55 protein-coding genes (1 of these 55 running past the window's edge) are annotated in these 57,671 nt (G+C 57.5%); 25 read left to right on the forward strand and 30 right to left on the reverse strand.

Annotation, left to right across the window (positions count from 1 at the left end; all coding sequences use genetic code 11):
• The coding region (locus G8770_RS13100) for a transposase (RefSeq protein WP_148079186.1) at nucleotides 1-117 on the forward strand (117 nt) is incomplete at its 5' end.
• A 53-nt stretch (nucleotides 118-170) separates the two neighbouring features.
• On the opposite strand, the gene trpC is transcribed toward G8770_RS13100, so the two are convergent.
• From trpC to G8770_RS13140, 8 genes are all read right to left on the reverse strand, one after another.
• Complete coding sequence (gene trpC / locus G8770_RS13105; RefSeq protein ID WP_167187362.1) at nucleotides 171-968, reverse strand: indole-3-glycerol phosphate synthase TrpC; 798 nt, start codon at nucleotides 966-968, stop codon at nucleotides 171-173.
• A 279-nt stretch (nucleotides 969-1,247) separates the two neighbouring features.
• The gene (trpD, locus tag G8770_RS13110; protein ID WP_167187365.1) at nucleotides 1,248-2,288 is read right to left on the reverse strand and encodes an anthranilate phosphoribosyltransferase; all 1,041 of its coding nucleotides are present in this window, start codon (nucleotides 2,286-2,288) and stop codon (nucleotides 1,248-1,250) included.
• A 4-nt stretch (nucleotides 2,289-2,292) separates the two neighbouring features.
• Nucleotides 2,293-2,886 (reverse strand): aminodeoxychorismate/anthranilate synthase component II, encoded by a 594-nt coding sequence (locus tag G8770_RS13115; RefSeq protein WP_167187368.1) that lies wholly within the window; start codon nucleotides 2,884-2,886, stop codon nucleotides 2,293-2,295.
• 20 nt (nucleotides 2,887-2,906) lie between these two features.
• Nucleotides 2,907-4,385, reverse strand: a complete 1,479-nt coding sequence (gene trpE, locus G8770_RS13120) for an anthranilate synthase component I (protein WP_167187371.1) — start codon at nucleotides 4,383-4,385, stop codon at nucleotides 2,907-2,909.
• 330 nt (nucleotides 4,386-4,715) lie between these two features.
• Nucleotides 4,716-5,489: a phosphoglycolate phosphatase gene (locus G8770_RS13125; protein ID WP_243760488.1), complete on the reverse strand. Its 774-nt coding sequence runs from the start codon at nucleotides 5,487-5,489 to the stop codon at nucleotides 4,716-4,718.
• Nucleotides 5,490-5,495: 6 nt separating this feature from the next.
• A complete protein-coding gene (gene rpe / locus G8770_RS13130; RefSeq protein ID WP_167187374.1) occupies nucleotides 5,496-6,170 on the reverse strand; it encodes a ribulose-phosphate 3-epimerase in 675 nt (224 codons plus the stop codon).
• Nucleotides 6,171-6,409: 239 nt separating this feature from the next.
• On the reverse strand, nucleotides 6,410-7,087 hold the full coding sequence (murU, locus tag G8770_RS13135) for an N-acetylmuramate alpha-1-phosphate uridylyltransferase MurU (RefSeq protein ID WP_167187377.1): 678 nt from the start codon (nucleotides 7,085-7,087) through the stop codon (nucleotides 6,410-6,412).
• Nucleotides 7,088-7,180: 93 nt separating this feature from the next.
• Complete coding sequence (locus tag G8770_RS13140; protein ID WP_208022247.1) at nucleotides 7,181-8,269, reverse strand: phosphotransferase; 1,089 nt, start codon at nucleotides 8,267-8,269, stop codon at nucleotides 7,181-7,183.
• 190 nt (nucleotides 8,270-8,459) lie between these two features.
• Here G8770_RS13140 and G8770_RS13145 point away from each other — a divergent pair, with 190 nt between their 5' ends.
• The 7 genes from G8770_RS13145 to G8770_RS13175 all read left to right on the forward strand — a co-directional run bounded on the left by G8770_RS13145 (nucleotide 8,460) and on the right by G8770_RS13175 (nucleotide 17,431).
• Nucleotides 8,460-11,168, forward strand: a complete 2,709-nt coding sequence (locus G8770_RS13145; protein WP_167187383.1) for an LPS-assembly protein LptD — start codon at nucleotides 8,460-8,462, stop codon at nucleotides 11,166-11,168.
• Nucleotides 11,169-12,491, forward strand: coding sequence for a peptidylprolyl isomerase (locus G8770_RS13150; protein WP_167187386.1), 1,323 nt, complete (start codon nucleotides 11,169-11,171; stop codon nucleotides 12,489-12,491).
• A gap of 223 nt (nucleotides 12,492-12,714) precedes the next feature.
• Nucleotides 12,715-13,713 carry a 4-hydroxythreonine-4-phosphate dehydrogenase PdxA gene (gene pdxA / locus G8770_RS13155; protein ID WP_167187388.1) on the forward strand — a complete coding sequence of 333 codons (999 nt, stop codon included), beginning with the start codon at nucleotides 12,715-12,717 and terminating at the stop codon, nucleotides 13,711-13,713.
• Nucleotides 13,714-13,822: 109 nt separating this feature from the next.
• The gene (gene rsmA, locus G8770_RS13160; protein WP_167187391.1) at nucleotides 13,823-14,656 is read left to right on the forward strand and encodes a 16S rRNA (adenine(1518)-N(6)/adenine(1519)-N(6))-dimethyltransferase RsmA; all 834 of its coding nucleotides are present in this window, start codon (nucleotides 13,823-13,825) and stop codon (nucleotides 14,654-14,656) included.
• Between the two features lie 119 nt (nucleotides 14,657-14,775).
• Nucleotides 14,776-15,156 (forward strand): Co2+/Mg2+ efflux protein ApaG, encoded by a 381-nt coding sequence (gene apaG / locus G8770_RS13165; RefSeq protein ID WP_167187394.1) that lies wholly within the window; start codon nucleotides 14,776-14,778, stop codon nucleotides 15,154-15,156.
• A 24-nt stretch (nucleotides 15,157-15,180) separates the two neighbouring features.
• Nucleotides 15,181-15,987 carry a symmetrical bis(5'-nucleosyl)-tetraphosphatase gene (locus G8770_RS13170; protein ID WP_167187397.1) on the forward strand — a complete coding sequence of 269 codons (807 nt, stop codon included), beginning with the start codon at nucleotides 15,181-15,183 and terminating at the stop codon, nucleotides 15,985-15,987.
• A 451-nt stretch (nucleotides 15,988-16,438) separates the two neighbouring features.
• Nucleotides 16,439-17,431 carry a trypsin-like serine peptidase gene (locus G8770_RS13175; RefSeq protein WP_167187399.1) on the forward strand — a complete coding sequence of 331 codons (993 nt, stop codon included), beginning with the start codon at nucleotides 16,439-16,441 and terminating at the stop codon, nucleotides 17,429-17,431.
• A 67-nt stretch (nucleotides 17,432-17,498) separates the two neighbouring features.
• Here the strand turns inward: G8770_RS13175 and G8770_RS13180 are convergent, their stop codons facing one another.
• Nucleotides 17,499-19,520, reverse strand: a complete 2,022-nt coding sequence (locus G8770_RS13180; protein ID WP_167187402.1) for a sodium-translocating pyrophosphatase — start codon at nucleotides 19,518-19,520, stop codon at nucleotides 17,499-17,501.
• A 498-nt stretch (nucleotides 19,521-20,018) separates the two neighbouring features.
• Between G8770_RS13180 and ppa the strand changes: the two genes are divergently transcribed.
• Complete coding sequence (ppa, locus tag G8770_RS13185) at nucleotides 20,019-20,567, forward strand: inorganic diphosphatase (protein WP_167187407.1); 549 nt, start codon at nucleotides 20,019-20,021, stop codon at nucleotides 20,565-20,567.
• Nucleotides 20,568-20,664: 97 nt separating this feature from the next.
• On the opposite strand, the gene G8770_RS13190 is transcribed toward ppa, so the two are convergent.
• On the reverse strand, nucleotides 20,665-21,531 hold the full coding sequence (locus G8770_RS13190; RefSeq protein WP_167187411.1) for a hypothetical protein: 867 nt from the start codon (nucleotides 21,529-21,531) through the stop codon (nucleotides 20,665-20,667).
• 175 nt (nucleotides 21,532-21,706) lie between these two features.
• Between G8770_RS13190 and G8770_RS13195 the strand changes: the two genes are divergently transcribed.
• Both G8770_RS13195 and G8770_RS13200 read left to right on the forward strand, forming a co-directional pair.
• The gene (locus G8770_RS13195) at nucleotides 21,707-21,940 is read left to right on the forward strand and encodes a hypothetical protein (RefSeq protein ID WP_167187414.1); all 234 of its coding nucleotides are present in this window, start codon (nucleotides 21,707-21,709) and stop codon (nucleotides 21,938-21,940) included.
• Nucleotides 21,941-22,069: 129 nt separating this feature from the next.
• Nucleotides 22,070-22,369: a hypothetical protein gene (locus tag G8770_RS13200; protein ID WP_167187417.1), complete on the forward strand. Its 300-nt coding sequence runs from the start codon at nucleotides 22,070-22,072 to the stop codon at nucleotides 22,367-22,369.
• Between the two features lie 143 nt (nucleotides 22,370-22,512).
• Here G8770_RS13200 and cysE read toward each other — a convergent pair whose 3' ends face one another.
• A complete protein-coding gene (gene cysE, locus G8770_RS13205; RefSeq protein WP_167187419.1) occupies nucleotides 22,513-23,373 on the reverse strand; it encodes a serine O-acetyltransferase in 861 nt (286 codons plus the stop codon).
• 68 nt (nucleotides 23,374-23,441) lie between these two features.
• A complete protein-coding gene (locus G8770_RS13210) occupies nucleotides 23,442-24,143 on the reverse strand; it encodes a M15 family metallopeptidase (RefSeq protein WP_167187459.1) in 702 nt (233 codons plus the stop codon).
• 116 nt (nucleotides 24,144-24,259) lie between these two features.
• Here G8770_RS13210 and G8770_RS13215 point away from each other — a divergent pair, with 116 nt between their 5' ends.
• From G8770_RS13215 to G8770_RS13225, 3 genes are all read left to right on the forward strand, one after another.
• Entirely contained in the window at nucleotides 24,260-24,538 is a 279-nt protein-coding gene (locus G8770_RS13215; RefSeq protein ID WP_167187462.1) for a TfoX/Sxy family DNA transformation protein, read from the forward strand.
• A gap of 545 nt (nucleotides 24,539-25,083) precedes the next feature.
• On the forward strand, nucleotides 25,084-25,977 hold the full coding sequence (htpX, locus tag G8770_RS13220; protein ID WP_167187465.1) for a protease HtpX: 894 nt from the start codon (nucleotides 25,084-25,086) through the stop codon (nucleotides 25,975-25,977).
• 202 nt (nucleotides 25,978-26,179) lie between these two features.
• Complete coding sequence (locus G8770_RS13225) at nucleotides 26,180-26,527, forward strand: Rieske (2Fe-2S) protein (RefSeq protein ID WP_208022248.1); 348 nt, start codon at nucleotides 26,180-26,182, stop codon at nucleotides 26,525-26,527.
• 17 nt (nucleotides 26,528-26,544) lie between these two features.
• On the opposite strand, the gene sfsA is transcribed toward G8770_RS13225, so the two are convergent.
• Complete coding sequence (gene sfsA, locus G8770_RS13230) at nucleotides 26,545-27,255, reverse strand: DNA/RNA nuclease SfsA (RefSeq protein WP_167187468.1); 711 nt, start codon at nucleotides 27,253-27,255, stop codon at nucleotides 26,545-26,547.
• A gap of 397 nt (nucleotides 27,256-27,652) precedes the next feature.
• On the opposite strand from sfsA, the gene dksA reads away from it, so the two are divergent.
• From dksA to panB, 9 genes are all read left to right on the forward strand, one after another.
• Complete coding sequence (gene dksA / locus G8770_RS13235) at nucleotides 27,653-28,096, forward strand: RNA polymerase-binding protein DksA (RefSeq protein WP_167187471.1); 444 nt, start codon at nucleotides 27,653-27,655, stop codon at nucleotides 28,094-28,096.
• A gap of 168 nt (nucleotides 28,097-28,264) precedes the next feature.
• Nucleotides 28,265-29,215 carry a tRNA glutamyl-Q(34) synthetase GluQRS gene (gluQRS, locus tag G8770_RS13240; protein WP_167187474.1) on the forward strand — a complete coding sequence of 317 codons (951 nt, stop codon included), beginning with the start codon at nucleotides 28,265-28,267 and terminating at the stop codon, nucleotides 29,213-29,215.
• Between the two features lie 225 nt (nucleotides 29,216-29,440).
• Nucleotides 29,441-29,617 (forward strand): hypothetical protein, encoded by a 177-nt coding sequence (locus G8770_RS13245; protein ID WP_167187477.1) that lies wholly within the window; start codon nucleotides 29,441-29,443, stop codon nucleotides 29,615-29,617.
• Nucleotides 29,607-32,585, forward strand: coding sequence for an ATP-binding protein (locus G8770_RS13250; protein WP_167187480.1), 2,979 nt, complete (start codon nucleotides 29,607-29,609; stop codon nucleotides 32,583-32,585). The genes G8770_RS13245 and G8770_RS13250 overlap by 11 nt, the downstream gene beginning before the upstream one ends.
• 56 nt (nucleotides 32,586-32,641) lie before the next feature.
• A complete protein-coding gene (locus tag G8770_RS13255) occupies nucleotides 32,642-34,069 on the forward strand; it encodes a sigma-54-dependent transcriptional regulator (protein ID WP_167187483.1) in 1,428 nt (475 codons plus the stop codon).
• A 1,151-nt stretch (nucleotides 34,070-35,220) separates the two neighbouring features.
• Nucleotides 35,221-36,597: a polynucleotide adenylyltransferase PcnB gene (gene pcnB, locus G8770_RS13260; protein ID WP_167187486.1), complete on the forward strand. Its 1,377-nt coding sequence runs from the start codon at nucleotides 35,221-35,223 to the stop codon at nucleotides 36,595-36,597.
• A 17-nt stretch (nucleotides 36,598-36,614) separates the two neighbouring features.
• A complete protein-coding gene (gene folK / locus G8770_RS13265; RefSeq protein ID WP_167187796.1) occupies nucleotides 36,615-37,136 on the forward strand; it encodes a 2-amino-4-hydroxy-6-hydroxymethyldihydropteridine diphosphokinase in 522 nt (173 codons plus the stop codon).
• Between the two features lie 13 nt (nucleotides 37,137-37,149).
• Entirely contained in the window at nucleotides 37,150-37,830 is a 681-nt protein-coding gene (locus G8770_RS13270; RefSeq protein ID WP_167187489.1) for a deoxynucleoside kinase, read from the forward strand.
• Nucleotides 37,831-37,912: 82 nt separating this feature from the next.
• Nucleotides 37,913-38,740, forward strand: coding sequence for a 3-methyl-2-oxobutanoate hydroxymethyltransferase (panB, locus tag G8770_RS13275; protein ID WP_167187492.1), 828 nt, complete (start codon nucleotides 37,913-37,915; stop codon nucleotides 38,738-38,740).
• A gap of 205 nt (nucleotides 38,741-38,945) precedes the next feature.
• Here the strand turns inward: panB and G8770_RS13280 are convergent, their stop codons facing one another.
• Nucleotides 38,946-39,764, reverse strand: a complete 819-nt coding sequence (locus G8770_RS13280) for an outer membrane protein (protein ID WP_167187495.1) — start codon at nucleotides 39,762-39,764, stop codon at nucleotides 38,946-38,948.
• Between the two features lie 263 nt (nucleotides 39,765-40,027).
• The gene (locus G8770_RS13285) at nucleotides 40,028-40,183 is read right to left on the reverse strand and encodes a hypothetical protein (protein ID WP_167187498.1); all 156 of its coding nucleotides are present in this window, start codon (nucleotides 40,181-40,183) and stop codon (nucleotides 40,028-40,030) included.
• A 203-nt stretch (nucleotides 40,184-40,386) separates the two neighbouring features.
• On the opposite strand from G8770_RS13285, the gene G8770_RS13290 reads away from it, so the two are divergent.
• A complete protein-coding gene (locus tag G8770_RS13290; protein WP_167187500.1) occupies nucleotides 40,387-40,797 on the forward strand; it encodes a DUF3597 domain-containing protein in 411 nt (136 codons plus the stop codon).
• Nucleotides 40,798-40,809: 12 nt separating this feature from the next.
• Here the strand turns inward: G8770_RS13290 and G8770_RS13295 are convergent, their stop codons facing one another.
• From G8770_RS13295 to G8770_RS13315, 5 genes are all read right to left on the reverse strand, one after another.
• Nucleotides 40,810-41,403 (reverse strand): DJ-1/PfpI family protein, encoded by a 594-nt coding sequence (locus G8770_RS13295; protein ID WP_167187502.1) that lies wholly within the window; start codon nucleotides 41,401-41,403, stop codon nucleotides 40,810-40,812.
• Nucleotides 41,404-41,550: 147 nt separating this feature from the next.
• The gene (locus tag G8770_RS13300; protein ID WP_167187505.1) at nucleotides 41,551-42,516 is read right to left on the reverse strand and encodes a CE1 family esterase; all 966 of its coding nucleotides are present in this window, start codon (nucleotides 42,514-42,516) and stop codon (nucleotides 41,551-41,553) included.
• A gap of 81 nt (nucleotides 42,517-42,597) precedes the next feature.
• Nucleotides 42,598-43,503 (reverse strand): DMT family transporter, encoded by a 906-nt coding sequence (locus G8770_RS13305; protein ID WP_243760490.1) that lies wholly within the window; start codon nucleotides 43,501-43,503, stop codon nucleotides 42,598-42,600.
• Nucleotides 43,504-43,703: 200 nt separating this feature from the next.
• Complete coding sequence (locus G8770_RS13310; protein ID WP_167187508.1) at nucleotides 43,704-44,447, reverse strand: hypothetical protein; 744 nt, start codon at nucleotides 44,445-44,447, stop codon at nucleotides 43,704-43,706.
• 217 nt (nucleotides 44,448-44,664) lie between these two features.
• Nucleotides 44,665-45,090: a potassium channel family protein gene (locus G8770_RS13315; RefSeq protein ID WP_167187511.1), complete on the reverse strand. Its 426-nt coding sequence runs from the start codon at nucleotides 45,088-45,090 to the stop codon at nucleotides 44,665-44,667.
• A 156-nt stretch (nucleotides 45,091-45,246) separates the two neighbouring features.
• Between G8770_RS13315 and G8770_RS13320 the strand changes: the two genes are divergently transcribed.
• Nucleotides 45,247-45,906 carry a GGDEF domain-containing protein gene (locus G8770_RS13320; protein ID WP_167187514.1) on the forward strand — a complete coding sequence of 220 codons (660 nt, stop codon included), beginning with the start codon at nucleotides 45,247-45,249 and terminating at the stop codon, nucleotides 45,904-45,906.
• A gap of 124 nt (nucleotides 45,907-46,030) precedes the next feature.
• Here the strand turns inward: G8770_RS13320 and parE are convergent, their stop codons facing one another.
• The 10 genes from parE to G8770_RS13370 all read right to left on the reverse strand — a co-directional run.
• On the reverse strand, nucleotides 46,031-47,950 hold the full coding sequence (parE, locus tag G8770_RS13325; protein WP_167187517.1) for a DNA topoisomerase IV subunit B: 1,920 nt from the start codon (nucleotides 47,948-47,950) through the stop codon (nucleotides 46,031-46,033).
• A gap of 381 nt (nucleotides 47,951-48,331) precedes the next feature.
• Nucleotides 48,332-48,925, reverse strand: coding sequence for a YqiA/YcfP family alpha/beta fold hydrolase (locus G8770_RS13330; RefSeq protein WP_167187521.1), 594 nt, complete (start codon nucleotides 48,923-48,925; stop codon nucleotides 48,332-48,334).
• Nucleotides 48,926-49,075: 150 nt separating this feature from the next.
• Nucleotides 49,076-49,852: a 3',5'-cyclic-AMP phosphodiesterase gene (cpdA, locus tag G8770_RS13335; protein WP_208022249.1), complete on the reverse strand. Its 777-nt coding sequence runs from the start codon at nucleotides 49,850-49,852 to the stop codon at nucleotides 49,076-49,078.
• Nucleotides 49,853-50,103: 251 nt separating this feature from the next.
• A complete protein-coding gene (locus G8770_RS13340; protein ID WP_167187524.1) occupies nucleotides 50,104-50,595 on the reverse strand; it encodes a DUF1249 domain-containing protein in 492 nt (163 codons plus the stop codon).
• Nucleotides 50,596-50,947: 352 nt separating this feature from the next.
• Complete coding sequence (locus G8770_RS13345; RefSeq protein WP_167187527.1) at nucleotides 50,948-51,571, reverse strand: NUDIX domain-containing protein; 624 nt, start codon at nucleotides 51,569-51,571, stop codon at nucleotides 50,948-50,950.
• A 112-nt stretch (nucleotides 51,572-51,683) separates the two neighbouring features.
• On the reverse strand, nucleotides 51,684-54,029 hold the full coding sequence (locus tag G8770_RS13350; RefSeq protein ID WP_167187530.1) for a multiheme c-type cytochrome: 2,346 nt from the start codon (nucleotides 54,027-54,029) through the stop codon (nucleotides 51,684-51,686).
• A gap of 151 nt (nucleotides 54,030-54,180) precedes the next feature.
• On the reverse strand, nucleotides 54,181-55,803 hold the full coding sequence (locus G8770_RS13355) for a BatD family protein (RefSeq protein WP_167187532.1): 1,623 nt from the start codon (nucleotides 55,801-55,803) through the stop codon (nucleotides 54,181-54,183).
• Nucleotides 55,803-56,573 (reverse strand): tetratricopeptide repeat protein, encoded by a 771-nt coding sequence (locus G8770_RS13360; protein WP_167187535.1) that lies wholly within the window; start codon nucleotides 56,571-56,573, stop codon nucleotides 55,803-55,805. Before G8770_RS13360 ends, G8770_RS13355 begins: the two co-directional genes overlap by 1 nt.
• Nucleotides 56,567-57,517: a VWA domain-containing protein gene (locus tag G8770_RS24210; RefSeq protein ID WP_167187538.1), complete on the reverse strand. Its 951-nt coding sequence runs from the start codon at nucleotides 57,515-57,517 to the stop codon at nucleotides 56,567-56,569. The genes G8770_RS13360 and G8770_RS24210 overlap by 7 nt, the downstream gene beginning before the upstream one ends.
• An 11-nt stretch (nucleotides 57,518-57,528) precedes the next feature.
• Nucleotides 57,529-57,671, reverse strand: the final stretch of a protein-coding gene (locus G8770_RS13370; protein WP_167187540.1) for a VWA domain-containing protein. It continues 919 nt past the right edge of the window; 143 of the gene's 1,062 nt are visible here — the last part of the coding sequence; the start codon falls outside the window, past its right edge — the gene reads right to left on this strand; the stop codon is at nucleotides 57,529-57,531.

Genomic DNA, 57,671 nt, shown 5'->3' on the forward strand with positions numbered 1-57,671 from the left:
GTGTTAGAAGGCATGAACAACAAGATTAAAGTGATTAAAAGGATGGCGTATGGATACCGGGATAACGATTACTTCTTCCTGAAGATCAAAGCAGCGTTTCCCGGTAAAGTGCGATGAACCTTTTTTAATGGCTGCTCAAAACGTCGTTTTCACCCAACGTCCAGCCAAGGCTAGTTAAACATTTCCAGCAGCTTCACGCCGGGGTCGTCCGAGCGCATAAAGGTTTCACCCACCAAAAACGCATTGACGTTGTGACCGCGCATGGCCAACACATCATCAATGGTCAGAATGCCCGACTCGGTGACCACCAGACGCTCCGAGTCAATGCGATTCAACAGCGAGAAGGTGTGCTCCAGAGACACCTCAAAGGTGTGCAGGTTGCGGTTGTTGATACCGATGAGCTTATTCGGCAGCTTTAGCGCCAGCTCCAGCTCTTGCGCATTGTGCACCTCGACCAGCACATCCATACCCAGCTCATGCGCGAGGGTGTTGAGTCGCTCCATCTGCTCGAAGTCCAGTACCGCGACAATCAATAAAATGCAATCAGCCCCAATGGCGCGGGCTTCGTAGACCTGATATTCATCAACAATAAAATCTTTGCGAATGACCGGCAGCGACGACGCGCTGCGCGCTTCCTGCAAATAACAGTCGGCGCCCTGAAAAAAGTCCACGTCGGTCAGCACGGAGAGACACGCGGCCCCACCTTTTTCGTAACTGATGGCAATTTCTGCCGGGTAGAAATCTTCGCGAATGACCCCTTTGCTCGGTGACGCCTTTTTAATTTCGGCAATCACGGCCGCCTGCCCGGCATTAATTTTATTTTCCATCGCCCGGACAAACCCCCGCGCAGGTGGCTGCTCGGCGATCAACCGTTTTAAATCCTCAATGGAGCGCTGCTGTTGGCGCTCAACGATTTCTTCGCGCTTACGGGCAATGATTTTTTCTAATACCGTGGGGATCTTACTCATACATTCTACCGAGCACGATAGTGCCGGCCTCATTCTTTAAACTTAAAGCCCACCAGCCTGATGACAGTTGCCGGTGATGCGCTGTTTGTCCGCCACGCTTACCGTTATTCCACTAGATGGCCTGCTGAACAACGGATAACTGCGACCTGAAGCCTGTCATTGCGAACGCAGCGTGGCAATCTCTTCGGTCACGCACCACACGAGGAGAGATTGCCGCGCCTTTGGCTCGCAATGACGACTGTATTTCAAAAAGCTCTTTCTTTTTCAAGCGGGCAACGATTACTCGTTGTCTTTTTGGTAGCGAGTGAACGCCGCCAGCTCGGCAATTTTTTCTTTCGCCAACCCACTGCCAATTGCATCCTGCGCCATGCTGACCCCCTCCTGCAAACTGTCGGCAATACCACTGACGTAAATGGCGGCACCGGCATTGAGGGCAATTATGTCGGCGGCTTTTTCAGCCACGGCTGTGCTGCGCTTGCCCAGCGCATCCTGAATCAACGCCAGCGACTGCTCGGCGCTGTCGACGGTTAAGCCGACCAGCGACTGCGACGACAAACCGAAGTCTTCCGGCTGAATGCGGTACACCTCAACCTGGCCGTTTTTTAATTCTGCCACGGTGGTGATGCTGGCAATACTGATTTCATCCAGGCCGTCATCGGCGTGCACCACCAGCACATGCTCACTGCCCAACCGCCCCAACACCTCCGCCAGGGGCTTGCACAGGGCGCCGTTAAACACACCAATCACCTGACGCTTAACACCGGCCGGGTTGGTGAGCGGCCCCAGGATGTTGAACAGGGTGCGCTGGCCAATCTCCTTACGCGGGCCAATGGCGTGCTTCATCGCACTGTGATGTGAGGGCGCAAACATAAAACCCACCCCCAGAGCCTCCACGCAACGAGCCACCTGTTGCGGAGAAATATCCAGCTGCACCCCGGCCGCTTCCAGCACATCGGCACTGCCGGTGGAGCTGGATACCGAACGGTTGCCGTGCTTGGCCACCTTCGCTCCGGCCGCCGCCGCCACAAACGTTGCCGCCGTCGAAACGTTAAACAGGTTGGCCCCATCGCCGCCGGTACCCACCAGATCAATCAGATGATCGCAGCCCAGATCGACCTTGGTGGCCAGCTCGCGCATCACAATGGCCGCACCGGTAATTTCATCAATGCTTTCGCTTTTCATGCGCAGGGCCACCAGCAGCGCACCAATCTGTGCGTCAGTGGCTTCACCCGTCATGACTTGACGCATCACCTGTGTCATTTCATCCTGAGTCAGATCCTGACGCTCAATCAACTTGCCAAGGGCTTCTTTAATATCCATACGCTTACGCCTCCCGCCGGTTGGACTCTAAAAAATTGCGCAGCAGATCGTGGCCGTGCTCGGTCAAAATCGATTCCGGGTGAAACTGCACCCCTTCCACGTCCAGAGTCTTGTGGCGCACGCCCATAATCTCGTCAATCTGGCCGTCTTCGGTCTGCGTCCAGGCGGTGATTTCCAGGCAGTCCGGCAGGCTCTCTTTCTCAATCACCAGCGAGTGATAGCGCGTCGCCCGATAAGGATTGGTCAAGCCGCGAAACACGCCCTTATCGGCGTGGTAGATCGGTGAGGTTTTGCCGTGCATCACTTCTCGGGCGCGCACCACCTTGCCGCCAAACGCCTGACCAATACTCTGGTGGCCCAGGCAAATGCCCAGCAACGGGATACGGCCGGCAAACGTGGTGATGGCCTCAACCGAAATACCCGCTTCGTTGGGCGTACAGGGGCCGGGCGAAACCACAATCTTCTCCGGCGCCATGGCTTCGATATCGGCGATGGTCAATTCGTCGTTGCGCACCACCTTGACGTCCGCCTGCAGTTCGCCAAGGTACTGAACCACGTTGTAGGTAAAGGAGTCGTAATTATCAATCATTAAAATCATGTCAGTGTCCTTTACCCGGGCTATTGTGCAGACTGTTCGGCCAGAGCAATGGCTCTGAACATGGCGCGACGTTTGTTGATGGTTTCTTCCCACTCCAGCGCGGGTACCGAATCGGCGACGATGCCGCCACCGGCCTGCACGTGCAGCTCACCGTCTTTGATCACCGCCGTGCGGATGGCGATGGCGGTATCCATATTGCCATTCCACGCCCAGTAACCCACCGCCCCGCCGTAAACACCGCGTTTCACCGGCTCCAGCTCGTCAATGATTTCCATGGCGCGAATTTTCGGCGCCCCCGACAAAGTGCCCGCCGGCAGAATAGCCCGCAGCGCGTCCATCGCATTCAACTCAGGCTTCAGGTGTCCCTGCACATTGGAAACAATGTGCATGACGTTGGAATAGCGCTCGATGACCATTTCTTCGGTCACCTGCACCTTGCCCACTTCGGCAACGCGACCCACATCATTGCGCCCCAGGTCAATCAGCATCAGGTGTTCGGCAATTTCTTTGGCGTCAGACAGCAAATCTTTTTCCAGCGCCAGATCTTCTTCTTCGGTGGCTCCGCGGGGACGGGTACCGGCGATAGGGCGCACCGTGACTTCGCCCTCTTCCAGCCGCACCAGCACTTCCGGCGAGCTGCCCACCACGTGGAAATCACCGAAATTGAAGGCGTACATATACGGGGTCGGGTTCTGGCTGCGCAGCGCCCGGTACAAATCAATCGGCTCGGCCTTAAAGTCGATGCTCATGCGCTGGGAGGGCACCACCTGCATGCAGTCGCCGGCGAGGATGTATTCTTTCACCGTGTCCACCGCCGCTTCATAATCTTCGCGGGTGAAGCTGGCGCGATAGTCCATGTCAATATCGATGGGCGCCGTAAGGTCCAGCAACTTGCGGGGCGGCAGCGGCTGGCGCAGCTGCTCCAGCAGTGCGTCCAGTCGAGCATCCGCCACAGCGTAGGCGTTATCCTGGGCAGGATCCGCCAACACCACCGCGTGCAGCTTGCCGGCCAGGTTGTCGAACACCACCACCTCATCGGACACCATCAACAGGATGTCGGGGGTGCCCAGCGTGTCCGGATTGACGCTGTTGGCCAGGCGTGGCTCTACGTAGCGCACGCAGTCGTAGCCAAAGTAGCCCACCAGGCCGCCGTTAAAGCGCGGCAGGTTGGGGATATCCGGTATCTGGTAGCGGCCTTTAAATTCTTCCACAAACGCCAGTGGATCTTCGCACTCATGGCGCTCGCTCTCGACACCATCGATCAAAATGGTCGCGGTGTAGCCATCCACCCGCAACACGGTGCGGGCCGGCAAGCCAATGATGGAGTAGCGCCCCCACTTCTCTCCGCCCTGGACCGACTCCAGTAAATAAGAGTAGGCGCCATCGGCTAATTTCAAATAGGTGGATAACGGCGTTTCGAGATCGGCCAGCACTTCGCGGACCAAGGGAATAAAGTTGTAGCCTTGCTTGGCCAACTCACTGAATTGCTCGGGAGACATGGTCAGTCCTTACGGGTAATCGGTAACAAATCGGGTCTGTTTTTCAACGGTTGGCTGTACACAGGTTGGCAATGAACTGAAAACATCAAATTATGCCAATCGACAGCAAGCTCGAGCGGGAGCCCACACATGAACTACGGACGCCATCGTCCCCAGTGGAGGATTGTTGTAACTGAGGGTGGTTTGTTCACGAAAACACCTAAGTCTGCGCTGTCTGCGAGAGAAACCGTGTCCTCGCGCAGGTTATCTTATAGAAAGTCGAATCAAAATCAGGCGCTAGTTTAGCCCCTGGCCCGCGTCCTGTACAGACTGGAGCTGAGACGGCACCGACTAAACCCGTTCACGCACGACCCGGTGGAAGAAATCTTCCAGATTGTCGGCCTGCCAGTCCGGTGCCTCAACCGCAATCGGTTGTCCGTGATTGTAGCCGTAGGTGACCCCCAGCGTGGATACGCCGGCCGCTTTACCGGCCTGTATGTCGCTGCGGGAGTCGCCCACCATCAGAGAGCGGCGGGCATCCACGCTGCGCGAGACCAGCAAGTGCCTTAACGGCGCCGGGTCCGGCTTTTTCTGCGGCAAAGAGTCGCCCCCCAGCCAGTCCACAAAATAACCGTCAATCCCCAGATCCCGGAGCAGGTGCGGCACAAACTCACCCGGCTTGTTGGTGACCAGCGCCATGGCGACGCCCATCTCCGACAACAGCTGCAGCGCCGCTTTCACACCGGGGTAGAGCCTGGAATAATGGCCGCTCAGCCGCCCATAGTGGTGCAGAAAACGCCTTAATGAGGCGCTGTGCAAGGGCTCAGCAACCTCGCTTTCCTTGATCCCGTCGGTGTCAGCCAGAGCCCGGCGCACCAGCATGGCCGCGCCGTTGCCCACCCACAGGCGGACCTTGTCCACACCGGCAGCAGGGCAATGCTGCTCCAACAACATGGCATCCACGGCAGCGGTCAGATCCGGTACACTGTCTACCAGGGTGCCATCCAGATCGAACATCACCAATTCCGGCAGCCGACCACCGAACTGCGCCAGAAAGTGGCGGGCCATCACCACAGCCCCCGCCTCGACGGCCGTGACTTCGGTGCCCGTATCAGAACCCAGCATGGTCAATTATTGCACTTGGGCCAGTTCAGCTCGCATGGCGGCAACGGCCGCCGCGTAGTCGTCCTTGCCAAAAATGGCCGAACCCGCCACAAAGGTGTCCGCCCCGGCGGCGGCAATCTCACGGATATTGTCCGCCGTCACGCCGCCGTCGATCTCCAGGCGGATTGGCAAGTTCAAGGCATCAATCGCGGCGCGGGCTTCACGCAGCTTATCCAGCGTGTAGGGAATAAACTTTTGACCGCCAAAACCGGGGTTGACGGACATCAACAGCAACATGTCCAACTGCGGCAACACGTGCTTGACCGTCTCCAGGGGAGTGGCGGGATTCAAGACCAGTCCGGCCTCGCAGCCAGCTTGCTTAATCAGCTGAATCGAACGATCCACATGACGGGAAGCTTCCGGATGGAAGGTAATGATACTCGCGCCGGCGTCGGCGAACTGAGCGATCATGTCGTCCACCGGCTCCACCATCAGGTGCACATCAATGGGCGCGGTCACCCCGTGCTTGCGCAGGGCCTTGCACACCATCGGCCCGATGGTCAGGTTGGGCACGTAGTGATTATCCATCACATCAAAATGCACAATGTCGGCTCCGGCGGCCAGCACTGCATCCACTTCTTCACCCAGTCGAGCAAAATCTGCCGCTAATATAGAAGGAGCGATCTTAAATTCCTGTTGCATGGGACACCTGTCGTTTCATCGAAATAGGGGGGTGCGCATTGTACTGAAAGTTGACGGCATCGCCCACTGGCATTTTTGAGAGGCCACTCACCCCGGGCGGCCCTCTCTTGCTGCGCAATTCACCTTGGGCGAGTCAGCCCAGGCTGCCCTCTCTTGCTGCGCAATTCACCTTGGGCGAGTGGCGAGTCGAGAGCAGCAAGCTGAAAGTGCCTAGGGAGAAGATAACCTGCTGCTGAGCTTCAGCTCAGCAGGTCGTCCAGTTCCCGCAGGCGCTCGGGGGTGCCGATGTCCCACCACTGCCCCTCGTAGAGCTCGCCATTGAGGCGATTCTGGGCGATGGCTTCCGCCAGCGCTTCGCGCAAGGGGAACGTTTGGCGGCGCTCTGAGTAGGCGCCGATGAGTTCTGGCCGCAGCAGGCTGATGCCGCTGAAGGTATACCCCTGGTCCACCTCGGTGTTGTGAATCACGCAGCCGTCCAGCAGCACAAAATCCCCCTGCCTGTTGTGCCGGGGGTTGGGCACCAGCACCAGACAGCCCAGGCTGTCGGGGGGCAGGGGGTAGTCGAGCAGACGCTCAAACGGGTAATCGGTCCAGACGTCGCCATTGACCAGAATAAAGGGATCATCCCCCAGCCACGGCAGGGCCTGCAAGATGGCACCACCGGTTTCCAGCGGCTCATCCTCGCGGGAGTAGTGAATAGACACCCCCAGCGCGGAACCATCCCCCAGGGCTTGTTCAATCTTGTCCCCCAGGTACGCCACATTGATGAGGAACTCACGCACACCCAGCTCACGCAACCGCTCGATGTGATACACCATGAGCGGCTTACCCCCCACCGGCAGCAAAGGTTTGGGCGTTTCATCGGTCAAGGGGCGCATGCGCTTACCCAACCCGGCCGCCAGGATCATTGCTTTCATTCTAGTCGCCAGTCTCTCTTTGCCCTGTCAAAACGTTTACCCACTCGGCCGACCGGTTACCCGCCGCTCACCGATTGCGGACCCACGGCCTGGTCATTCGCCAGCGGTTTGATAATCGTTGTACCAGTCCTGCTGCTCACACAAAGGTAGCAGCTTCTCCCGGAACCAATAGGTAAAATCGGCAAATTCCGGATAGCCTTCAGCCACTTCCAGGGTATAACGGATCACCAACGGCAGATCCTTCAGGTAACCCGCCTTGCCATCGCGCAACCACAACCGGGCAAAGATGCCCAGCACCTTCAGGTGGCGCTGCAGGCCCATCCAGTCAAACCAGCGCAGGAATCCCTTCTGGGTCACCGGCGCCATCAAGCCCGAATCGACAGCCATGTCACCATACGCCAGCGCCCACTCACGCACCTGCTTGGTCGGCCAGCGCAAATAGCAGTCGCGCAACAGCGACACCAGGTCATAGGTAATCGGACCCCGGACTGCGTCCTGGAAATCAATCACCCCCGGCGGCTGATCGGGGCACACAATCAGGTTGCGGCTGTGATAGTCCCGGTGCACCCACACCTGTGGCTGCTGCAGGGCCGCGCCCTCAAGCTGCAGGTAGAGAGAATCCAGCAGCGAGCGTTCGTCGTCACTCAGTGAATACCCCAACAATTGCGGGATAAACCACTGGTGAAACAATGACATCTCTTCGCGCAGGCGGGCCTGAGTGTAGTGCGGCAAAGTATGCATGCCGTCCCCCTCGGCAGCCGGAATGGTCACCACCGGACACTGCTGCAAACGCATCAGGCTCATCATCGCTTCGCCATACAGTTTGCCCGCCTGACCGGGGTCGGTGATCATTTCCTGATAGAACAGTCGATCCCCGAAATCTTCCACCAGCAAAAAGCCACGCCCAAAGTCAGCCGCAACGATTTCCGGCGTATTGACACCCTGCTCACGCAAGTAGCGTGAAATGGCCACGAAGGCATGGCTGTCCTCCTCTTCTGGAGGGGCAAATACCGCCAGCAAAGTGGGCTGGGTGTTGAGACGAAAGTAATGGCGAAAGCCCGCATCGCCGTCCAGGGCTTGCATCGACAGTGGCAGTGACACCGACGAGCTAACCTTTGCCAGCTGCTGCCCAGCCCACTCCAGCAGTTCCTGTTTGTGCTTTTCGCTTGCTTTGCTGACCACAGCAACCCCCATCCTCAATAATTTGTCTGAATTTTGATTCTAACCGATGCAGAGCCCTGTTTGGTAAGCCTTTTATCCTACCCCGTCACAGGGTCGACTTTGGACAGGACGGTAGCCTAACCAGCACTTCCCAAGTAGAATCGGCCCCTTATTTTTTACAAAAGCAAAAAATACACAGGATTGTTCCTAAATGGCCTTACGGAAATCAGTGCTACGCCAGCATATTCGACGCACGCTCTGCCCATCACAATCGCCCTGGATACTGGCCCTGGGGATGCTGGCTGCCCAACCCATTACGCCGCTGTTTGCCGCAGAAAGTCATACGGAATGGAGCTGCCGTCCGGCCGCCAATAACGCCGGCTGGAACTGCCTCGAAAAGATCGTCCCAGGCCCAGCCTACAAGCGTCCAGCCCACTCCACCGGCAAACGCACCAACGCCGTCGCTGCCGCTGCGGTGGCAAAGCCCCGCAATCTGCCCGCCGCGCAAGTCGACTGGATCGACGAGAGCCTGCTCACCCCGGAACAGCTCGAAACCCTGGCCCCCGGCTGCTGCGGGGTATACCTGGCACCGATGCGCGACGACGCCGAAGCCACTATGGACCCGGAGCAAGCGCCCATGCGCGCCGACGCCAACAGCTCCGAATGGGTCCAGGAATCCAAGGCCATCCTGAAAGGCGACGTCAGGCTGATCCAGGGATATCGTCAACTGGAAGCCGATCAGGCGACGCTGGATCAAAACGCCAACACCGCCCTGCTCGAAGGTAACATCCGCCTGCGAGAGCCCGGCCTGCTGCTCACCGGCTCGCGCGCCGAGATGAACATTGAAACCGGCGCATCCCGCATCGACAACGCCAGCTACCTGGTGCATGAAGGGGGCATTCGCGGTGACTCCGAGGCCATCTCCCTGGCTCCGGACAAAGTCTTTACGCTGGAGGGCGGAACCTTTACCCGCTGCGAACCCGACAGCAACACCTGGTATCTGCGCGGCAGCGAAATCAAAATTGACCCCAATACCCAACAGGGCACCGGCAAACATGTGCGCCTGAACGTGAAAGGGATCCCCGTATTCTACACGCCCTATATCCGTTTTCCGGCCGGCCCGGATCGGCAATCCGGTTTTCTGTTTCCGTCCATCAGTGCCTCCGACAGCGACGGCATTGATGTCGCGGTCCCCTACTACTTTAATCTGGCCCCAAATTACGACCTGACGTTGACACCGCGCTACATTGGCGATCGCGGCGAGATGCTGGAGGCGGAATTGCGCCACCTGTCGAAGAGCTTCAGCACCCGGGTGTCCGGTGCCTACCTGGCCGATGACGACGGTGGCAGCGAAGACCGCCAGGACCTGGTGGACGACGGCACCCTCACCGAAGCGGAAGCCTTCCCGTACCGCGGCGAAGACCGCTGGGTATTTGCGGTGGACCAGATTGGCGGCATGCAGTCACGCTGGTATTCGAAAATTGATTACACCACCGTCAGCGACGTGGATTATTTTCGCGATCTGAACAACGCCAGCCTGCAGGTCAACAGCGCCACCCACCTGAGGAAGCTGGGTGAACTGGGTTATCGCAGCGACAACTGGCTCTACCAGATCCGTGCCGAAGAATTCGAGACGCTCTCCACCACCTCGCAGAAACAGTATAAGCAGCTGCCGCGCGTCAACATCAACGGCAACTATCGCCTGCCCGGCGACCTGGTCCTCAAACTCAATAACGAATACGTCAATTTTGATCACCCGGAAAAAGATGCACGTGCGGTGATTACCGGTGAACGCGCCCGCCTCGATTATGGCCTCACCTGGGACAAGCAATGGTTGTGGGGGTTTTTCAAGCCCAGCGCCATGGTGAAAAGCCTGCACTACCAGCTGGATGACGAATACCTCAATAGCGATGCCAATGATGCACCGTCGTTTACCGCCGCCCAGGGCAGCCTCGACAGCGGGTTGTTTTTTGAGCGCGAGGGGACTTTTTCCGGCAACCGCTATCTGCAGACGTTTGAGCCGCGGCTGTTCTATTTTTACAGCGAGCAGGAAAACCAGGACGATCTGATTAATGTGGTCGGCACCAGCGGCGATGTGGATTTCGACACCGATGAACTCACGTTCAGCTACAATCAGCTGTTCCGGGACACTCGCTTCAGCGGTGGAGATCGCATCGATGACGACAACCGCCTCACCGTCGGCCTGACGTCGCGCATTATTGATCCCGACAATGGCATCGAGCGCTTCAGTGCCAGCCTGGGCCAGATCTTCTACTTCGAAGACCGTGGCATCACCATCACTGAGTCTCTGGAAGACGCCCTCGCGGATGACGATAACCAGCGCAGCGACTCCGAATTTGCCGCGCAACTTTCGGCCCAACTGGGTGATTACTGGCGCTTTCGCACAGACATCACCTGGGACGCCAGGAACAGCGACAAGGTCAGCCTGGGCAGTGCCAGCCTGCGCTATCAGGACGACGAGTTCCGCCTGCTGAACCTGAGCTACCGCTACAATCGCAGAGATCCCTTGCTCAGCGACCCTTACGATATCGATAACGACGGCGACATGACCGATGAAATCGCCCAAACGATCGAACAGGGTGACGTTTCCTTCTCTTGGCCCCTGTTTGGCAACTGGAGCGCGGTTGGGCGCGCAAATTACGACTTTACCCACAATCGTGAACTTGAGACCCTGTTCGGCGTCGAATATAACGACTGCTGTTACCGCGTGCGTCTGGCCGCCCGTAAATGGCTCGACAACGAACTCATCAACAGCGTTCAAAACCTCGATTTGGAAGAAGATCGCGGCATATTTCTGGAATTCCAGCTGAAAGGGCTTGGTAGCCTTGGCAACAAAATCAGCGGCATTCTCAACGATGGCATTTACGGCTACGAAGAACGAGAAGAGACCTTAAAATAAATGATCAACTACAACACATTCAAAACCGGCCTGAAGTCCCTGACGGCCGGCGCAGCGCTGGCCTTCTGTAGCCTCAGCCACAGCCAAACCGTGCCCCTGGACAAGGTCATTGCCGTTGTTGACAACGACGTTGTCATGGCCAGCGAACTCAACCAGCGCATGCGCATGGTGGTGTCGCAACTGCGTGCCAACCAGACGCAATTGCCGCCGGAAGACATTCTCCGCAGCCAGATTACCGAGCAGCTGATTACCGAATCCCTGCAATTGCAAATGGGCCAGCGGGCTGGCGTGCAAGTGGATGAAGCCCAAATTGATGCCGCCATCAACCGCATGAAACAGGCCAACAACATCGGTGACGCTGAATTCGAGCGCCAACTGGCCGCCGACGGCATCAGCATCAACAGCCTGCGCGAGCAGATCCGACGCGATATGATCATTGAGCAGGTGCAGCGCGGCAGCGTCAACCGTCGCATCCGCATCACCGAACAAGAAGTCGAAAACTTCCTGAAATCCAAACAAGGCCGATTCTGGGCCTCACCGGACTTCAATCTGGGCCACATTCTGATCGCGGTCTCTTCGTCTTCCGACAGCGAGACCATCAAGGCGGCCGAAGAGAAAGCCAATAACCTTCGCGCACAAATCCTCAACGGCGCCAATTTTCGTGAGCTGGCCGTGACCGAATCCCAGGGGCAAAATGCGCTCAAAGGCGGTGACCTTGGCTGGAGAAAAACCTCAGAGATGCCGGAGCTGTTCGCCGAGAACATTGAAGGCCTGGAAAAAGGCGATGTAACGCCGCCCCTGCGCAGCGGTGCCGGGTTCCACATCCTCAAGATTTACGACAAACGCGGCGCCCAGGAGCAGGTGATTGAACAGTCCAAAGTGCGTCACATCCTGATCAAGCCGTCGGCCATTCTGACTGACGAGCAAGCCCGACAGAAACTGGCCGATATTCGCCAGCAGATCCTCGACGGTGCCGATTTTGCCGAGATGGCCCGCACCAACTCCGAAGACGTGGGTTCCATGCTCAGCGGTGGCGATCTGGGCTGGTCCCTGCCCGGCAAGTTCGTGCCCGAATTTGAACGCACCATCAACAGCACTCCGGTCGGTGACATTAGCCAGCCTTTCCGCAGCCAGTTCGGCTGGCACATTTTGCAGGTGGAGGAACGTCGCCAGCAGGACATGAGTGAGACCGTGCGCACCAATCAGGCCATGAACCTGTTACGCAGTCGTCGATTCGAGGAAGAGCGCATCAACTGGTTGCAGGAAATTCGCGACGAAGCCTATGTCGAAATCAAAAATGATCCGGCAGACTCCGCGCCATAATCTCAGTCCTGCGCCTTATTGCCAGCCAACGCGGCAACCCAGTAAGATAGAAAACAATCAGGCCTGAGTAACCGGCTGGCATCATCCGGGGCCGGGCTCGCTAGACGCGAGCCCGGCCCTCTTTAACGACAGGAATTGGTCGCTGGCAACGGCGTCCGGCTCCTTAATACCCGGTTCTTTAACATTAAGCACCGCCTCTTGCGATCGACTTTCAGGCCCGCCTATGACGCTACGCCTCGCCCTAACCCCCGGTGAACCCGCCGGCATTGGCCCCGACCTCACCGTGGCCCTGGCCCAGCAGGGCTCAGCCGATGAGGTGGTGGTCATCGCCGACCCGCAACTCCTGAAAGACCGGGCTGAGCAACTGGGCCTGCCGCTGACCCTGCGCGAGTTCCGTGCCGAGCAGCCCCCACAGCCACTGGCTCCAGGCGAACTCTGCGTGCTGCCACTGCCGCTGCCCAGCCCCTGTGAGGCCGGCAAGCTTAACCCCGCCAACGCCGCCTACGTGCTCGACAGCCTGAGGCTGGCTATCGACGGCTGCACCGCCGGCGATTTTGACGCCTACGTCACCGCCCCGGTCCACAAGGGTGTGATCAATGATGCCGGCATCGCATTTTCAGGCCACACCGAATTCCTGGCGGAGCGTACCGCAACCCGCAAGGTGGTGATGATGCTGGCCACAGAAGGCTTACGTGTGGCCCTGGCCACCACCCACCTGCCACTGAAGGACGTACCTGCCGCCATTACCCCGGACAGCCTGGAGCAGGTCATCCGCATCCTGCAACACGACCTGCAGCATCACTTTGGCATTGCCCACCCCAAAATTCTGGTGTGCGGGCTCAACCCCCACGCCGGTGAAAATGGCCACATGGGCAGAGAAGAAATCGACGTCATCGAGCCCACCCTGGCCAGCTTGCGCAAGGAAGGCATCCACCTGATCGGCCCATTACCCGCGGACACACTCTTCACCCCCAAAGTGCTGGATGATGCCGACGCGGTGCTCGCCATGTATCACGATCAGGGCCTACCCGTGTTAAAATTCAAGGGTTTCGGTCAGGCGGTGAACATCACCCTGGGCCTGCCGATCATTCGCACGTCGGTGGATCATGGCACCGCTCTCGACATTGCCGGCAGCGGTAAAGCCGACCTCGGCAGTTTGTTAACCGCATTAGACTACGCTCGTCGCATGGCGATGGCCCGGTCTGTGGCGACGCCCCCATAAGCCGCAGCACGGGCAGCAAGGCAAAAGAAGACATTCAGTGTGCGTTGAGTCGACCTCCGCACAGTAAAGCATTGACCGCCAACACGGCACAGCCAAGACCCCAGATGTTATGAGTAAATCAAAACCCGGTACGGAACACCGTGCCCGCAAACGCTTCGGACAAAACTTTCTCGAAGACGACAACATCATTCGTCGCATCGTCAAATCCATCAGCCCCAAAGCCGAAGACAACCTGGTGGAAATTGGTCCCGGCAAAGGTGCCATCACTGAACAGCTGTTGGCTGCTTGCCCAACCCTCAATGTTGTCGAGCTGGACCGGGACCTGATCCCGATCCTGCTGTCACAGTTTATCGCCAGCTACCCGCAGTTTCAGATTCATCAAACCGACGCGCTCAAGTTTGACTTTGCCAACCTGCTGACCGACGCCCAAGGAGACCCCAAAGGTCCCCTGAGAATTGTCGGGAACTTGCCCTACAATATTTCCACACCATTGATTTTCCATCTGCTGACCTATCAGGCGGACGTCAAGGACATGCATTTTATGCTGCAAAAAGAAGTGGTGGACCGGATGGCGGCGCAGCCGGGCGAAAAAGCTTATGGGCGACTGGGTGTCATGGTGCAGTACTACTGCAAAGTGGAAAACCTGTTTGATGTACCCCCGGAGTGTTTTAACCCTCGCCCCAAAGTAGACTCCGCCATTGTACGGCTGACACCCTATGAACAGCTGCCTCACCCGGCCCGGGATGTGACGTTATTATCGCGACTGGTGAACACCGCGTTTCAACAGCGCCGCAAAACCCTGCGCAACTCACTCAAATTGCTCATGCCCGCCGCCGCCATTGAATCGCTGAACATTGATACCAGCGTGCGTCCAGAGAACATCACCCTGGCGGAATATGTGGCACTGAGCGATAAACTGAAGGACCTGCAGGCCCAGGACTAGAAACTACAAGGTGAATTGCGAAGCAAGAGAGCGCACCCTGGGGTGGAAACTAGAAACTAGAACAGCCTAGCTGTGCCTTGCGCATGATAACGATGAAACAATCATACTGAAGTAGATATATGAGAGAAATACGTGACAGCGTCCGGGTGAGCGTGAAGACACACTACCTCCCGGATCAATCCTCTCCCAGTGAGAAGAAATTTGTGTTTGCCTATACCATAACCTTGCGCAACGAGGGTGACGAGAACGCCCAGTTGATCAGTCGGCGCTGGAAAATCACCGACGCCAATAACGACGTTCAGGAAGTGGCGGGTATCGGCGTGGTCGGAGAACAACCGACGCTGGCTCCCGGGGAAGAGTACACCTACACCAGTGGCTCGGTACTGGAAACGGAAACCGGCACGATGGAAGGCGCCTATCAAATGCGCACCGACAGCGGCGAGGATTTTGACATTCTGATTCCCGCTTTTGCACTCGTGCCACCGCATCGACTGCACTAACCCACACCCTCCACTGAGAACATTATGGCCACCTACGCTGTTGGGGATTTGCAGGGCTGCCTGGAACCGCTGCAATGTCTGTTAAACAAAGTCCAGTTCAATGACGACCGCGATCAGCTGTGGCTCGTCGGCGATCTGGTGAATCGCGGACCACAGTCGCTGGAAACCCTGCAGTTTCTCTACGAGCGACGCGATAACGTCGTTGCCGTACTGGGCAACCACGACTTGCACCTGCTGGCCGTGGCTTATGGCCACCGTCTGCCCTCCGACAGCGATACACTGGACGACATACTCATCACCAAAAAAAGCGAGCGACTGTTTCGCTGGCTGCGTCAGCTACCCTTGCTGCACACCGATGATAAGCTGGGCTTTACCATGGTACACGCGGGCATCCCGCCTCAATGGACCCTCAACAAAGCACAGAAGCGAGCCCGGGAAGTGGAAGCCATTCTGCAGAGCTACCTGTTTGATGAGTTTCTCTCTCACATGTACGGCAATCAGCCAGCCATTTGGGACGGCAAACTCAAAGGGCCTGACCGCTGGCGGATCATCACCAATTACTTCACCCGCATGCGCTTTTGTGACAGCCAGGGGCGACTGGAGCTGCAGGCCAAGAGTGGCGCCAGCAAAGCCCCCAAAGGTTTTGCCCCCTGGTTTTCTCACCCCAAACGCAAAACCCGCGACGACAAAATTATTTTTGGACACTGGGCCGCCCTGGAGGGCTACACCGGTACCGAAAACGTCTACGCGCTGGATTCGGGCTGTGTCTGGGGCGGACACATGACCATGTTCCGACTCGAAGATGAGCATTATTTTTATTGCGACTGCTAGACGGTCGCGCGCCCATTGATTATGGTCTCCACACGCGGCGGATAATGATTAGCCTGTCAGTCCGTCTGCAGCGGTGAAACCGGCGCTCACCGCCGCCAACACTACCCACAGCCACAACCACAACCCAGGCCAGTCTCGTTTACGTCCCCGAGATCACACCCTCGCCACTGCGCGGGAATGTCCCGCCCAATACGTCGTGCCCCCTCCCGGGTCAATGCCCACAAGCAAGATGATCAAAACTCAACTATTGTTGTTTGACACCGCTCGCAGTCTGGCTCCCCTGAACCGCCAATAGCCTTTAGTCATCAGCTGCCGGTTTCTGTTGAATGCCCAACCAATAACTGCGCAGCCATCGACCCGAATATGTGTGATAGCACTCAGAACTGCGACGCCGAGCGTGAGAAGATCAAAAGCGCAAGGAGGAACACTGCGATAAGGAGTGAGGCATATAATGGACAAGAAAATCAGGCCCGCATGCTCCAACCCCTTATGGGGAATGTCGATGCCCGCTCATTGGCAGAACGCCTCGCCCACCAAAGTTGCTTGCAAATTGGGGCACTTCAGCTGGGCACTTTGTCTTGTGGTTCTCTCGCTGATCGGGGCCCATTCTGCCAACGCAGAAACCTTCAGCAATCAGAACCGACAGGGGTTACCGCACTCGTTTCCCAAATCCAGAAGCGTTATCGATGCCTCCAAAGCCCCCTGGAACCGAATCGGTAGCCTCAGTATCGCCGGACGGCAATTTTGCACGGCCACTCTGGTGGCAGACAACCTGATCATCACGGCGGCCCACTGCCTGTGGAACGCGGAGACAAGCAGCTGGTACCCAAGCCAATACATTCACTTTTTAGCCGGCTACCAAAGAGACACTTACAGCGGCCACAGCACCGCCAAACGCCTCCACCCCAATCCAGAGTTCAATCCAAGATCGCAGCCCAATACCGCAAACCTCTTACAGGACTGGGCCCTGGTGGAACTGCAGCAGCCACTGGGAAAAACGCTGGGCGCGTTTAATCTACACGCCAGTCTGGTCTCTGTCGCCGATCAGACTTCTTATGCCGTCGGCCTGGCCGGCTATCGCAGCGATGCGGCAGAAGCGATGAGTCTGGATCAACACTGCCAGCTTCTGCCTCGTCAGACGCCTCCGGCAACGACGCCACAGACAACGTCCCCAATACCGTCTTCAATTGCCCTGCCATCCAACTTGCTGCTGAATAATTGCCACGGGTTACAGGGTGACTCCGGTGCCCCCCTGCTCAAACAGGATGCCGGCGGCGAATGGCAGCTGATCGGGATTCATGTGGCTCGCGTCACCAATCTGCTGCCCCCGTCAGCCCGACTGAAAACAGCGTTGCTGGCAGTGTCAGCCCTGGAGTTTTACGACACCTTTTTGTCGCTGGCTCCCCTGTCAACACAGCCGTTTTTACAAGTGGCTGAACGTTAACGCTGCCCCACCCAGGCACCAGGCTCACCGATCGACCGCTCAACAGGCACATCAACCCACCTGGCCGTCACCCCAGCAGGGGCGCGATCACCAAACTGACAATGGCCATGACATTGATCAGAATGTTCATGGCGGGTCCACTGGTGTCTTTAAACGGGTCCCCCACCGTATCGCCAACCACCACGGCCTTGTGCACCTCGGAGCCTTTCCCGCCCAGATTGCCTTTTTCCACGTATTTCTTGGCGTTATCCCAGGCACCGCCGGCGTTCGCCATGGTCAGCGCCAGCAGCACACAGCTGATTAAGGCGCCACCCAGCATGCCCCCAAGAGCTGCGGGCCCGAGACCAAACCCCACCACAACCGGTGCCAGCACCGCCAACAGACCGGGCATCATCATACGGATCAGTGCCGCCTTGGTGGCAATATCCACGCAGCGACTGCTGTCAGGTTTGGCCGTTCCTTCCATCAGCCCGGGAATTTCGCGAAACTGCCGCCGGATTTCCACAATCATTTCAAACGCGGCATCGCCCACAGCGCGCATCGTCAGGGCACTCACCAAAAAGGGAAAGATGCCCCCCAGAAACATGCCGGTCAACACTTCCGGGTCATTGATGTTGAGGGAAAAGTCGGGCACGTGCAGCGAGACCACTTCGATGTAGGCCGCAATGATCGCCAGCGCCGCCAGACCCGCCGCGCCAATCGCAAACCCCTTGCCGATGGCCGCCGTGGTATTGCCGACTTCATCGAGGCTGTCAGTAATGGCTCGGGTCTCCGCGCCCAGGTTGGCCATTTCGGCGATACCGCCAGCGTTATCCGCCACCGGCCCGTAAGCGTCAATGGCCATGGTGATACCCACCGTCGCCAACATACCCACTGCGGCAATGCCCACACCGTAGACCCCGGCGCCCTCTGGCAACAACCAACTGGTGGTATAAATAATTCCGGCAATCATCAGTACCGGCACCACCACCGATTGCATGCCCGTTGCCAGGCCCGCAATCATCACCGTGGCCGGCCCGGTCTGGCCACCCTCGGCAATCAATCGCACCGGGCGCCCGCCCGTGTAATATTCGGTCACCAGACCAATAACAATACCGCCCACGGCACCACTGACAACACACAACCAGACATTGCTATCAATGCCCAGGAAGCGGATCAGTACCATGGAGGCCAATATAAACAGCACAGAAGCACCTATCGTTCCCAACCGCAGTGCCTTTTCGGGTGAGAGCGACGAGGCCAGCCTGACCAGAATAATCCCCAGCACGGAACAGATAAGTCCCACCGAGGCCAGCGCCAGAGGGGCAAACATCAACTGGTTTCGGGCGCCCCCCAACAGTTCCACCGCGGCCAGATTCATGGTCGAGGCAATGGCGATGGAGGCGATCATAGAGCCGCAATAGGACTCAAAAATATCCGACCCCATGCCCGCCACATCGCCCACATTGTCACCGACATTGTCGGCAATGACCCCGGGGTTGCGAGGATCATCCTCCGGGATTCCAGCCTCCACTTTACCCACTAAATCCGCAGCCACATCGGCGCTTTTGGTAAAGATGCCGCCGCCCACCCGGGAGAACAGTGCGACCGTGGACGCCCCCATACCAAAGCCGTGAATGGCTTCAACGTGCTCAGCGTTGGAGCCAAACCACAAATACAAACCGCCCAGCCCCAGCAGCCCCATGGACGCCACAACCAAGCCCATGATCGAGCCACCGAGAAAAGCCACGCTTAAGGCGGCACCGGCTCCCTGCTCGTTCGCCGCCACGGTGGTGCGGACATTCGCCTGGGTAGCGGTGTACATGCCTATATAGCCTGCCCCGCCAGAACACAGGGCCCCCACCACAAACGCCAGCGGGGTGTAATAATGCTGAAAGGCCAGCGCCAGAAAGACGGTAATGAGCACCACAAACACCGCCAGCACACTGTACTCGCGGCGCATAAACACCATGGCCCCCTGATGAATGGCATCCGCGATTTCCACCACCAGGCCCTCACCGGGACGATAACGTTTAACCAGGCAATAAATCAGGAAAGCAATCAGAAGTCCCGCCCCGCCCAGCAAGGGGGGCAAAATAAGTAGGTTCATAATCATCCCTCAGTCGTTATTATCAGGTCTCCCGGCAACCATCTTGCACCCAACCATCCTGAGACCCTGGCACAGGCTGTTCCAGCCGCAGACACCCAACTCTCCCACGCATCAATCCACGATACGCTTGCAACGACTGTTCAGGGCTTCGCCCCAATCCACCTCCCTTCAGTCTAGCAACGGCCCGCCACCCTGCAACGAACCGGCGCCGATTCAGAAAATAACGCGGTGCGAGAGCACGCTGCAGCGGACAGTTCCGGCGGCCAACCCAAGGGCCGAGTGGGTTGCGCCTCAACGCCACCGGCCTGAAAACAGCCGCCGTCAAAAGCCACCTGCCTAAACCGGTTGTCTAAACCGGTTGTCTAAACCGGTTGTCTAAAACAATGCCTCAGGAGCCAATTTGTTGCCATTAGCGGACTTGCCGGCGGGGTTTAATTGAGCTGTCGCTGGATTGTGGTAGAATCGCGCCCAATTTAAACGACCTGTGGAATCGCGATCATGAGCTACGATCAAGTATCGGCCGGTAAAGACCTGCCAAACGACATTAATGTTATTATTGAAATCCCCCTCAACGGCGACCCCATCAAATACGAAGTGGACAAAGATTCCGGTGAAATCTTTGTTGATCGTATGCTCGGTACCGCGATGCACTACCCTGCCAACTACGGCTACGTTCCTCACACCTTGTGTGGTGACGGTGATCCAGTAGATGTTATGGTCGTGATGCCTCTGGCGGTTGTCTCCGGTGCCGTGATTCGCTGTCGCCCGGTAGGCGTACTGAAAATGACCGACGATGGCGGCGAAGATGCCAAGATCATCGCCGTACCTCACGAGAAGGTCACCCCGCTGTACAAAGACGTCAACGACATCAGCGACCTGCCAGAGCTGACGCTCAGCCAGATTTCTCACTTCTTCCAGCACTACAAAGATCTGGAGCCCGGCAAGTGGGTCAAAATTGAAGGTTGGGGTAACGCTGAAGAAGCCCGCAAGGAAATTATCGACGCGGTGGCCAACTTCGAAAACGCCAAGGAAAAGCCACACTTCTAACAGTGCCTGCTGATTCTGTGTTACATAAAAAAAGCCGCTCATCAGCGGCTTTTTTTATGGCGTTTAACCCGCCGCGAGCCAAAGACTCCCGGCACGCTCAGTCCTCTTTCAATGACAGTCCGCTGATGTCGGGAGTCACATCGGGAAGATCCCTTTTTAACTGCCCCATGTCTGCGCCCACGGGTGCCAGGTCCACGTCTGGCAACTCAATCGCCACCGCCGGCGTTGACACTTTTTCACTGTCTCGCAGCAGGTCTTCACCCGGTTCGCTCAAGCCGTATTGCTCCCCCCGCACGGCCACAGGCTCGACCACTGTGCGTTCATCGGCGTCGAGCAGATCGTCCCCCGGCGGCCGCAACGTGATCTGGCTGACATCCACAACCGGCGTGGTCGGTCGGGGCTTCTCTTGCCCCTCCAGCAAATCAACACCCACCGGGGCCAGGGACAACCCCGTCTGCGGCGCCGGCTTCGTCATGGACGCGGGCTCAGAGCTCGACCCGGATGGCGAGAGAGAATCCGCCGATGCCGCGCTTACCGGTGTCGATGTTGCTGGCGTGTTCTGTTCTGCGGCTTCAACCTGCTGAGGCTCCTGCCTGGCTTTTTCAGCGATCTGTTTTGCCTGTTGGGCTTCCTGCAACGCCAGCCGTTGCTGCAACGTCATTGGCTGCGCCGCAGCGGCGGTTGACTCCCGCGGCGGCGCAGCTGGCCGGGCACGTACCTTGCCGGCTTCAGCCAGCTGCACCGCAGCCCCGGCTTTGTGCAGCACGGATTGGTATTTTTCGGCCGTGGCCTGATCCAAATTGCGCTTGAGTGGTACCGCCCCACCGGTAAACAGCGCATTGATTTTAACCACGTCGGTCTTGAACAACTGGGCCAATTTCGCTTTAACCTCCGGCAGCCGATGGCCGGGTAAGATATCACCGCGAAAGATGAGGTCGTACAGAGGCTGAGGGGATTGAGTCATGAGACAGTCTATGCTTATTTGGCGTCAATTAAGTCTTTTCATCATAGCACCGCTTGTAAGCAAAATCTCACACGCAATTCAGCCTTTTCGCACTGGCGCAACTCGCTTCACTTGATCATACTTAGACAAAGGGATGCTCCAATCTGTACATAACACTCAAGGAATGAATACCGTTATGCCCCACTGCCAAACTCTCGTCATTGGCGATCAGCGTGTCCAAATCGCCTCGATCACCCAAACACTCCACGATGAAATTTTCTTCCTGCAAGACCGAATTGCCTTGCTTAAACGGCAATCCGTCGAGAACTCCGGCGTCCTGATCACTTACCAAGATCTCCTGGAAAGCCGCATCTCCGTGCTCCACTGGCTGAACAATTACAGTTCCGGTGCCGAGCAGGTGACACATTAACGCCAAGAGACACGGCTCAGCGTTGACTGTGACGCACCTGATCGAGAACCATACACTGCGGCCGCCGCTGCCCTGAAAACTTGACGCTGAAGCCCTATTCCAACTCAACTGACAAGGACGTCAAAGATCATGAAAAACGACCTTAACCGCAACATGAACATCATGGGAGCCGGGCATTTTGCCCCGCAGAACCCACACTCGACGGCCGCCAAAAGTGCGATCAAAAAGAAACCCTACCCGCAACGCCAATCCAGCCTGAGCGATAAGGAAACCAACAGCACCCTCTTGCTCAATCAGTTACACGCGGAGATTGAATCCCTGAGCCGACGCATCAACTTGCTGCAACAGGACAACCAGCCCAACCTGGATTTGGTGCAGCATCTGGGCCGAATTCTGCAGAGTCGGCAATCTGTTTTACACGGGTTGTGATGGAGAGGCGGGCCTGAACCGGCTTCAACCCGGCCCGAACACTCGGGCTGGGGGGGTAATCGCTTCGACTAACCAGCAGCGACACCAGATGAGTTATAACGAGATGGTCCGCCCCGCCCTGGAGGCCTTGACCGGTCGAACGTTCAACCGGGGAGATTGTCCTGCGAGTCATCCCCCAGGTTGTGGTCCATATTCAGGGCCGGCTCCTGGCACTGGGGCCGACCTACAATCCTGGCCGGAACGCCCGCCACCGTCGTGTGCGCTGGCACCGACTCCAGCACCACACTGCCGGCCCCCACCTTGGCGCCCTCGCCAATCGTGACACCGCCGAGTATTTTCGCCCCGGCACTGATTAACACCCCGCGCCCAATCTTCGGGTGGCGATCTCCCCCCAGGCATCCGGACCCACCCAGGGTCACCGAGTGCAACATAGAGACATCATCCCCGATCACGGCAGTTTCACCCACCACCACACCGGTCGCGTGGTCGATCATAATTCCCTGACCAATCTTTGCCCCGGGGTGAATGTCCACACCGAAGGCCTGTGAAATCTGATTCTGTAAATAGAGCGCGAGGGACTTGCGGTTGCGCAACCACAACCAGTGACTGACTCGCTGCGCCTGCAGCGCATGATAGCCTTTGAAATACAGGAACGGCATGGTGAATTTGTCACAGGCGGCATCGCGGTCTTTGTAGGCCTTGATGTCCGCTCGCATCGCCTGACCTATGGTCGGGTCACAGGCCAGGGCCTCTTCAAACACCTCCCGCACGGTCATTGCCTGCACCGTTGAGCTGTCGAGCTTGTTGGCCATATGAAAACTGATGGCCGCCTCAAAACTGAGGTGGTTCAAAATAGCGGCGTGGTAATAGCTGGCCAGCATGGGTTCATCACGGCTGGCCTCTTCCGCTTCGGCCCGAATGGCCTGCCAGATAAAATCTTCAGCGTCGCTATGATCAGCGGTCGCATTGACCAAACCGCCCACGGCGGGGGCATCGTGTGGCATGACAAGATCCTCTTTTGCTCGTGAGCCCAGCTTAGCACAGGCGCCCGTTTTACACATGCGCGGCCGGGTTACGACGCTGCGCCGTCCGTCAGCTCCAGCGCCACATAGCGGCGGTAAATCTCCTCGGCATGCGGGGTAATTTCGTCGGCCAACGGCCAGGCCCCACTGTGCAATAAGTGCTCGAACACCGAAAAATCGAACTCCGACAACAAGTCATCGGCCAACGGGCGATAACTGATGTGCCAGGGCTCGGGAGCCACCGCGCCCCGGTCTCGATCGTAAGGGTGAAAAAAACCTTCACTGCGGCCCTCGGCGATGGCGTCATCCAACCACTGGCGAAACGCCGCAAACGGACCGCCATCCGCGTATTCTTCCGGCACCAACTGCAACTGATAATCCGCATCGACAGCCGCAGCGTCGTACACATCCAGATCGGTGCCCCAGTGATGACGGGACGTTCCCGGCAGCGCCGACCAGCGTAAAATGGACCACAACAGCTCTTCCCGGCTCAATCGCTCTGGCTCCAGGCGCGCGCCATCGGCGGCCAACACCGGTCGCCGACCGGCCACCTTGTCCCGCCAGATTACTTGTTGACGGTCAAACCCCCGAAAGCTGCTGGCAATGGCCAGTTCGAACCCGGCTGAAGCTGCCTTATCGCGCAGCCGTTCCAGTGCCGGTAATACCTCTTGGTGCACCAGAAAACCGCTCCAGCCGGTCACAAGGTGAGATTCCGTTTGCCCGGTGAGGATGGTGTAGCGTTTATGTCTCATAATCAAAGGCCGGATTTGCCATCATGTAATAAGCATGTATTATAACGGTTCGACCTATGAGTCGAAGAGAGAAAGAATAAATAAAATAAATACTCAACTTATGGGGACTCGCCGTTGTGACAGACAGTCATAGTGATTTGCTCCAGCTAAAGAATCTGGGGGCCGCCTCAGTGAATATATTACACGCCATTGGCGTCAATTCTTACGCTGACCTAAAACATATGGGCCCTGTTGAGGCCTACATTCGCATTAAAAATCGCGGCATTCACGTATCAAAAGTCATGCTTTACGCTTTGCAAGGTGCGCTTCTTGGTGTCCACTGGAATGATCTGGACCCCAGAGTAAAGCAACAACTGCTGGAAGAGGCTGAATCGGTTCAAGCCAGCCAATCCTGATCGTCAGGAGGGGGCGCAGGTCCAACCCTGCAGGGCCTTGCCCCACTTGCCTCCTGAGGAAGGCGTTGATGGCGGGCTGCTTATCCCCGCAGTGATCGATCCGACTCACAAGGCCCGCCAGCGCCGGTATCACACCAACACCCCACGTCCAAAGTCAGCATAAATTTAAATATGCGTCAGCCCTAAAAGATGAGAAACATTCTTATTGACACCTCAAATGAGAATAACTATTATTATCGCATCGCCTCTTCGGAAGCGGCTGGGTTTAGGTCCTCATGACCTTCTCTCCTAAACAGGCTAATCACGGTTGTTAGGCCACCCTTTGGGTGGCCTTTTTTTGTCTGTCCTTATATTGCCGCCCCGCCGCCACATTCCTGCTTTATCACTTCTTTACCCGGTTTTCATCGCCGCGCCATTGAATTTTTGCCGCGCAAACACATCTTACACCCTGACATTGTCCACCCTTTATTCATACTCTTGATGCACACTGTCTTAACGATTGAATTTTACAAACGGCTCTTTTTAAAACCTACGGAGTAGCATTTGTGTTACGCATTGGCTTGTTTTTACTGACCAACTTTGCGGTCATCCTGATCGCCAGCATCACCCTAAACCTGCTCGGTGTCGGCTCTTACCTTGAGAGCAGCGGCAGCGGGCTCAACCTCACTAACCTGCTGGTTTTCTGCGCCGTTTTTGGGTTTTCCGGCTCGCTGGTGTCACTTTTTTTGTCCAAGTTCATGGCCAAGATGGGTACCCGCACCCAAGTCATCGAACGCCCCCGCACCCCGGAAGAAACCTGGCTGATGAACACCGTCGCGGAATTGTCCGACAAAGCCGGCATCAAAATGCCCGAGGTGGGTATTTTCCCCGCCAGGGAGTCCAATGCCTTTGCCACCGGCTGGAACAAAAATGCCGCCCTGGTCGCCGTCAGCGCCGGTTTGATGGAGCGAATGAACCGCGATGAAGTCCGCGCGGTCCTCGCCCATGAAATCGGCCACGTGGCCAATGGCGATATGGTGACCCTGTCTCTCATCCAGGGCGTCATCAATACCTTTGTGATGTTTTTCGCCCGCATCATCGGCCACACCGTCGACCGCGTGGTGTTCAAAAACGAAGAGGGCCACGGCATCGGCTTTTACGTCGTCACCTTTGTGTCAGAAATACTGCTCGCCATCCTCGCGTCGATGATCGTGATGAAGTTTTCCCGCTACCGGGAGTTCCGGGCTGACGAGGCCGGTGCCGAACTGGCTGGTCGCGGGGCGATGATCAATGCCCTGCAGCGACTGCAAATGGAAGTCGATGCCCAGGTACCGAGTTCCATGCCGGACAGCATCTACGCCTTTGGCATCAGCGGTGGCTTTAAACAACGGATGTCGAAATTGTTTTCCAGCCACCCGCCGCTGCAGGAAAGAATTGCGGCACTGCAGGCCAAAAACTAGAAACTAGAAACTAGAAACTAGAAACTAGAAACTAGAAACTAGAAACTAGAGCAGTGTACCCCTTGTGCGTGGGTACACTGTTTTGTTGCTTACGGCTTGGCGAATCCCCCCTCAGGGGATAGAGTGCTGCTACGTTTAGTGCGGCTACGTTTAAGGGCCTCGCCTTGACCCACCTTTCCTTTTATCGACCTCTGCGGACACCATGCCCCACACCATGATATTCCTCTGTCCCTTGCAAGACCTCAGCAACCATCAGAGTAAAGGCTTCAGCCTCAATGAGCAGCCCATCTTTGTGATTCGTCAAAACCAGAAGGTCTACGCCTACCGCAACCGCTGCCCTCACCTGGGAATTCAGCTGGAGTGGCTGCCGGACAAGTTTCTGGACATCGACGGCGACTTGATTCAGTGCGCGACTCACGGCGCCCTGTTTTCGATCGACGACGGTTACTGTGTGTCCGGTCCCTGTGGCGGTCAATCGCTGCAGGCACTGGCAGTGGACATCCGCGAGGGTGAAGTCTGGGTCGAGACCCCACCGGCCGAGCGGCGCTGAGCGCCCCCACCCCGAGGTTACACGATGACTGGCAGCGGGCGCCGCAACACAATCTCCTGCGCACTCAGATCCGCCTGATAGGCATAAACCTCCACCCCCTTGTCCACCACCTCCTTGAGGGTGGCGGCGTACACCGGGTCGATCTCTGCCGCGGCGGACACCCGCTCAATGCCGCTGTGCTGCACACAGAACAGCAGTACCGCACGGTGTCCCTGCTCAACCATCAACGCCAGTTCGCGCAGGTGCTTGCTGCCACGGGTACTGACCGAGTCCGGAAACAGCCCCTGGCCGGCGTCTTCACACAGGGTGACGTTTTTCACTTCCACGTAGCAATCGACCCGGTCGGCCGCCCCGGACAGGAAAATATCAATGCGGCTGCGCTCTTCGCCGTAGCGCACTTCCGTCTTCAGTGTCTCGTAGCCCTGCAATTCGGTAATCACCCCGTGCTCAATGGCTTCCACGACCAGGGCATTGGCCCGGCCTGTATTGACGCCGGCCAGGTCCCCCGCCGGCGTGGTGGCGATTTCCCAGGTGTTCGGGTATTTGCGCTTGGCATTGTCCGAGGTGGAAAACCAACAGGGACTGCCCTCGGCCAGACACGCCTTCATGGAGCCGGTATTGGGGCAGTGGATGGTTATTTGTTCGCCACTGGGAAGACGCACATCGGCCAAAAAACGCTTGTAGCGCCTGAGCAACACCCCTTCGTCCAACGCGGGCTGAAATTTCATTGTGACTCCTGACTGGTTGAGTAAAACGTGGGGTTCCCGCGGTTATTTTTGACGGCTCATGACGCTCGACTCGTCGCCTGCGCAATCAACGGCCCCAGAGACCGGGGCCCACGGAGAACAGGGCCTGCGGGGGGTGTCAGTGTATGAATTGGGTGAAAAACTGCAACCAAGACGAAACAAATGACAGCCATACTCGCAATCCGTCAATTTGAAGTTGACAGATTCTCTCCGGGAGCGCAGTATCCGCGCCCGGTTCAATTCCATATTTGAGGGATCAAAAACACTGGCAGGCTCTACCGATATCTGCTAGCTTGCTCGATCTGACCAAGACGGTCATGTAATTTGGGCGTTAATCCCACCTCAAAATAATTTGAAGTCACCACGAGGCGCACAAGCGATGCCGAAGAGCTCCAAAACCACCGAAAGCATCACTCTGAGAGGGTTCACCCCCTACAAAGAGAAAAAGGGTGAAGAGTACATGAACGAAGCCCAGAAGGATCACTTCCGGGGTTTGTTACAGACATGGAAAACCGAATTAATGGAAGAGGTGGACCGCACCGTTTCTCATATGAAAGACGAAGCCGCCAACTTCCCCGATCCAGCCGATCGCGCCAGCCAGGAAGAAGAATTCAGCCTGGAATTGCGCACCCGTGATCGCGAGCGCAAACTGATCAAGAAAATTGATAAGACCATGCAGCTGATCGAGGACGATGATTACGGCTATTGCGACACCTGCGGCGTTGAGATTGGCATTCGTCGCCTGGAGGCCCGCCCTACGGCCACCCAGTGCATCGACTGCAAGACCCTTGACGAGATCAAGGAAAAGCAGATTGGCGGCTAATTGTCCGCCCGCTCAAAAAAGGCGCTGATACAGCGCCTTTTTTATGAGCGCTCTGTTTTGAGCGCCTCGGGTCTATGATGACGACTTACATTTAATGGGCGCTGCCCTGCGGCCCTCCCAACCGATACAACCTGAGCCCACACGGTCTTCCCGTGGAAACCGACTTACGTGAAATCTACCACAGCACCGCCCACCACCTACATTGGCCGCTTCGCGCCATCGCCCACCGGCGAGCTGCACCAGGGGTCCCTGCTGACCGCCGTGGCGTCCTTTCTGGATGCCCGCCAACAGCAGGGGCAGTGGTTAGTGCGCATGGAAGACCTTGACCCGCCGCGGGAGCAGCCCGGCGCGGCGGATGAGATTTTACACTGCCTGGAAGCTCACCACTTGCACTGGGATGGGCCGGTTATGTATCAAAGCCGGCGTCTGGCAGCCTATGAGGCACAGCTGCAATACCTTTCCGAAGCCGGGCTGACCTACCCCTGCAACTGCACCCGCAAGCGCCTCAGAGGCCTGGACGCGTACGATGGCCACTGCCGCCTGCATCCGCCGACAACGGCCATTGCCCACCACGACCCCATGGCCATTCGGCTCAAGGTACCCTGCGGCAGCGACAGCCGGGAAAGCTTTGAAGACCTGTTTCAGGGGCCTCAGTCTGAACGCCTCGATCAATCGGTGGGAGACTTTGTCATACGGCGCAAAGACGGGCTGTTTGCCTATCAGTTGGCCGTGGTGGTGGACGATATTGAACAGGGAATTACCCACATTCTGCGCGGCAGTGATCTGCTCGAGTCCAGCGCTCGGCAACGCTATCTGTTTGGCTTGCTGGGTCACCCTGCGCCGCAAATGGGGCACCTGCCAGTATTGGTTAACGACATCGGGCAAAAACTCAGCAAGCAGACTTACGCCGAGCCCGTGAGGCCCGCCCAAGCCGCTCACAACCTGGTTCAGGCACTGGTCGCGCTGGGTCAACAGCCGCCTGCAGAACTCATCCCCCAAACCCGGCCAGGTAACTGCACTGAAGTGCTGCAGTGGGGGATTGAGCACTGGGATCGCGCCAAGGTACCCCGGCTTTCGCAATTGCCCCTGACAGAGATTGGCAAGTGGCCGGAGAGTTAAGTAGTATCCGTGAGTCCGGGTTTCTTGAGAGACCCGGGGTCATTGGCCGAGTGCAACCGTATTGGCGAGCTTTATCGCGGCGAGCCCTTTACCAACTGCGGCCCTGAAACAGGAAGCCTTGATCACGGAGGTCACGGCCCCTCATGACACGATGTCAAAGAGCGGCGTCTCGACGAACAACTCACGCCCTCAACCAGGCACCACTCACTGAAGCATCGATCACTTATGCAAAATCAACGACTGCTGGTTCTCTTTCTTTTGGTCGCGTACATTTTTTCACCCACGCTGTTCACCTGGATGATCAACCCCGAGGGCGCCTGGTATCGGCCATACATTATCTGGGGCATGCTCGTTATTACCGCCTTTATGTTCCACAAACGAAAGCACTCCAATGACCTTTGACATCCTCGACATCGCCCTGATCAGCCTTGCTTACCTGATGGTCCTGTTCAGCATTGCGTTCATCGCCGATAAAGGCTGGATTCCGCAACGCATCGTTCGCCACCCCGTCATGTACATCCTCGCCATGGGCATCTTTGCCAGCGCCTGGGCTTTTTACGGGGTCATTGATCTGGCGTTCCAGTTTGGATACGGCGCCCTGGCCTATTATCTGGGCACCGGCGCCCTGTTCCTGTTCGCGCCCGTGGCCATTGCCCCTCTGGCGCAATTGGCACGGCGCTTTCAGATCGGCAGCCTCGCCGATCTGCTGGTGTTCCGCTACCACAATCGAGGCGTTGGTGTTCTCGCCACGGCCTGCATGATTCTGGCATCCATGCCGCTGCTGGCCCTGCAAATTCAGGCCATTGCGGACACCCTGCAAATCCTCACCTACCGCAACACCGAGAGCTTGCCGGTGGGGCTCAGCAACTGGAGCTTCCGCGAAGTGATGGCGCTGGCCTACTGCCTCATCCTGGCCCTCTTCACCATCCTGTTTGGCGCCAGCCGCGACCACCACCCGGGCCTGATCGTGGCCATGGCGTTCGAGACCCTGATCAAAGTCATCGCCCTGTGCGCCATTGGCCTGTTTGCGGTGTATGGGGTGTTTGGCGGTATGGAAGGCCTGGATCAGTGGCTGATTGACTACCCGGAAAACCTGGAATTGCTGCACTCGCCGATCAAAGATGCCTCGTCGCACACGCTACTGCTGGTTTTCCTGGCAACGGCGGTGGCGATGCCTCACATTTTTCACATGAGCGTCATCGAAAGCCCAATGCACCGGGTGACGTCCACCCTCAGTTGGGCGCTGCCACTGTTTCTGCTGTTAATGGCGCTGCCCATCTTCCCAATCCTGTGGGCGGGTTTTGAGCTGGGCGTGCCCCTGCCGGCGCAATACTTCACCCTCGGCATTCCCCTGGTGGCCGAATCCTCCTCGCTGACCATCCTGGCCTTTCTGGGGGGCTTATCGGCGGCGACCGGCGCCATGGTCTCTCTGAGCCTGGCCCTGAGCACCATGGTGTTGAACCAGTGGCTGCTGCCGGTCAGCGGCCTCCGACGGCGACAGGACCTCTACCGCCAACTGCTGTGGCTGCGGCGCGGCATTATCTTTGCGGTGTTCGCGCTGGGGTACGGTTTCTATCAAGTGCTGGACAATCGCCTCAGCCTCATGCATCTGGCCCTGATCGCCTTCATCGAAACCCTGCAGTTTTTGCCGGGCATCGTCGCCGTGGCCTATTGGCCCACCGCCAACAGCCGCGGCCTGATCAGCGGACTCACGCTCGGCAGCGTCATCTGGCTGGCCGGCCTGCTGATTCCGGCACTCAGCGGCGTCACCCAGATCACCCTGCCCGCCATCAGCTACCTGGGGCTGGACATCGTCATCCCCGTCGGCATCGAACACTGGAGCAACATCACCCTGATTTCACTGGGCGCCAATGTGCTGGTGTTTGTGTTGCTGTCCTTGTTCACCCGCGCCAGCGTCGAAGAGCGCTACAGCGCCGAGCTCTGCACCGAGGACGAGCTAAGCCACCCGCTGCGCATGATTCTGGACGTGCACAGTGCCGGCGAGTTCAGTGAACGGCTGGCCGGCAGCCTGGGCAAAACCACGGCGCAGAAGGAGGTCAACCGCGCCCTGCAAGAACTGCAGCTCAATGTGCATGACCGCCGCCCTTACGCCCTCAGGCGGTTGCGCAACAAGCTCGAAGCCAACCTCTCCGGTTTGATGGGCACCGCCATGGCCAACGATGTCCTCAACCGGCACATCCCCTATCACTTGCCCGAAGCCAAGGGGACCGCGGACATCAACCTGATTGAGAACCGCCTGACCCAGTATCGCAGCCACCTCACCGGACTGGCGGCAGAACTCAACAACCTGCGCCTTTACCACCGCAATACCCTGGAAGAGCTGCCGATGGCCATCTGCTCGCTGGGGCAGGACATGGAAGTATTGATGTGGAACCACGCCATGCAGCAGCTGACCGGTATCCCGGCGGAATCCGTGGTGGGCTCACATCTGGAAGATTTGCAGCCCCCCTGGAAAGAACTGCTGAAAAACTTTTCCGAAAGCCCGGCGCCCCACCTGCGTAAACAGCAGCTGACGCTGGGCGATCGCACCCACTGGATCAGTCTGCACAAGGCCAACATTGCCGGTCCGGTGGCGAACAGTGCCGACGGTCAGGTGATCCTGCTGGAAGACATGACCGAAACCCAGCTGCTGGAGCAAGAGCTGGTCCACAGCGAACGCCTGGCCTCCGTTGGCCGCCTGGCCGCAGGGGTCGCCCACGAAATCGGCAACCCAATCACCGGCATTGCCTGCCTGGCGCAAAACCTGCGTTACGAGGCCGACGACCCGGAAGCCGCGATTGAAACCGCAGACCAGATCCTGAGCCAAACCAACCGTGTCAGCCGCATTGTGCAGTCGCTGGTCAGCTTCTCCCACACCGGCCAGCAGGACAAGGCCGAGTTTATCGATACCCGTCTGCGCGACTGTGCCGAAGAGGCAATCCAGCTGCTGTCGCTGCAGAAAGAGAAGACCCAGGTCCACTTCCGCAACCAGATGCCCGAAAATCTGTCGGCACAAGCCGATTCGCAGCGCCTGATTCAGGTTTTCATCAACCTGCTGGCCAATGCCCGTGACGCCAGCCCCGCCGACAGCGAAGTGATCGTTGACGGAGAACTACTGGGCGATGAAGTGCTGATCACCGTCACCGACGAGGGCTCCGGCATCCCGCAAAAACAGCAGGCGCGCGTCCTGGAGCCTTTCTTTACCAGCAAGGATCCCGGTGAAGGCACCGGACTGGGGCTGGCGATGGTGTACAGCATTGTGAAAGAGCACGAGGGCCAGCTGGAACTGGTCAGCCCGGTACCCGGCAAAACCAATGGCACACAAATCCGCATCAAATTGCCGCGACAGCTTGAAACTCAGCGCCAGTAAGGTAACACTAGGCCCCTATTGGTCATTCTCGTAACAAGTCAGGTAACATTCCGTCTATGAGTAACATCCTTGTTGTTGAAGACGAAGTCATCATCCGTACCGCCCTAAGAAAGCTTCTGGAGCGTAACAAATACACCGTCAGTGAGGCCGCCTCAGTCAAGGAAGCGACGACTCGCCACGACCTGACTCGCTATGATCTGATCATCAGTGATCTGCGCCTGCCCGGCGCACCCGGCACCGACATGATCAAGGCCGCCGGGGAAGTCCCGGTGCTGATCATGACCAGCTACGCCAGCTTGCGCTCCGCGGTGGACTCCATGCGCCTGGGGGCTGTGGACTACATTGCCAAACCGTTTGATCACGATGAAATGCTCATCGCCGTCAAGCGAGTCATCGGCAAAGCCAACAGCGCTGCGAGCCTCAACAAGGTCAGCAAAACCTCCAGCCATCAGGTTTCCGGCATGATCGGCGCCAGCCAGGTGATGAAAAACCTCTACAACCGAATTCACAAAGTAGCCCCCACACCGGCTACCGTACTGGTTAACGGTGAAACCGGCACGGGTAAAGAGCTGGTGGCCAAAGCCATTCACAACGAAAGCCCCCGCCACAACAAGCCCATGATCTCGGTCAACTGTGCGGCGATTCCGGAAACCCTCATCGAATCCGAGCTGTTTGGTCACGAAAAAGGCGCGTTCACGGGCGCCGCCAGCAAAAGTGAAGGTCTGGTGGCCGCCGCCGATGGCGGCACGCTGTTTCTCGATGAAATCGGTGAATTGCCGCTGGAGGCGCAGGCGCGCCTGCTGCGGGTACTGCAGGAAGGGGAAGTGCGGCCCATTGGCTCCACCGAATCTCACAAGGTGGATGTGCGCCTGATTGCCGCCACCCACCGCGATCTGCGAAAACTCAGCCGCGAAGGCAAGTTTCGAGAAGATTTGTACTATCGCATCAACGTCGTTCAGCTCACGCTGCCGCCCCTGCGCGATCGCGGCAAAGACATCATCACCCTGGCAGAGACCCTGCTGGAACGCTATTGCCAGCAGCTCAACAAGCCCACGTTGATCCTCACCCCCGAGTCCATTCAGGCCATCACCACCTATACCTGGCCGGGCAATGTGCGGGAACTGGAAAACGCCATGCAGCGCTCGGCCATTCTCTGTGAGGACGAAAAAGAGATCAGCCATGACCTGCTGGCCATTGACCTGGACCTGGTCGAAGTGGAGATAGACAGCGAAAGCCGCAATGAAATCGCCGGCCAGGTGCAGCGAACCCGCTCCGACCGCGATGCCGCCACCTCCCTCGCCGTACCCGAATCCAATGAAGACCTGTCCCTGGAAGACTATTTCCAGCGCTTCGTGCTGGAACACCAGGACACCATGAGCGAGACCGAACTGGCCCGCAAACTGGGGGTCAGCCGCAAGTGCCTGTGGGAGCGCCGACAACGACTGGGCATCCCGCGCAAGAAGAGCGCCGCAACCAGCAAGTAAGCACAGAGACCAACCTGCAGCGCCGCGGCCGACCGGTTACAGTGTGACCTCAGCTCGCGGTGTGGCCCCAGGCTGGTCATTGCCCGACACCCCCGCTCAACGCCAAACGTCAGGGCCGCCTTAAAGACCCAGCCCGCCTTAGCGTCTGGCCGGGCCTATTCCCCGCCTGTCGCCCTCAACAGCCCGCAATCGCCGCCGCGGATCTATTCACCCTACCGCCACCAGCGCCCAGGCAGGCGCGATCTGTCAGCTGGAGCGCACCAGGCAGCGGCCATATCTCCTAATAAGGCCGAGGCCGACATCGTCATGTGCACTTGGTTCCGGTAACCCGAGAAATAAACCACCCCAAAGTGTTACCAGCGCCTCTATTGAGTAACAGAATTCGAGAGCATCGGTAACGAGAAGGCAAATTCAACTGCCATCACCGCGCCCTCAAATATCCATAACCTATTGATAAATAATGATTTTTCAAAGTTGGCACGGCGAATGCTTTGTAGGTCAGTATAATAAAAACAATAACGAATAATAAAAAAGACTAATAACAACAAAAAACAATAATAAAAACTGAAACAAAATAATAACAACAAATAATAAGAAACGAAGAAATTATAATAACAACAAGAAATAATAATAAAAAAAAGAATAAAAACAAGAAATAATAATATAAAGAAGAATAACAACAAAAAATAATAACAAGAAAAAGCTATAAAAAAACTGACTGTTACAACTGACTGATAAATGGGAGAGTGTTTGCCTCAGAAGCAAATCACCGCAACGCAAGGAAGCCAATATTTTGCGGGACAATAAAAACTGGAAAAATAAAAAATTCTACGGGAAAGCTAAGGCTTTCCCGTTTTCATTTCTGGCCCGATGATTTTCGGCCCTCGCCGGTAGCCCCTGGCGGTCTCGCTACATGACACTGTGCTTCCCCCCCGGCCTCGCGCCTCAGTTTGAACGCCCCCTTCTGGTCCCCTCCGCTGGCTTTCTGTACCCTCCGTGTTACACTGCGCACCGCAATACCAAGCTGCGCGTCGCAATTTCGACCCTATTTTAGGCTCGACATAGGGTTAGACCACCCTTAAAGCGAGCGCCTAACGATCCATCGCCTTGCCTGGGAATGATCCAAGGCGGCCAAATCAGTAGTCCCGATCATGTTGAAGCGGCTATTTAGCTTACCGATTATCAGTTCACTGGCAAAAGCCTCACCGTCCATTAGCCACCACATCACGCCCCGTGAGAAGCACAGCATTTCACGGCGCAACATCAGCCGCTCCGCGCTGAAAGTGATGCAGCGTCTGGGAGAAGGCGGGTACGAGGCCTATCTGGTCGGCGGCGGCGTGCGCGACCTGCTGCTGGGGGATCACCCCAAAGATTTTGACGTGGCCACTAACGCCACGCCGGAGCAGGTCAAACACCTGTTCCGCAATTCCCGCATCATTGGCCGGCGGTTCAAGATTGTCCACGTGCGGTTCGGTCGCGAGATCATTGAGGTCACGACCTTTCGCGACAACCACAACGACAACGCCAGCGCCCAGCACTCCGCCAAATCGGAAGACGGCATGCTCCTGCGGGATAATGTTTACGGTGACATCCGTTCTGACGCAATTCGTCGTGATTTCACCGTCAACGCCCTCTATTACACTCTGGATCACTTCAGCATTCACGACTTTACCGGCGGCATGCAGGACATCGCACGGCGCAAGATCCGGGTGATCGGCAACCCCGCAACCCGCTACCAGGAAGATCCGGTACGCATGTTGCGCGCCGTCCGGTTCGCCGGCAAGCTGGACTTCGACATCGATAAAGCCTCTGCCGCTCCGATCCGCAAACTCGGTGCGTTACTGCGTAACATTCCTGAAGCGCGACTGTTCGAAGAAGTCCTGAAGCTGTTCATGGGCGGCTACGGTCGTGCCGTTCTACCCCACCTGCAGGAATACGATCTGCTGCAATACATCTTGCCGCTCACCGATGAGGTTCTGAAAGACGCGGTGCCCCACGCACAGAACCTGATCGAACAGGCGCTGTGCAATACCGACAAGCGCATCAAGAACAACCAGCGGGTCACACCGGCCTACATCTACGCCGCCATGCTCTGGCCATCGGTGTGTGAAGAGCAGAAAGCGCTGGAAGCCGAGGGCATGAAGCCGGTGCAAGCGCATCAGCAGGCCGCTCAAAACGTCATCAGCCGGCAACTGCAAACCACCTCCATCCCGAAACGCTTTACTCTGGGAATGCGGGAAATCTGGGATCTGCAGCACCGCCTGCCTCGCCGCCAGGGCAGCCGCGCAGCGCGTCTTTATGAGCACCCGCGCTTTCGGGCGGCGTACGATTTTGTGCTGATGCGAGAAGAGGCCGGCGAAGACCTGCAGGGACTCGGTACATGGTGGACCCGCTACCAGGACGCCGATGAAAACGAACGCGAAATAATGGTGGCGAAACTGCAGTCCGGCAAGAAACAGCCGCGCAAACGCCGCCCTCGCCAAGGGCCCCGCCCGGCCTCGTCCGGACAATCAGAAAGCAACCATTGAGCGACCTGACCGTGTCGGTGCCAACAGCCAGCCCCGAGGGGACAGCCTCTAACAGCGCGGTTGCCGCCTTCATCGGGTTGGGCAGCAACCTGGAAAACCCGCGCCAGCAAGTGCAGCGCGCAGTTCGGGAACTGGGCGCCATCCCCAACAGCCGGGTCATCACTGCCTCGCCCTGGTACCAGAGCCTGCCGGTCGGCCCCGGGGAACAGCCCGACTACATCAACGGGGTCGCCCTGCTGGAGACCACTCTGGCCGCGCACGACCTGCTCGATCAGCTGCAGGCCATTGAAGAAGCCCATGAACGCGTCAGGGTCGTGCGCTGGGGGCCGCGGACGCTGGATCTGGATCTGCTGCTGTACGGCAACCAGGTCATCGACAGCGAACGCTTGCAGGTGCCCCACCCCCATTTGAGCCAACGCAACTTTGTGCTTTACCCGCTGGCCGACATTGCACCGCAATTAGTACTTCCATCCCATGTAACTCTTGAGTCATTATTAGCCCATTGCTCTGCGGAAGGGCTACGTAAGATTCAGGATTGATCAGGAGCAGACTGTGAGTGAAGGCTTTAACATCACCATAGACACAAAGGGGATTGAACTGCCACGGTTCGTGGCGATAGAAGGCCCCATTGGTGTAGGCAAAACAACCCTGGCAAGGCATCTGGCCAAAACACTGGGGTACGACCTGCTGGAAGAGCAGGCCGATGCCAACCCATTTTTGGAGCGGTTTTACGACAACCCCAAGGCTGCGGCCCTGCCCACCCAGCTCTTTTTCCTGTTTCAACGCTCACAGCAAATCCAGGACCTGCGTCAGCAGGACATGTTCCAGGGGGCCTTCGTGGCCGACTTCCTGATGGACAAGGATCAGCTGTTTGCCCAGGTCACGCTCGACGATGACGAGCTCAATATCTATCAACAGGTCTATGACCAGCTCGCCATCAACGCGCCGGAACCCGATTTGGTCATCTACCTGCAAGCGCCCAACCACGTGCTGGAAGAGCGCATCCGCAGCCGTGGCAATGACGCCGAACGGAACATTGAAAGCGGCTATCTGCAAACACTCAACGATGCCTACATGCACTTTTTCCACTATTATGACCGTGCGCCATTGTTGATTGTGAACGCCGCCGAGCTGGATTTGGCCAACAACCCCAATCACTACCAACAACTGGTCGAGTACATGCTGACGGTCAAAAGCGGTCGCCATTACTACAACCCGACACCCACGCTGTAGCTGCACACCGATCGTCAACGAAACTGCAGCGACAGCGGTGAACACGCCGAGCGCGTCTTATTCTACTGAAGTGTAATTGCTTATGCCTTACGGAACCGTTCAGGCCGACACCGGCCTCACCAACCCCATCACCACCCTGAGCCTGCGCAAGATGAAGGCTGAAGGAATCAAATTTGTTACCGTGGCACTCTACGATGCGCCGATGGCCGCCATGGCCCGTAAATGCGGCGTCGAAGTCGTACTGATTGGCGACAGTCTGGGCATGACCGTTTTGGGCTATGACAGCACCATTCCCGTGACCATGGAACAAATGATCTATCACGTTGAAGCGGTAAAACGCGGTAACAACAAATCGTTGATCATGGGCGACCTGCCCTTCATGACCTACGCCACCCCGGAGCAGGCCATGGAGAACGCCACCCGCATCATGCAGGCCGGCGCCCAAATGGTGAAGATCGAAGGCGGTGCCTGGCTGGCACCCACCGTGCAAATGCTCAGTGAACGCGGTATCCCGGTGTGCGCCCATCTGGGGCTAACCCCGCAGTCGGTAAACAAGCTGGGCGGTTTCCGGGTACAGGGTCGCAGCGAAGAACAGGCCAACCAGATTTTGGCCGATGCCCAGGCACTGGACGAGGCTGGCGCCGACCTGCTGGTGCTGGAGTGCGTCCCCTCCGAACTGGCCAGACGCATCACGGAATCGGTCTCCATGCCCACCATTGGCATTGGCGCGGGTCAACACACCGATGCCCAGGTGCTGGTCATTAACGACATCCTCGGACTGACCGAACAGCCGCCCAAATTTTCCAAAAACTTTTTGGTGGAAGCAGAAGATATCCCAGGCGCCATGCGCAAATACGTCAGCGACGTCAAAAATGGGGTTTTTCCCGACCAAGAGCACACCTTTGGCTAGGTTTCGGGATTGCCGCTTTGGACCGCTAACGCTTAATCAATAACTTGCGCGCCAGATCCTGTTCCCTGCAGGCACTGGCGCCGCCCCCCTTTAAAACCAGACCGGCGCTATAAACGGCAGGTTTTGCGTTCTCGCCCAAGCGTTGGGGCCATCGCCATCTGGTCTTGGCCATCGTACCCTTAGAGTCTAATCGTACCCTTAGAGTCTAAAAGGTGTAGCGCAAGCCCAGGTCATACACATATCCCTCCATATCAAGATCGAAACGCGCGGGTAACAGGGACGACTCCACTGTAGCCTCCTGCGAATCCCGGTACTTGAACGCCAGAGACAGGGTGACGTGCTCATTGAAATCGTAGCCCACCCCCGCCAGAAACTGATAGCTCAATACGTCGTCATCGTCGTCGATGACCATGACGCCGGAAGGCTGATAGCTGACCTCAACGTTGGTCATTCCCACCCCCATACCCAAAAACGGCGTAAACCCGGTGCCGGTGTCAATGTCGTAATAGAGGTTGAGAAAATAGGTTTCGCTGTCCACCTCGCCGCGGCCGTCAGCCACCAGATCGGCCACACTGATGCCGAGGTCCCCCACATTGCCACTCAGTAACACCCCGGCATCGATTGTCCCCAAAGGAATACCGGCGGCGCTGACCCCCTGATGGGTGTCGATGTCGGTGTCGCTCACTGCGTACTCAAGCTCCAGACGGAATTCGTTAAAGCCCATACCCAGGGCAAATGAGTAAGCCTCACCCGAGTCCAGCTCGGTATCCCACCCCACCGGGCTGCCGGCAGGCACGGTCAGCGGTGGGCTAACGCCGGTGACCTCACCGGTGGTGAACGCCGAGGTGAAGGTGCCCATGTTGTCAACATCATCCAGTTCGCTGACCCCGTAGCTGCCGCTGATGTAAAAACCGCCGGCGCTGGCGCCCGCCGCTAACCCCAGGCAACAGGCTGCCAACGTCGTTTTATTCAACATGTTCGCGTTAATGAGGGACTGTCTATTATTAAACTTATGTGTGGTCATTGCGCGTTCCTCCGAGAGCATCAAGTGATGGCCATAGCCAACTGACCCATTCCCTCTTTTTTACGGCGCTCCCTGGCCACCGGTTCAATATTGGCATCAAACACTTCAAAACAAGTTGCTCGCACCGGCGTATGCTTTTTCGTGTATACCTTTGCCTGTACATTTTGCTGCAGGCTTTTTCACTGCACTGCTTTAGCGACACACCGTGCACCACACGCTTTTGTCCCGCGCCAAGGCCCATAACATAACCCGTGACAAAGACATCAGGCTTCAACCACAAACACCTCTCCCAGTAGTCCAACATTGACGCCCGGCTCCTCCCGTAAAACCACTTTTGGAAAATCCTGTCGCACCGTTCTTTCCAGAGGCAAATTACCCGTTTTCGCATCAAAACGCTGTGCTACCTTTTTACTGCGCACAACATTTAGCGCTCAGGGAAGGTTCAGGAGGCGTCAAGCCGGGGAGGGAGAGCGGCAACGCCATCAACCCCATCAAGCGTTGGGCGGCCAGTCATTCCCCTGCCTATCATCAGGCACTGACAAAAAGAACGACAGCGGCATCAATCACGGGGACCAGTGCAATCCTGCAGTGTGTTACCACCACCATCCAGAGGGAGAAACCAATGGGAATGTTTGGAAATATCATGTCAAAACTGGGCTTCGGTAAAGACCAGGACAACACCAGCGCAACCGAGCCCGCACAACCCACCGCCGGGGGTGCGATGGACAGCCCGCCACCGGCGGATGCTCCGCCCCCCGCGGCCCCCATGGAAACGGTGGATGTGGTGGCCAAACTGGAAGCCCTGGCCCGCGCCAGCTCGCAAAAGCTTGACTGGCAAGTCTCCATTGTGGATTTGCTCAAGCTGCTGGAGCTCGACAGCAGTTACGGCGCACGCAAAGAGCTGGCCGCAGAACTGAACTGCCCGGCGGAAAAAATGCAAGAGTCGGCGCAAATGAACCTTTGGCTGCACAAAACCGTGCTGCAAAAACTGGCCGACAACGGAGGTAACATTCCCGCAGAACTGTTGAATTAAAGAATCGTTGGGTTAAGCCCCGGTCCAGACAAACTCCATCTGCCGGGCAGTTTGCTCAGCCAGTTCGCGGCTATGCAAACGGTTCACCAGATGGAGACTCATGTCGATGCCCGCCGAAATCCCGCCGGAGGTCAGCACCTTGCCCTCATCCACCCAGCGCACCCCCGCCATCACCTCCAGCTCCGGGAACTGCTTGCGCAGATCCTCAATGTCCTCCCAGTGCGTGGTGACCTGCTGCCCGGTGGCCGCCAATGGCAGCACCTCGGCGGCCGCCAACAAAAAAGCTCCCGTACACACCGATGCCATTACCTGAACCTGCTGTGCCTGTGTGGCTACCCATTGCAGCACCGTCGGCTTGGTCATCTCCACCGCATGCACACCACCCGCTACCAGCAGCACATCGATACCGGGGTGGTTATGGAACCCATAATCGGGAATCACCCGATAACCCGCTCGGGCGGTAACGACATTACCGCTCTCCCCCACCAGGAACACTTCGAATGGGTGCGCCGACGAGCACACTCTGGAAGCCGTGGAAAATACTTCAAACGGCCCGGAAAAATCCAGCACTTCAGCACCATCGTAGATGTAGATACCTACCCGCATGTCACCTCCCGGCAAGTTCGGTTACTTAAAAACACGGACAACGCCGTTCGCACTGACAGTCCAGCGATAACCTCAGCTGAAACCGGGTGCGTCCCGATCAACCGGGGCGCCGTCCCTGCGTCTCGATCTCATTCACGGCCCCCAACCTCACTCGCTGGCCTGGCGAAAAAATCCCCAAATTTCATCCGCCGCTTCTATGTCCGGCATATTACCACCGAACAGACGGCCGTAATGGACCTGCGCTGACGGCACCACATGGCCCGAATTGAAGAGCTGGTAGAGTCTCAGTGAGGTGTCGCCCGACGACCATTCACGGACGTCAGCCGCGACCTCATTGGTGTTGCCACGCATGACCTGCCAGCGTTTTGTGGGGTGAGCCGGTGCCTCGGCCAAATGTCGCCAATACGCCACCGTGTCATCCGACGACAACACCTCGCCCCGGGAGCTATCCCCCATGATCTCGACCAGACCCCCATCGTATGGGTTGATGGGATCGTTGGTGCCATTGAACACCGCCACCGACACCGGCTGACCACTGGCTCTGCAGTCGTTGTTTTCCGGAACGGGCAGATTCGCCGCGATGGGCGCCACCGCCCGGATCCGGTCCGGAATCTCCATGGCCAGGCGATAGGCCATATGCCCCCCATTCGACAGCCCCGTGGCGAAGACCCGCTGTTCGTCGATGTCATAGAGCTCACTAAAGTAGCTCACCATCGCGGTAAAAAAAGCCGGGTCATTAATGTTTTGGGTATTGGCGCTGTAACTGGCACTGGCTCGACAATCATTCCAGTGATGTTCGAAGCCGTTCGGGTAAACGGCAATGAAATTCTCCGTCTCCGCCAAACGCTCAAAGCCAAAAGCCGTTTGCCAGCGAATGTCCTCACCCCGGCCTTGTGAGCCATGCAGCACAAACACCAACGCGGGCCGGGCCCCCAGATGATTCGGCAGGTAATAGGAAAACGTTCTCTCAAGCCCATCAACCGTCAAACTGTCGCGCTTCAACACGCCGGCCGAGGGCGGCTCAACCCTGGAGTAGGAGTGAATGTAATAGCCATACAACCCCGCACCAACCAGCACCAAACTGACCAACACAACCGCCACCCACTTAACCATAAAGCCCCCCAGTCCGTTATTATTATCCAGCCAGCATCATACCGGTCATCTGCCTGCGAGGCATCCCTTGCAGGGCACCCCCTACACCGCTCCCCGGCCTCTTGCCGTGTAATAACGCCCCAGCACCACCATCAGGATTCCCCCCAAAATGACCCCGCCAGCGATGGTCAGCCTCAGGGTAATCGGCTCAGACACAAACATCACACCGCCGAGCGCGGCAATCACCGGCACCAACAACTGCACCACCGCGGCCTGAGTGGCAGAGAGCTCACGTAAGGCCGTGTACCAGATGGCATAGCCGACCCCGGAAGCCAGCCCGCCCGACATTAGCGCCAGCAGCAGACCTTGCGAGGAAAAAGAAAATCGATCGTGAGCCAGCAACAGGGTTACCAGCACCCAGGGCAGTGCGCGTAAAAAATTGTACGTGGTATCCATCAGTGGGTTGGCCGAGCCACGCCCCCTTAAGGTATAGACACCCCAGCCAATACCGGCGATGGCCATCAGGCAAAACCCCAACAGCGATGGCGTCGTCACGCCCGGCAGGATCAGATAGACAAAGCCGGTAAACGCCATAATCAGCCCCAGCCACTCGGACCAGATCAGTCGATGCCCGGACAGCACCGTCAGCAAGACCATGGTTACCTGTACCGAGCCGAATAAAATCAGCGCCCCGGTTCCCGTGTCCAGACTCAAGTAGGCAAATGAAAACGCAATGGCATACAGGAATAACATCGCCCCCGACCCCCAGCTGCCTCGCGACACGGACCGCGGTGACTTCCGCTGGCACTGCAGGATCAACCCCAGCGTCAACATGCCGGACACCAAACGCACCACGGTAAAACCCGCAGCATCAATGGTGCCCTCCCCCAGAGCCAAGCGACACAGCACAGAATTGGCCGCAAAGGCGATCAGGGCCAGGCCGGTTATCGCCATTATCTTTACCGCGTGCAGAGCCGGCTTACCATCGTTCAGTGCTGGTTGAGTCATTCCTTCTGGCGCCTCGACTTAGCCCATGCACAATCTCTCGCCCTCATGCGCCCCCGCATCGCGAACGACCGGGAGCCTGAGTTGCACCAAGAGCCTTCGCAAACATAACAAGAGCCTTCGCAAACATAAACAGCGGCCAAACATCGACCGTGAAGGTGACGGCGAACCATCACCCGACACACCACAACCAATCGAGCTGACTAGAAATGGGGAACGCTGGATTTATCGGGGTGGCTCTGCGTCTCGTCCTCAATCATTTGTGACACAAATTGCTTGTGCCTCGATGGGTCCAGAGCGTATTCACGGATATCGACAAGCTCGGTTGCCAGCCGGGGAACAATCACCTGTCCTCCCGAGGTTGTCTTTAACAGATTCATCGTCATGATCTGACCGGCACAGGTGATCTCTTTACCGGATTTCACTTCTTGCCGAGCACTGTTGATGATCGACGTCAGCACCGGGCCCAAACAATCGGTCTTGTTGGGGCCTTGGTACCAATACACTGTCTCTGCTCGGGCATTGGACATTTTCACATCCGGCTTGCCAAGTTGTGCCTCGACACTGGCCATCACATCTTGTAGCAGCAATTGCTTTCTCGGGTCGCTGATAAATACCCGCTGCAAGCGGTAGGACGCCGGCGCCACTGGCGGTCTGGAATAGATTACGGTGACTTTATCGCTGCTTTGATCCCCAGAAATCGCCGGTCGAAAGTATTCATCCTGGCTGATCACACGCCCTGGGATCCCCGCCTCCTGCGCATCAATGCGTGAATTAAGGTTGAGGTTGAGCTCTGCAAACGCCAACTCCGTGGCTTCAGGCGACATACCCAGTGTCACCCCCATGACCGAAAGCGAGTCTTTAGCCTCCTTCTCATCCGCGAGCCCTGGACAGGTCAGGAGCATGCTTAAGGACAGTGTGCTGACAATGTTATAGAGGTATTTCATGTTGCTTCCCGAACCGGCCTCCAGAATTAACCTGGTGTGATGTAAGTCTAGCCGATGACAGACCGGGGCAGCCGATGGATTTAGACAGTCCGGGTCCCCCACCAGGGCAAGCGACACCCCCGGTTTCAGGCTGCGTTAAGTGGCGGTGCCACCAGCTCAAAGCGCCGGCAAGGTCAACTGGCTTCACCGCAGAGGCCGGGTATTTGGGGTTCAGGGATTAAGACGTCCGCCAGTGCCGCTGCATTTCAAAATACAAAAAGGAGGCCGACCAGGTAATCAGAACCAGTCCCGTTAAGGACTCGATGCCCGTCAGGTACCTCAAGCTGCCCTCGGGTTCAATATCCCCAAACCCCACGGTACTGAAGACGGTAAATGAAAAGTAGACGCAATCCATAAAGCTGCCGTTGAAGTTGCCAACCAGCTTTCCCCACCCATCTGCCCGGTGCATACAATAATAGGCAAGCGCAAATACCCAGACTTCACAGGCGTGCGCAATCAGCGCCCCAAACACCCCAACGACTATTCGGTAGCGGTGCTTAATGTTCATTTTAGGAATGTACAACGTGATGCGGTACAGCGCTTCGTAATGGATTAGCACCGCCACAGTAACCACCAGGCTGTTGATTAAGAAGTCTGTAAGCATCTCGACCCACCGATAGAATTTGTTATTTTGCGCAGTCTTCAACCCGTTCCAGCTCAGCGGCACGGGGTAAATCAGGTGCAGCGCTCGCAGAGAGGATAGACGATCATCGCACACACATGTCGTTATTGGGAGTGGCAGCGCACGTCCCCGGTCACGATGAACGTTTCAAAACATGCCCGGCGCCTCAATGGCTGGGATACCCTGTCTCTGTATGCGGCCATTGTCACCAGCTTTTCCCTGACCTTGTCGAGGATCATGCTGAACAATGCCCGCATCCATCAACAGCTGGCGCTGCTGGCGAGCAGGGATTCACTCACCGGCGCGCTGAACCGCCGGGCCTTTTATGAAAAGAGTGACGCCCTATTGGCCAAGCTGAAAAGGAACGTTGCCGAAGTGTCGGTGTGCCTGATTGACCTCGATCACTTTACGCGAATCCACGATACCTACGGCCATACGGCCATACGGTTGGGGGATGAAGTGCTGAAGCAGTTTTCAAACATGGTGCAATCGGTCATCCGCAGTGACGACCTGTTCGGCCGCTACGGTGGTGAGGAGTTTGTACTTTTGTTGAACAACAGCAATCTGCAAGACGCTCAGCGAGTGATTGAGCGCCTGCGCAGTCGATGTGAAAGTGAAGGCGTGCAGCTGGATCAGCAACGGCTGGCAATGACCTTCAGTGCCGGCCTGAGTCATACCCGAGGGCCGGTTGAAACCACCCTGACCCGACTGCTTCATACCGCTGACCAATGCCTCTATGCGGCGAAAGCGGCTGGCCGCAATCAATTCATTGCGCAGTCGGAAGCGTTGCCCGCCTGACAAACACCAATGCCGCGAGGGTGGCTTTCAAAGCCTTGCGATTCAACAAACAGGACGTGGCAACAGCAGGGGCGAGCGGCTTGCCCTCCCCCGTCGACAAGATCAAGAAGACTCAGCGCGGCCCTTAAACCACAGGCTCATCCACGACAGCGGCTTCAAGGCCCGTTTCCGCCAGATTGCCCTTTTGCTCCAACCAGCTCTTGCGATCAGAGGCGCGCTTTTTACCCAGCAGCATATCCAGCATTTGATTGGTGTCATCACCCGCCTCAATGTTGAGCTGCACCAGGCGGCGCGTGTCCGGGTCCATGGTGGTTTCGCGCAATTGCAGCGGGTTCATCTCACCCAGACCTTTAAATCGCTGCACGCCAATGGTGCCCTTTTTCTTTTCCGCTTTGATGCGGTCAATGACCCCGTTCTTCTCAGCTTCATCGAGGGCGTAATACACTTCTTTGCCAATGTCGATACGGTACAGCGGCGGCATTGCGACATACACATGGCCGGCGGCCACCATGGCCTTAAAGTGGCGCACGAACAGCGCACAGATCAGGGTCGCAATGTGCAGGCCATCGGAGTCCGCATCCGCGAGAATACAGATTTTATGGTAACGCAGGTTACTCAGGTCGTCAGAGCCGGGATCAATGCCCAGCGCGACAGAGATGTCGTGAATTTCCTGCGAAGCGAGCACTTCCTGGCTGTCCACTTCCCAGCTGTTCAGAATTTTTCCCCGCAGCGGCAGAATGGCTTGAAACTCCCGGTTACGAGCCTGCTTCGCCGAGCCCCCCGCAGAGTCCCCTTCCACCAGAAACAGCTCACCACGCTCAGGCTCACCGCTGGAACAGTCCGCCAGTTTGCCTGGCAATGCCGGCCCCTGGGTCACTTTTTTACGGGCCACCTTTTTGCTGGAGCGGACACGCTTTTGCGCGTTGCTGATACAAAATTCAGCCAGCTTGTCACCGTCTTCAGTGTGCTGGTTTAACCACAGGCTGAAGGAATCCTTCGCCACTCCGGACACAAACGCCGCCGCCTCGCGAGACGACAAACGCTCTTTGGTCTGGCCGGAAAATTGCGGATCGGCCAGCTTGGAGGATAAAACGTAACAGCAGTTCGCCCAAATATCATCCGGCGCCAGCTTAACCCCCCTGGGCAACAAACTGCGGTATTCACAATACTCCCGCAGGGCATCCAGCAGGCCAGTACGCAAGCCATTCACATGGGTGCCGCCCTGGGCCGTTGGAATCAGGTTAACGTAGCTTTCCTGAATCAGTTCACCACCTTCGGGTAACCACTGCACCGCCCAGTCGGCCGCCTCAGTCTGCCCCGTAAAACTGCCAATGAAAGGCTCGGCCGGAAGATTTTCCCAACCGTTGGTGGCCGCAACCAAGTAATCCTTTAAACCGTCTTCGTAAAACCACTCATCCACGTCACCGCTTTGTTCATCTTTAAAGATGACGGTTAAACCCGGGCAGAGTACCGCTTTGGCGCGCAGCACATGACGCAGACGCGACACCGAAAATTTGTGCGAATCGAAATATTTAGGGTCGGGGAGGAAGCGAACGCTGGTACCGGTGTTGCGCTTGCCGCAGGTATCGATGACTTCCAGATCGCTGGCCTTATCGCCATTTTTGAAGCCAATGCGGTGCACCTGGCCATCGCGCTTGATGGTCACTTCCAGCGCTTTCGACAAGGCGTTGACCACCGACACCCCGACACCGTGCAAGCCGCCGGAGAACTGGTAGTTGTCGTTGGAAAACTTGCCGCCGGCGTGCAGGGTCGAGAGGATTACTTCGACGCCCGGCTTACCTTGCTCCGGGTGAATGTCCACAGGCATACCACGGCCATCGTCCGAGCAGGTGATGGAGTGATCTTTGTGCAGAATCACTTCGATGTGTTTGGCGTGTCCGGCCAACGCCTCATCGACACTGTTATCGATAACTTCCTGAGCCAGATGGTTGGGCCGGGTGGTTTCAGTGTACATGCCCGGGCGCTTGCGCACCGGGTCCAGCCCCGTGAGGACTTCAATATCTTCTGCGGAATAATTCGCCATACTGCCTTTTTAATTACCTTTTTTAACTTTCTCTTGTAACGGACTCGGGCCACCTGTGTCTATCTCAGGCGGCCTGTCGTTTGATCAGGTTAATAGATTGACCAGCTTAGTCGTTCGATCAGCTTATTAATAGTTTGATCCGGTTGCCAGGGCGTTGGCGGGCCAGATTCCACTCAGCCCGCAGCGCGCTCAGGACGGTGTCGTACCACATCCTCAAATACCCGGCTGCGGCACTGTTGTATCACATTAATCAGATCCTGACACCCATCGACCTCCCCTGAGGCACAATGAGAGGGCAATTTGTCGGGGTCATCCAGCGGGGAGCGGGAGAAGTCAGGCGGGAACCACCAGAGAAGATCGCTTTTTGATCAGACAACCAGATTATGCCGACAGCGAAGCGTCGGGAAACAGATGACTGACGATCTCGGGCAGATGGTTCTCGTAGCCCTGAAAACCGTGATCGCCACCCTCTTCAATCAACTGGCGACAGCCCTGATACCGCTCAACCGCCTGACGGTAATCCAGCGTTTCATCCCCGGTTTGCGCCAGCAGGTAGTAGCGACGGCAATCGGTCAGGGTTTCACAGTAGGCTTGTCGAAACTGCTGACGGTGCTGGTCCGTCATCACATAAGAGTCATTGGTGTGAAAATTATGCTGGGGAATACCTTCCACCCGATCCACCAGCTCAAACGGTCGCACTGAGGGGTTGATCAACACCGTTCTGGCGCCATAATGCTCAACCAGCCAGGTCGACCAAAAGCCCCCCAGGGAACTGCCGACAAAGCCCACCGGCTCGTCACCCAAACGCGCCATCATAGCGCTGAGCTGCCGCTGGGTCTCTTCGGGATAAGGGCTCAAAAAAGGGCAATCGTAGTGGACCTGAGGGCAATGTTGCTGCAGCCAGCGCTGTGTCCGCTGGGCCTTGTCCGATAACGGGGAGCTGAGAAAACCGTGAATGTAGATCAGTGTAGCCATAACAAATGCGCTTCTTGGTTTTGATTCGGGCCGCTCGACCCAATGCCCCCGATTCACGCTGAACCACGCTGGCCCCAACAACGGCCCCGGCATTCAGGTGAGCGGGTAACGCGACGTCACACAGGCGAATGCAAAGCGCCTGAGAACGGCTCAATACCCCGATGAGGCAAAATCGATACCGTAAGATTTCGCATCGATGCGGTCTACGCCGGTTTCAAGTCGACCGTCATCGTACAATTCAAACCAGCGATAACCTGGCATGGTGGTATCCAGGGCAAACTCGGTGCTGTTGGGTTTAAACTGGATACACGTTGAAGGGGTGGAGCGTAACATAAAATGTTTGTGCGCACTTTGGAACTCCTGGTGCACATGCCCCCAGACCAAACCTTTGACGTGGGTGTACTCACTCAGAAGATCGAGTAATTGCGGAGCATTCCTGATCACATACTGGTCAATCCAGTCGCAGCCGACCGGCACCGGCTGGTGATGCACAAACACCAGCGCATGCTTGTTAGAAGCCTCGAGGCACTGACGCAAGCGCGCCAGCTCCTCGAGCGCTATTTCACCATGCTCAAAACCCGGCACGCTGGAGTCGAGCAGTATCACCTGCCAATGATCGAATTCAAGGTATTCACGCTGTACCGCCTCGACCGGAAACGTCCGCATCATCGCATCGAGATCATGATTACCGGACAGCCAGGCGACCGGGCGATCAAACTGGTCGCGCAAGGTTTCCAGAAAGCGCTCGTAGGCTTCTACCGTAGGCTCGGCCGCCACATCACCGGAGGCCACAACAAAGTTTGCACGGCCTTCACGCTGTGACAGACACTGCAAGACATCCGACAGGCTTTCATCGGTGTTCAATCCTAGCAGCGTGTCTCCCGGGCGAGACCCCAGGTGACAATCGGTAATTTGAATTAACCGCATGGGCGACAACATCTTTGCACTATACACAATTCTAAAATCCGTTTATTTGACCATCTTCCATAACATTACAAGGTTAAACTGTGCCAGTACACGCCAAAAAGGCTCTCCTTGCGCCAGACAGCTAAACAATCAGGTCAAATTATAACAGCCTCATCCTAAACTGAAGGTCAGACAAACGCTGAATTGGCTGAACTCGGTCACACTTTAGCCTTAATTTCGAACAGAAGGCCTTAAAGGTGTACGCTCTGCCCTTACAGGTCAACCGTCTGGCAACTTTGGCCATGGGCAAGACTGTGGCTGAGCCAATCCTCCAAAAAACGATTGAATTGCGCTTTTTCATCGCGCTGGTACATGTTGCGATTGGGGTATTCGTAGCGCGGTCGAACGCGACGATGTTCCTGCCACGCCACCACTTCCGCCATGCGTGCGTCGTGGTACAAACGAACCTGTAAACGCGGAGAACTGCCCCACTCCTGCAAACCGTTTTGCTGAGTCACTTCCAGCATGGTGGTGTAGCGCGCACGCTCGGTCACCGCCAAACGAATGCTCCAGAACTGCTCCCCCGCCTGCACATCATAGTGCCATTGATCGCGTTGATCGAAGGTGGGCATGAGCTTCAGCAAGCGGGCATAGTTGGCTTCGCAGCAGGCCTGCTGGCCGGATAAGTCCACGATATAACGACGGGGTGCTCGGAAACCTCCGCTTTGGGATTGCGCCGAATTTGTCGCTACATTCTTGGCCATAAATACCTCTTGGCTGTGGATTTAACTCAACGTTACTGCACGGTTTTCGGGTTAAAACCGAACCTGGGATCGGCTCACGGCCGGGACCCCAGCCCGGTGAAACCGGTTGCCGGTCCGAGCCTCAAGGGCCGAACCAACACCATCGCAATCTCCAGTATACAAGCGCGCCCTCTTCGCGGCCCGTTTCAGGCAGTCTACCCCATCTTCGCGCTGCTGGCTCCTACTCCAGTCCGTTGCGTTCACACTGAGACCACACAGACCGTGCTGAAACCGCTCGGCATGTGCCGCCGGACGCCAAACCACAAGGCCGCCGTAAAACAAGCGCTCCTTGCCGCCATCCCTTCCTGACAGCCTACCCCTCCCTGAGCCTCGAACGATTCATTTGCAGCCACTGCAGGGAGATCATAGTGGCCGCATTATTAAATCGCCCGCTGTACAGTTCGGCAAACACCGACTCTGCCGGAATAATCAACAAACGAATATCCTCCCCTTCATTTTCCAGTCCATTGACACTACCGTCCAGCCCGGCGAGGTCCGCCGTGGCACAAAAGACATGCAGCCTCTCGTCACAACCGCCGGGAGACGCCATGTATTGGCAAATGTACTCGACGCGATCCGGTGTCAAGCCGGCTTCTTCTTCCATTTCACGCCAGACCACGGCCTCATTGGTCTCACCGGGTTCCACCATTCCGGCGACCACTTCCAGACACCAGGGGCCGTTGGGGTCGCCGAAGGCTCCTGGGCGTATCTGCTCAACCAGCCCGATCAAATCGTGCTGGGGGTCGTACAGCACCGCCCCCACCGCATCGCCCCGAAACAGCACCTCCCGACTGACCGTAGAACTCCAGTCACCACGGTAGCGCTTATGGCGGTAATGCAGTCGCTCCATACGGAAGAACCCCTTATAGAGGGATTCACGCTCCAGTATTTCCACATCCTTCAGACCAAATGGCGGCTTCAAAAAATCCTTGTTCATTGCATCCTCATGTCCAATACATACTCATCCTGACTCACGTCATCCATCACGGCAGCCCACAGTTCAACTTTAGCTCAGGCGGTGTCATCCAGACACGGCGTTTACTGTATCACTATTGGCTTTGATCCCCGCCAAAATGCTGGCGCAACTGATCAACCATTTGTTGCAATTGGCGACTATCCGGGGTCACTGCCAGCAAACGTTCAGCGTATTCCAGCATCTGTGCGCCATCCCCCGCCTGCTGGCTCTGCTGCAGCAAGGCCGTCAGGACATCTCGATCCTGCGGGTGTTGCTGCAACACCCGCTGCCACTCTTTCACGGCAGCACGAGGCTGCTGGTCCCGCTGTAACATCAAGCCATTCACATAACCGTAGCGGGCATTGCCGGGATCCAGCTTTGCCGCTTGCGCCAGTGACCGTTGCGCCGCCGCATAGTCCTGTCGGCGAATCAACGACAAGCCCAGGGAGTGATGCAGGGCAGCAGCCGTAGGCTGCTTTTGCAGGCCGGTTCGCAGCACCGCATCAGCCCGATCCTCATCCTGCTGCTGCCGATACAAATCGGCCAGGTTCAAATAGGCTCCCACCAGGCTCGGATTGTACGCCAGAGCTTTCCGGTAAGCCGCTTGCGCAGCCGCCTGGTCCCCGGTCAGCAGACGGTAAATGCCGATGGCCATCTGCCCGTCGGCGGTGTCCTGGTCCAGCAACAACGCTGCCTGATACTCTTGTTGCAGATTTTCCCAGCGCGCCTTATCCGCCGCCGTCATCTCATTGGCGCTGACATCCACCGTGTGTCGGGCAACTGCCATGCGCACCTGTTTACTGCTGTCTTGCAACAGCGGTCTAAAATCTTCCCAGCGTTGTCTGGCGGGCAGGCCGGACAGCAGGTTCACCGCCGCCGCGCGCACCATGGCATTGCGGTGGTTCAACTGAGTTTGCGCCAGCAGAATGGTTTGGGGCGTGAGCCTGGTCTCCAGCCCAGCCAGCGCCGAAGCCTGAATCAGGGCCGGGATATGCCGCGCCATGGCCAGCTTCATCAGGCGCGTGGTGGCGTCAGGTGCGCCCCGGAGGGCCGGCAACAAGTCATCGCTGAAGTGCCACTTGCGTGTTTTGCCTGACACCTTGAGCCATTCATCCACCGCGCTACTGGCCCAACTGGCCGTTTGATCCTGATGACATTGATTGCAGGCGTTGGGTGTGCCGTAGGCCACACTGAGATCCGGCCGCGGTATGCGCAAACTGTGATCGCGACGCGGGTCCACCACCATGTAGGTGGTTTCCGGCATATGGCAATTGGCGCACTGAGCACCGGACGACCCCACCGGGTGATGGTGGTGCTCGGGCCGGTCAAACACATCCGGGCGGTGACACTGGGCGCACACCCCGTTGCCTTCCGCCCGCAATTTCAAACTGTGCGGCTCATGACAGTTGCTGCACACCACCCCCTGTTCGTGCATTTTGCTCTGCATAAACGACCCCAGCACATACACTTCATCCCGTATTTGGCCATCGCCGTAATACAGCGGCTCCTGCACCAGCTGCAAGCGATGCTTCTGGTGAAAGTCACCAGGCAGGTTTTGATTGTCCATGGTTGAGCGGCGGGCGTGACAACTGCCGCACACACTTATCTGGTCGTGCTCGGTTTTGGCCACCAGTTGCTGGGCCTGCGGGTTCTTGGCGGTGGGTGACTGATCTGACTGCAGCCATTGACCTACCGGATCGAGCGAGCGATCAAAACCCTGATGCTGACCGCCCGCCCCTGCCGCTCCCTCGCTGGTGCGCGGTGCTCCCGGCGATTGCATCAAACTGACGTGCTGACTGCCGGGCCCGTGGCAAGCTTCACAGCTGACATTGATCTCGGACCAGCTGGTAGCGTAAGTGTTGGTTTGCGCTTGAAAATTGCGCTGCAGATTGGTGGAGTGGCAATCGGCACAGCGACTGTTCCAGGTTTGATACGGGCCGGTCCAGTGCAATATGTCGCTGTGGGGAATGGCCTCATCGGGATAGAGATGAAACCAGCGCTGGCCGCCTTCCGCCGCCGGACGGCTGTCCCAGGCCACGCCCAACGCCTGCATACGACCGTCGCCCATGGGTAACAGATACTGCTGTAACGGATAAAAACCAAAAGTATACAGAACGGGAAAGGTTTGCTGCTCGCCCTGGGCATTATCGGTGGTCACCCAAAACTTGCCGTCCTGTTTGAACATTCGCGTTTTTTCACCGAAGTGCTCAAACGTTGCGTCATTAAAGTCTCCCAGAACCGATTGCTCATCGGCGGGTTTCATGGCCCAATCGTGATGCGAACCCTGCCACAGCTGGTCCTGCTGCTGATGGCAACCGCTGCAGACCTGGCGGCCCACAAACTCCGCCGTCGCAACCACTTCGGACGATTGCTGGTGCGGTGCGGTGCGGTCACTGGCAGGTTGGGCTGCAGAGATCAGCGAAACGGTCAGCAGCGACACCGCCCATAGCCACCGTGACCCCTGCCGCCGAAGCGGACGGTTTAAGAATGACATGGACATGATGGATACCAAGGGCTTCAAGAATCTGGTCACGGGCTTCCTGCTGTGGTGAGCGCAGGCCAACAACCGGCGCATATCTGTTATTACAATCTTAGCGTGGGTTCAAAGTAACCAACTCTTTGAGTCGACACAAGCTTTCAGGGTCAGACGAACGGAGGGCGGCCTCCCCCGGTTTGCCTGAGTCATGATTTTTTTCAACACCGTGTCGATGACATGCGCGGTGCATCGCGGAAACGCCGGACAATAATGCCGCTTGCTGCTGCGCGGTCAGCGGCTCTTGCGCAGCCGCGCGACGGTAGACCTCGGCCCAGTGCGTCTCAAAGTCAGGCGGCCTATGCCGCGCAACCACCGCCAGTGGCAGCTTTTTTTGCCAGCCATAATAGCAACGGACGATGTCGTCGTGGTGCCCCCTGCGAATGGCGCGTCGCAAACGCCGATAATGGGCAGGCTCCGACTGACACCGCTGCCGCCACCAGCGCAACAGGAGGTTGTCAGGGTCTGCTGCGGTGTGGCCGCGAGCCGAAGAGCGCGATCGCTGAAAGCGGACATACCCCAATGCCAGTAACATCAAGGCGATCAACAGCAGGGCGAGCAGCCCCCCAAAGTACTTAGTTGCCGACGATGATTTTCCTGCCGCCAGCACCCGGTTGTCTGGCACACCATCGGCTCCGCCCGCGGTCGCCGCTGACACCGTCACGGTGCTGGCGGGAGCGGTGGCCAACTGCCAGGCACGGCCATCCCACCAGGGTAATGATATCGCCGGCAGCGTCACTTCTCCCGCCTGCTGCAGGGTGTACATTCGTGTCTCCCGACGCGATCCCGTGAAGGCTCCCCGAGCGTTATCGTCATCCACGGTGGCATTCAGGCTCTGCTGTTTGACGCCGTCAACCTCGGGCCAGGTTAACAGCGGAATCAACATTCCCAGGGTGGATTCCGCCCACACCACAATTTGCCGCTGCACCACATCGCCCACTTGCAGGCTGTCCAGCGACGCGGTAAAACGCTGCTCCATCCTCACGGATTCTGCCACTAACGACACCGGGGCGGCTGAGCCTTCGGCGGGCCCAACCGGTAAATTTTCAACCAGCAGCAACATGGGTTTTGATCTTAATTGCAGCGATGTCGACTGCTGATGTTCATCCATGGTTTTGGTTGCGACCTTAAGCGCGGGGATCACAAATTGCCCTGCGCGCTTGGGGAATATGGCGAACTCCCGCCGCAAACCGGCGTAAGTAATTCCGTCGATGCGCTCACTAATGTTGTTGACAAAATGTGACTTGGTGACCGCTATCGCATCCGCCATGGTCAAATGTTCAAAGCGGGGCGATTGGGTAAACCAGGTGGGCGTTAACACTTCAATCACCAGCGTCACCCGCTCGCCCACAACGGGCAGCGAGTCACGGGCTGGCGTCTTTTTCTTCGACGCCACGCCCTCAATGCCAACCGGGTTGATCAACTGGCCGTGACGATCGAGCAGTTGGGTTCTGATCAGAACCTTGGGCGCAGTCGACCGTTGGGCTTGCGGAGTCTGTTGCGGCTCCTGAAGAGCAGATTGCCGCTGAGGGCTGACGGTTTGCTGAGAGTTGCCCGCCTGTTGCGAAGACCATGAGGGGACAGTTTGAGCCCGTACTGGCGCGACGGCTACCAGCAGTGCGCTCACCCCACACACGAGCAGAACGGCCCCCAACCGGCTTCGATTCCCCAACCTGAACATCAAGGCGGCTCCGCTTGCGTTGCTGCCGGTTCTGCTTGCGTCGCTGCCGGTTCCGCATTGCGGGCGGGATCCACGCTGACCTGATAGCGAAATTTCAACCGTAAAAAATCCACGGGACGGGTTTGCAGCTGCCGCATCCACAGAGCCTGAATTTCTTTCGCGCTCATTGGTTCGCCCTGACTTTCGCTCGCCTCCTGATCGCGGGCTTCGTCCTTATCCAGATCGAACACAATCTCGTCGGCGTCCAGTCTTACCTCGCCTTGTTGATGAGGCGCCTTTTTCGGTTGTTTGCCCAACACCTGAACCAACGACAGGTTTTCCTCCGCGGCCAGCCAACCCGGTTGCAACTGCAGGGCCAGTTGATAGTAATCCGCAGCCAATGGGTAGTCTTCCTGCTGGGCCAGGCTATTGGCTTGATTAAACAACAACTGAGCGCCACGCTGGCGCTGCCGGGCCGGATTTTGCCAGTCTGCTTGCGACCAGGCAGAGCGGGACCAGCGCTGCTGTGCCGCGTCAAACTGTTGCGCCGCGTACAGTGACATCGCCACCCAGTCCGGGCTGTGATACACCTGAGCGGCTTTCAGGTATTCCCCCCGCTGAAAATACCACTCGCCTTGCTGATCGCGACTCATCCACAGATCCTGCCAGCGACGGTCCGGCTGGTGCGCCAGCCACCACTGCCACAAGACCAACCCCAGCAGCGTGAGCCCCAGTATCAACCACCACAGTTTGGCCAGGGTATGGCGCCCGGCGCGATGCTCCATCACCATGGCAACACCATCCCGCGGCGAAACCACAGCATCGCCACCAGCAATAACGGCCACAGCAAGTAGTAGCCGTTATCGCGCCATTGCAAACTGTCGTCCGCCTGCAGTTGCTGCTGCCATTGTCGATCCATTTTTCCCGACAACGACTGCAAATCACTGTCATCGGCCGTCACTGTCACCCGCTCTATCTCTGCCGCCGCCAATTGATCTGCCACCCCCGGGTCAGGCACCAGCAGTAAAGCCATCACCTGCACGGCCGCCTGCTCGGGCTGGCCCCGGTCGGCAAATGGGTTCCAGTCACGTTGCAGAGGAACAAAACCGTCCAGCGAATCCGTCACCAGCACCACCGAGCCACCCTGCCCGCGCAACAGCTGGGCTGATTTTTGCAATGCCAGGTCCGGTCGGTTGCCCTCCACCGGCAACACTTCGGGCTGCAAATCCTGCAAGTAATATTTCAGCACACCGGTGTCTTCCGTCAGCGGCAAAACGCTGTGAGCACTGCCGCGATAGACCACTAACGCGGTGGCCCCACCACTGCGGTCGGCCAGCATCTGGTTGATTTTGGTTTTCGCCAAGGTCAGCCGATCAGGCTGTCGGTCCTTGGTCAGCATGCTGTTGCCCAGGTGCAACACAATCACCAGCGGGGATTGATCGTCTACCCAGGGTGGCGCTTCCTGCTGCCAACTGGGGCCGGCCAACGCCAGGGTCCACAGGCACAGCATGATATTGGCCAACCGCTGAGGCGTCAGCCGCCCTTCCTGTGCCGGCCTTAGCAACAGCGCTTGCAACAACGGTGGATCGATAAAAGACTGCCAGTCGCTGCGGGTGGCATGGCGACGCAAAACAACGGCAATCAAAATGCCCGCCGGTAACGCCAGCAACCACCAGGGGCGGAGAAAATGAAACGCCTGCAAAGCCGCCAGCCAAGGGGCCACCCAGCTACCCACTCCAGCCTCCATCACTGACGCCCCGGCAACGTCGCCGCCCCGGGGACACGACCAGGTTTTACATGCACTCCGGCCAGCCCACACTGCACCAGTAATTGCACCACCAGCCCGAGTCCCAACGGCCAGAAAAACAGCTGTCGCTGCGGGCGATAAC

The sequence above is a fragment of the Pseudomaricurvus hydrocarbonicus genome, assembly GCF_011602365.1.
GTDB lineage: Bacteria > Pseudomonadota > Gammaproteobacteria > Pseudomonadales > Cellvibrionaceae > Pseudomaricurvus > Pseudomaricurvus hydrocarbonicus.

Coding starts and splice junctions, on each gene's coding strand:
- G8770_RS13175 (WP_167187399.1), top strand. CDS start 16,439: ATGGACAAGAAAATCAGGCCCGCATGCTCCAACCCCTTATGGGGAATG.
- G8770_RS13315 (WP_167187511.1), bottom strand. CDS start 45,090: ATGCTTACAGACTTCTTAATCAACAGCCTGGTGGTTACTGTGGCGGTG.
- G8770_RS13345 (WP_167187527.1), bottom strand. CDS start 51,571: ATGAACAAGGATTTTTTGAAGCCGCCATTTGGTCTGAAGGATGTGGAA.
- G8770_RS13360 (WP_167187535.1), bottom strand. CDS start 56,573: ATGGTGATGGAGCATCGCGCCGGGCGCCATACCCTGGCCAAACTGTGG.
- G8770_RS13245 (WP_167187477.1), top strand. CDS start 29,441: ATGCAAAATCAACGACTGCTGGTTCTCTTTCTTTTGGTCGCGTACATT.
- dksA (WP_167187471.1), top strand. CDS start 27,653: ATGCCGAAGAGCTCCAAAACCACCGAAAGCATCACTCTGAGAGGGTTC.
- G8770_RS13305 (WP_243760490.1), bottom strand. CDS start 43,503: ATGACTCAACCAGCACTGAACGATGGTAAGCCGGCTCTGCACGCGGTA.
- parE (WP_167187517.1), bottom strand. CDS start 47,950: ATGGCGAATTATTCCGCAGAAGATATTGAAGTCCTCACGGGGCTGGAC.
- G8770_RS13125 (WP_243760488.1), bottom strand. CDS start 5,489: ATGCTGGGTTCTGATACGGGCACCGAAGTCACGGCCGTCGAGGCGGGG.
- G8770_RS13340 (WP_167187524.1), bottom strand. CDS start 50,595: ATGGCCAAGAATGTAGCGACAAATTCGGCGCAATCCCAAAGCGGAGGT.
- G8770_RS13310 (WP_167187508.1), bottom strand. CDS start 44,447: ATGAAATACCTCTATAACATTGTCAGCACACTGTCCTTAAGCATGCTC.
- G8770_RS13145 (WP_167187383.1), top strand. CDS start 8,460: ATGGCCTTACGGAAATCAGTGCTACGCCAGCATATTCGACGCACGCTC.
- ppa (WP_167187407.1), top strand. CDS start 20,019: ATGAGCTACGATCAAGTATCGGCCGGTAAAGACCTGCCAAACGACATT.
- G8770_RS13170 (WP_167187397.1), top strand. CDS start 15,181: ATGGCCACCTACGCTGTTGGGGATTTGCAGGGCTGCCTGGAACCGCTG.
- G8770_RS13280 (WP_167187495.1), bottom strand. CDS start 39,764: ATGACCACACATAAGTTTAATAATAGACAGTCCCTCATTAACGCGAAC.
- rpe (WP_167187374.1), bottom strand. CDS start 6,170: ATGCAACAGGAATTTAAGATCGCTCCTTCTATATTAGCGGCAGATTTT.
- G8770_RS13330 (WP_167187521.1), bottom strand. CDS start 48,925: ATGGCTACACTGATCTACATTCACGGTTTTCTCAGCTCCCCGTTATCG.
- G8770_RS13210 (WP_167187459.1), bottom strand. CDS start 24,143: ATGAGACATAAACGCTACACCATCCTCACCGGGCAAACGGAATCTCAC.
- trpD (WP_167187365.1), bottom strand. CDS start 2,288: ATGGATATTAAAGAAGCCCTTGGCAAGTTGATTGAGCGTCAGGATCTG.
- G8770_RS13150 (WP_167187386.1), top strand. CDS start 11,169: ATGATCAACTACAACACATTCAAAACCGGCCTGAAGTCCCTGACGGCC.
- trpC (WP_167187362.1), bottom strand. CDS start 968: ATGAGTAAGATCCCCACGGTATTAGAAAAAATCATTGCCCGTAAGCGC.
- G8770_RS13255 (WP_167187483.1), top strand. CDS start 32,642: ATGAGTAACATCCTTGTTGTTGAAGACGAAGTCATCATCCGTACCGCC.
- G8770_RS13320 (WP_167187514.1), top strand. CDS start 45,247: ATGAACGTTTCAAAACATGCCCGGCGCCTCAATGGCTGGGATACCCTG.
- G8770_RS13180 (WP_167187402.1), bottom strand. CDS start 19,520: ATGAACCTACTTATTTTGCCCCCCTTGCTGGGCGGGGCGGGACTTCTG.
- cysE (WP_167187419.1), bottom strand. CDS start 23,373: ATGCCACACGATGCCCCCGCCGTGGGCGGTTTGGTCAATGCGACCGCT.
- apaG (WP_167187394.1), top strand. CDS start 14,776: ATGAGAGAAATACGTGACAGCGTCCGGGTGAGCGTGAAGACACACTAC.
- G8770_RS13190 (WP_167187411.1), bottom strand. CDS start 21,531: ATGACTCAATCCCCTCAGCCTCTGTACGACCTCATCTTTCGCGGTGAT.
- murU (WP_167187377.1), bottom strand. CDS start 7,087: ATGAAAGCAATGATCCTGGCGGCCGGGTTGGGTAAGCGCATGCGCCCC.
- G8770_RS13300 (WP_167187505.1), bottom strand. CDS start 42,516: ATGGTTAAGTGGGTGGCGGTTGTGTTGGTCAGTTTGGTGCTGGTTGGT.
- G8770_RS13290 (WP_167187500.1), top strand. CDS start 40,387: ATGGGAATGTTTGGAAATATCATGTCAAAACTGGGCTTCGGTAAAGAC.
- rsmA (WP_167187391.1), top strand. CDS start 13,823: ATGAGTAAATCAAAACCCGGTACGGAACACCGTGCCCGCAAACGCTTC.
- G8770_RS13250 (WP_167187480.1), top strand. CDS start 29,607: ATGACCTTTGACATCCTCGACATCGCCCTGATCAGCCTTGCTTACCTG.
- sfsA (WP_167187468.1), bottom strand. CDS start 27,255: ATGAAATTTCAGCCCGCGTTGGACGAAGGGGTGTTGCTCAGGCGCTAC.
- G8770_RS13295 (WP_167187502.1), bottom strand. CDS start 41,403: ATGCGGGTAGGTATCTACATCTACGATGGTGCTGAAGTGCTGGATTTT.
- G8770_RS13115 (WP_167187368.1), bottom strand. CDS start 2,886: ATGATTTTAATGATTGATAATTACGACTCCTTTACCTACAACGTGGTT.
- panB (WP_167187492.1), top strand. CDS start 37,913: ATGCCTTACGGAACCGTTCAGGCCGACACCGGCCTCACCAACCCCATC.
- pdxA (WP_167187388.1), top strand. CDS start 12,715: ATGACGCTACGCCTCGCCCTAACCCCCGGTGAACCCGCCGGCATTGGC.
- pcnB (WP_167187486.1), top strand. CDS start 35,221: ATGTTGAAGCGGCTATTTAGCTTACCGATTATCAGTTCACTGGCAAAA.
- G8770_RS13195 (WP_167187414.1), top strand. CDS start 21,707: ATGCCCCACTGCCAAACTCTCGTCATTGGCGATCAGCGTGTCCAAATC.
- G8770_RS13200 (WP_167187417.1), top strand. CDS start 22,070: ATGAAAAACGACCTTAACCGCAACATGAACATCATGGGAGCCGGGCAT.
- G8770_RS13355 (WP_167187532.1), bottom strand. CDS start 55,803: ATGTTCAGGTTGGGGAATCGAAGCCGGTTGGGGGCCGTTCTGCTCGTG.
- G8770_RS13225 (WP_208022248.1), top strand. CDS start 26,180: ATGCCCCACACCATGATATTCCTCTGTCCCTTGCAAGACCTCAGCAAC.
- trpE (WP_167187371.1), bottom strand. CDS start 4,385: ATGTCTCCCGAGCAATTCAGTGAGTTGGCCAAGCAAGGCTACAACTTT.
- cpdA (WP_208022249.1), bottom strand. CDS start 49,852: ATGCGGTTAATTCAAATTACCGATTGTCACCTGGGGTCTCGCCCGGGA.